Origin of the sequence: uncultured Prevotella sp., from assembly GCF_946407605.1 — a bacterium.
Lineage (GTDB): Bacteria > Bacteroidota > Bacteroidia > Bacteroidales > Bacteroidaceae > Prevotella.
Genome location: NZ_CAMJOS010000016.1, coordinates 1 through 57,671, shown reverse-complemented (window position 1 = coordinate 57,671; position 57,671 = coordinate 1). Strand labels below are relative to the sequence as shown.

At 51.5% G+C, this 57,671-nt stretch carries 47 protein-coding genes and 1 tRNA gene (1 of these 48 running past the window's edge); 25 read left to right on the top strand and 23 right to left on the bottom strand.

The features are described from left to right. A protein-coding gene (locus Q0R57_RS08430; RefSeq protein WP_294745966.1) for a hypothetical protein crosses the window boundary here: on the bottom strand, positions 1 to 950 show its 5' portion. Its footprint begins 4,243 nt before the window's first position; the window shows 950 of its 5,193 coding nt (coding positions 1-950); its start codon is at positions 948 to 950; its stop codon lies off the left edge, out of view. Between the two features lie 751 nt (positions 951 to 1,701). Here Q0R57_RS08430 and Q0R57_RS08425 point away from each other — a divergent pair. The 3 genes from Q0R57_RS08425 to Q0R57_RS08415 are packed head-to-tail and all read left to right on the top strand — an operon-like array spanning position 1,702 to position 3,547. Beyond that, entirely contained in the window at positions 1,702 to 2,391 is a 690-nt protein-coding gene (locus tag Q0R57_RS08425; protein ID WP_294745964.1) for a phosphatidylserine decarboxylase family protein, read from the top strand. A gap of 19 nt (positions 2,392 to 2,410) precedes the next feature. Continuing rightward, positions 2,411 to 3,106: a CDP-alcohol phosphatidyltransferase family protein gene (locus tag Q0R57_RS08420; protein WP_294745961.1), complete on the top strand. Its 696-nt coding sequence runs from the start codon at positions 2,411 to 2,413 to the stop codon at positions 3,104 to 3,106. Between the two features lie 48 nt (positions 3,107 to 3,154). Beyond that, a complete protein-coding gene (locus Q0R57_RS08415; RefSeq protein WP_294745959.1) occupies positions 3,155 to 3,547 on the top strand; it encodes a DUF4834 family protein in 393 nt (130 codons plus the stop codon). A gap of 38 nt (positions 3,548 to 3,585) precedes the next feature. Here the strand turns inward: Q0R57_RS08415 and pyrH are convergent, their stop codons facing one another. Both pyrH and Q0R57_RS08405 read right to left on the bottom strand, forming a co-directional pair. Next, complete coding sequence (gene pyrH / locus Q0R57_RS08410; RefSeq protein ID WP_294745955.1) at positions 3,586 to 4,296, bottom strand: UMP kinase; 711 nt, start codon at positions 4,294 to 4,296, stop codon at positions 3,586 to 3,588. Positions 4,297 to 4,343: 47 nt separating this feature from the next. Then, on the bottom strand, positions 4,344 to 5,045 hold the full coding sequence (locus tag Q0R57_RS08405) for a biotin--[acetyl-CoA-carboxylase] ligase (protein WP_294745952.1): 702 nt from the start codon (positions 5,043 to 5,045) through the stop codon (positions 4,344 to 4,346). Positions 5,046 to 5,166: 121 nt separating this feature from the next. On the opposite strand from Q0R57_RS08405, the gene Q0R57_RS08400 reads away from it, so the two are divergent. Next, positions 5,167 to 5,610: a nucleoside deaminase gene (locus Q0R57_RS08400; RefSeq protein WP_294745949.1), complete on the top strand. Its 444-nt coding sequence runs from the start codon at positions 5,167 to 5,169 to the stop codon at positions 5,608 to 5,610. A 53-nt stretch (positions 5,611 to 5,663) separates the two neighbouring features. Here Q0R57_RS08400 and Q0R57_RS08395 read toward each other — a convergent pair whose 3' ends face one another. Together Q0R57_RS08395 and rsmI are read right to left on the bottom strand one after the other, a co-directional pair. Beyond that, positions 5,664 to 6,515 (bottom strand): hypothetical protein, encoded by an 852-nt coding sequence (locus Q0R57_RS08395; protein ID WP_294745946.1) that lies wholly within the window; start codon positions 6,513 to 6,515, stop codon positions 5,664 to 5,666. An 18-nt stretch (positions 6,516 to 6,533) separates the two neighbouring features. Further along, the gene (gene rsmI, locus Q0R57_RS08390) at positions 6,534 to 7,205 is read right to left on the bottom strand and encodes a 16S rRNA (cytidine(1402)-2'-O)-methyltransferase (RefSeq protein ID WP_294745943.1); all 672 of its coding nucleotides are present in this window, start codon (positions 7,203 to 7,205) and stop codon (positions 6,534 to 6,536) included. Between the two features lie 136 nt (positions 7,206 to 7,341). Between rsmI and Q0R57_RS08385 the strand changes: the two genes are divergently transcribed. From Q0R57_RS08385 to Q0R57_RS08375, 3 genes are all read left to right on the top strand, one after another. Next, on the top strand, positions 7,342 to 7,935 hold the full coding sequence (locus Q0R57_RS08385; protein WP_294745940.1) for a thymidine kinase: 594 nt from the start codon (positions 7,342 to 7,344) through the stop codon (positions 7,933 to 7,935). Between the two features lie 13 nt (positions 7,936 to 7,948). Next, positions 7,949 to 9,061, top strand: coding sequence for an AI-2E family transporter (locus Q0R57_RS08380; protein ID WP_294745939.1), 1,113 nt, complete (start codon positions 7,949 to 7,951; stop codon positions 9,059 to 9,061). Positions 9,062 to 9,124: 63 nt separating this feature from the next. Then, positions 9,125 to 9,197, top strand: a tRNA-Lys gene (locus tag Q0R57_RS08375). 168 nt (positions 9,198 to 9,365) lie between these two features. Here Q0R57_RS08375 and Q0R57_RS08370 read toward each other — a convergent pair. Next, positions 9,366 to 11,321, bottom strand: a complete 1,956-nt coding sequence (locus tag Q0R57_RS08370; RefSeq protein WP_294745936.1) for a sialate O-acetylesterase — start codon at positions 11,319 to 11,321, stop codon at positions 9,366 to 9,368. A gap of 162 nt (positions 11,322 to 11,483) precedes the next feature. Here Q0R57_RS08370 and Q0R57_RS08365 point away from each other — a divergent pair, with 162 nt between their 5' ends. The 12 genes from Q0R57_RS08365 (at position 11,484) to Q0R57_RS08310 (ending at position 26,923) form a co-directional block, all read left to right on the top strand. Beyond that, the gene (locus tag Q0R57_RS08365) at positions 11,484 to 12,887 is read left to right on the top strand and encodes an MFS transporter (RefSeq protein WP_294745935.1); all 1,404 of its coding nucleotides are present in this window, start codon (positions 11,484 to 11,486) and stop codon (positions 12,885 to 12,887) included. Next, positions 12,884 to 13,993: an endo-1,4-beta-xylanase gene (locus Q0R57_RS08360; protein ID WP_294745934.1), complete on the top strand. Its 1,110-nt coding sequence runs from the start codon at positions 12,884 to 12,886 to the stop codon at positions 13,991 to 13,993. The genes Q0R57_RS08365 and Q0R57_RS08360 overlap by 4 nt, the downstream gene beginning before the upstream one ends. A 57-nt stretch (positions 13,994 to 14,050) precedes the next feature. Beyond that, the gene (locus Q0R57_RS08355; RefSeq protein WP_294745931.1) at positions 14,051 to 15,082 is read left to right on the top strand and encodes a family 43 glycosylhydrolase; all 1,032 of its coding nucleotides are present in this window, start codon (positions 14,051 to 14,053) and stop codon (positions 15,080 to 15,082) included. Further along, the gene (locus tag Q0R57_RS08350) at positions 15,051 to 16,865 is read left to right on the top strand and encodes an alpha-glucuronidase (RefSeq protein ID WP_294745930.1); all 1,815 of its coding nucleotides are present in this window, start codon (positions 15,051 to 15,053) and stop codon (positions 16,863 to 16,865) included. The genes Q0R57_RS08355 and Q0R57_RS08350 overlap by 32 nt, the downstream gene beginning before the upstream one ends. Before the next feature lie 39 nt (positions 16,866 to 16,904). Then, positions 16,905 to 19,016 carry a family 43 glycosylhydrolase gene (locus Q0R57_RS08345; RefSeq protein WP_294745927.1) on the top strand — a complete coding sequence of 704 codons (2,112 nt, stop codon included), beginning with the start codon at positions 16,905 to 16,907 and terminating at the stop codon, positions 19,014 to 19,016. 2 nt (positions 19,017 to 19,018) lie between these two features. Then, positions 19,019 to 20,479 carry a family 43 glycosylhydrolase gene (locus Q0R57_RS08340; RefSeq protein ID WP_294745924.1) on the top strand — a complete coding sequence of 487 codons (1,461 nt, stop codon included), beginning with the start codon at positions 19,019 to 19,021 and terminating at the stop codon, positions 20,477 to 20,479. A gap of 211 nt (positions 20,480 to 20,690) precedes the next feature. Beyond that, positions 20,691 to 21,662, top strand: a complete 972-nt coding sequence (locus Q0R57_RS08335) for an aldo/keto reductase (RefSeq protein ID WP_294745921.1) — start codon at positions 20,691 to 20,693, stop codon at positions 21,660 to 21,662. 32 nt (positions 21,663 to 21,694) lie between these two features. Next, positions 21,695 to 23,308 carry an alpha-L-fucosidase gene (locus Q0R57_RS08330; protein ID WP_294745919.1) on the top strand — a complete coding sequence of 538 codons (1,614 nt, stop codon included), beginning with the start codon at positions 21,695 to 21,697 and terminating at the stop codon, positions 23,306 to 23,308. Between the two features lie 2 nt (positions 23,309 to 23,310). Further along, on the top strand, positions 23,311 to 24,195 hold the full coding sequence (locus tag Q0R57_RS08325; RefSeq protein ID WP_294745917.1) for an amidohydrolase family protein: 885 nt from the start codon (positions 23,311 to 23,313) through the stop codon (positions 24,193 to 24,195). Positions 24,196 to 24,197: 2 nt separating this feature from the next. Further along, on the top strand, positions 24,198 to 25,511 hold the full coding sequence (fucP, locus tag Q0R57_RS08320) for an L-fucose:H+ symporter permease (RefSeq protein ID WP_294745913.1): 1,314 nt from the start codon (positions 24,198 to 24,200) through the stop codon (positions 25,509 to 25,511). After that, on the top strand, positions 25,508 to 26,533 hold the full coding sequence (locus tag Q0R57_RS08315) for a zinc-binding alcohol dehydrogenase family protein (protein WP_294745910.1): 1,026 nt from the start codon (positions 25,508 to 25,510) through the stop codon (positions 26,531 to 26,533). Before fucP ends, Q0R57_RS08315 begins: the two co-directional genes overlap by 4 nt. Positions 26,534 to 26,545: 12 nt before the next feature. Then, complete coding sequence (locus Q0R57_RS08310) at positions 26,546 to 26,923, top strand: L-rhamnose mutarotase (protein ID WP_294745908.1); 378 nt, start codon at positions 26,546 to 26,548, stop codon at positions 26,921 to 26,923. A gap of 4 nt (positions 26,924 to 26,927) precedes the next feature. Here the strand turns inward: Q0R57_RS08310 and lpxA are convergent, their stop codons facing one another. The 10 genes from lpxA to Q0R57_RS08260 all read right to left on the bottom strand — a co-directional run bounded on the left by lpxA (position 26,928) and on the right by Q0R57_RS08260 (position 41,306). After that, positions 26,928 to 27,707 carry an acyl-ACP--UDP-N-acetylglucosamine O-acyltransferase gene (gene lpxA / locus Q0R57_RS08305; protein ID WP_294745907.1) on the bottom strand — a complete coding sequence of 260 codons (780 nt, stop codon included), beginning with the start codon at positions 27,705 to 27,707 and terminating at the stop codon, positions 26,928 to 26,930. Between the two features lie 75 nt (positions 27,708 to 27,782). Then, on the bottom strand, positions 27,783 to 29,168 hold the full coding sequence (locus Q0R57_RS08300; RefSeq protein ID WP_294745904.1) for an efflux transporter outer membrane subunit: 1,386 nt from the start codon (positions 29,166 to 29,168) through the stop codon (positions 27,783 to 27,785). A 4-nt stretch (positions 29,169 to 29,172) separates the two neighbouring features. After that, complete coding sequence (locus tag Q0R57_RS08295) at positions 29,173 to 32,427, bottom strand: efflux RND transporter permease subunit (RefSeq protein ID WP_294745902.1); 3,255 nt, start codon at positions 32,425 to 32,427, stop codon at positions 29,173 to 29,175. Between the two features lie 29 nt (positions 32,428 to 32,456). Next, complete coding sequence (locus Q0R57_RS08290) at positions 32,457 to 33,632, bottom strand: efflux RND transporter periplasmic adaptor subunit (protein WP_294745899.1); 1,176 nt, start codon at positions 33,630 to 33,632, stop codon at positions 32,457 to 32,459. A gap of 138 nt (positions 33,633 to 33,770) precedes the next feature. Further along, positions 33,771 to 34,736, bottom strand: coding sequence for a leucine-rich repeat domain-containing protein (locus Q0R57_RS08285; RefSeq protein ID WP_294745896.1), 966 nt, complete (start codon positions 34,734 to 34,736; stop codon positions 33,771 to 33,773). Between the two features lie 6 nt (positions 34,737 to 34,742). Continuing rightward, positions 34,743 to 36,245, bottom strand: coding sequence for an HD domain-containing protein (locus Q0R57_RS08280; RefSeq protein ID WP_294745893.1), 1,503 nt, complete (start codon positions 36,243 to 36,245; stop codon positions 34,743 to 34,745). A 115-nt stretch (positions 36,246 to 36,360) separates the two neighbouring features. Continuing rightward, positions 36,361 to 36,993 carry an HAD family phosphatase gene (locus Q0R57_RS08275; protein ID WP_294745891.1) on the bottom strand — a complete coding sequence of 211 codons (633 nt, stop codon included), beginning with the start codon at positions 36,991 to 36,993 and terminating at the stop codon, positions 36,361 to 36,363. Between the two features lie 241 nt (positions 36,994 to 37,234). Then, a complete protein-coding gene (locus tag Q0R57_RS08270) occupies positions 37,235 to 40,261 on the bottom strand; it encodes a hypothetical protein (RefSeq protein ID WP_294745889.1) in 3,027 nt (1,008 codons plus the stop codon). After that, entirely contained in the window at positions 40,258 to 40,785 is a 528-nt protein-coding gene (locus Q0R57_RS08265; protein ID WP_294745888.1) for a hypothetical protein, read from the bottom strand. The genes Q0R57_RS08270 and Q0R57_RS08265 overlap by 4 nt, the downstream gene beginning before the upstream one ends. Beyond that, positions 40,782 to 41,306 carry a sigma-70 family RNA polymerase sigma factor gene (locus Q0R57_RS08260; protein WP_294745886.1) on the bottom strand — a complete coding sequence of 175 codons (525 nt, stop codon included), beginning with the start codon at positions 41,304 to 41,306 and terminating at the stop codon, positions 40,782 to 40,784. Before Q0R57_RS08260 ends, Q0R57_RS08265 begins: the two co-directional genes overlap by 4 nt. Positions 41,307 to 41,646: 340 nt before the next feature. Here Q0R57_RS08260 and Q0R57_RS08255 point away from each other — a divergent pair, with 340 nt between their 5' ends. Next, complete coding sequence (locus tag Q0R57_RS08255; protein WP_294745883.1) at positions 41,647 to 43,248, top strand: CTP synthase; 1,602 nt, start codon at positions 41,647 to 41,649, stop codon at positions 43,246 to 43,248. A 32-nt stretch (positions 43,249 to 43,280) separates the two neighbouring features. Here the strand turns inward: Q0R57_RS08255 and Q0R57_RS08250 are convergent, their stop codons facing one another. Beyond that, the gene (locus Q0R57_RS08250) at positions 43,281 to 44,276 is read right to left on the bottom strand and encodes a family 43 glycosylhydrolase (RefSeq protein ID WP_294745987.1); all 996 of its coding nucleotides are present in this window, start codon (positions 44,274 to 44,276) and stop codon (positions 43,281 to 43,283) included. Positions 44,277 to 44,521: 245 nt separating this feature from the next. Between Q0R57_RS08250 and Q0R57_RS08245 the strand changes: the two genes are divergently transcribed. Genes Q0R57_RS08245 through Q0R57_RS08235 form a run of 3 tightly spaced genes read left to right on the top strand, consistent with a single transcriptional unit; the run spans position 44,522 to position 49,343 of the window. Further along, positions 44,522 to 46,273 carry an amidophosphoribosyltransferase gene (locus Q0R57_RS08245; RefSeq protein ID WP_294745881.1) on the top strand — a complete coding sequence of 584 codons (1,752 nt, stop codon included), beginning with the start codon at positions 44,522 to 44,524 and terminating at the stop codon, positions 46,271 to 46,273. Positions 46,274 to 46,288: 15 nt separating this feature from the next. Continuing rightward, positions 46,289 to 47,953 (top strand): asparagine synthase B, encoded by a 1,665-nt coding sequence (gene asnB, locus Q0R57_RS08240; RefSeq protein WP_294745877.1) that lies wholly within the window; start codon positions 46,289 to 46,291, stop codon positions 47,951 to 47,953. Then, complete coding sequence (locus Q0R57_RS08235) at positions 47,937 to 49,343, top strand: ComEC/Rec2 family competence protein (protein ID WP_294745874.1); 1,407 nt, start codon at positions 47,937 to 47,939, stop codon at positions 49,341 to 49,343. Before asnB ends, Q0R57_RS08235 begins: the two co-directional genes overlap by 17 nt. Here Q0R57_RS08235 and rseP read toward each other — a convergent pair. Genes rseP through tsaB form a run of 6 tightly spaced genes read right to left on the bottom strand, consistent with a single transcriptional unit; the run spans position 49,333 to position 55,150 of the window. Further along, positions 49,333 to 50,808 (bottom strand): RIP metalloprotease RseP, encoded by a 1,476-nt coding sequence (rseP, locus tag Q0R57_RS08230; RefSeq protein WP_294745872.1) that lies wholly within the window; start codon positions 50,806 to 50,808, stop codon positions 49,333 to 49,335. The two genes, Q0R57_RS08235 and rseP, sit on opposite strands and share 11 nt — an antisense overlap. A gap of 31 nt (positions 50,809 to 50,839) precedes the next feature. Continuing rightward, complete coding sequence (locus Q0R57_RS08225; RefSeq protein WP_294745871.1) at positions 50,840 to 51,997, bottom strand: 1-deoxy-D-xylulose-5-phosphate reductoisomerase; 1,158 nt, start codon at positions 51,995 to 51,997, stop codon at positions 50,840 to 50,842. Further along, a complete protein-coding gene (gene rimM, locus Q0R57_RS08220; protein ID WP_294745869.1) occupies positions 51,994 to 52,503 on the bottom strand; it encodes a ribosome maturation factor RimM in 510 nt (169 codons plus the stop codon). The genes Q0R57_RS08225 and rimM overlap by 4 nt, the downstream gene beginning before the upstream one ends. A 22-nt stretch (positions 52,504 to 52,525) precedes the next feature. Further along, positions 52,526 to 53,830, bottom strand: a complete 1,305-nt coding sequence (murA, locus tag Q0R57_RS08215; protein WP_294745867.1) for a UDP-N-acetylglucosamine 1-carboxyvinyltransferase — start codon at positions 53,828 to 53,830, stop codon at positions 52,526 to 52,528. Positions 53,831 to 53,842: 12 nt separating this feature from the next. After that, positions 53,843 to 54,454: a DUF4290 domain-containing protein gene (locus tag Q0R57_RS08210; protein ID WP_294745865.1), complete on the bottom strand. Its 612-nt coding sequence runs from the start codon at positions 54,452 to 54,454 to the stop codon at positions 53,843 to 53,845. 3 nt (positions 54,455 to 54,457) lie between these two features. Next, complete coding sequence (tsaB, locus tag Q0R57_RS08205; RefSeq protein WP_294745862.1) at positions 54,458 to 55,150, bottom strand: tRNA (adenosine(37)-N6)-threonylcarbamoyltransferase complex dimerization subunit type 1 TsaB; 693 nt, start codon at positions 55,148 to 55,150, stop codon at positions 54,458 to 54,460. Between the two features lie 150 nt (positions 55,151 to 55,300). On the opposite strand from tsaB, the gene Q0R57_RS08200 reads away from it, so the two are divergent. Next, on the top strand, positions 55,301 to 56,176 hold the full coding sequence (locus tag Q0R57_RS08200) for a YicC/YloC family endoribonuclease (protein WP_294745860.1): 876 nt from the start codon (positions 55,301 to 55,303) through the stop codon (positions 56,174 to 56,176). A gap of 762 nt (positions 56,177 to 56,938) precedes the next feature. Continuing rightward, on the top strand, positions 56,939 to 57,671 hold a 733-nt coding region (locus Q0R57_RS08195; RefSeq protein ID WP_294745857.1), incomplete at its 3' end, for an ABC transporter permease.

Below are 57,671 nucleotides of genomic sequence, written 5' to 3'. Positions count from 1 at the left end.
TAAGTCAACTGGAAGTTATCCCAAATGACCCACTGACTTGTTGACGTTCCCTTTACGCCAATGGTCAACTGACCATCCTCGAATACGGTGAACTCGAAAGGCTCAATGGTGTATGCTCCTGCTGTGAATGAATTAGAAGCATCAGTCATGGAATTCTCAGAACCAGTCTTGACAGGAATAGCAACAGACTTGTCATTGGCAAAAAATACAGGTGCATCCTCGTTGAGATCATCATCCTGACGATAGAAGCCCTGAGCAGTCATCATATATCTACCAGCAGGAGCGTTGGCAAGAACCTGAGAAATGGTAAATGTTGAATGGTATGACTCAGCACAGAAGTTGCCAGTGCCACCACCGCCCAAGTTCCTGTTGGTGCAATCAGCACTTACAGTCCAAGCTGCGGTGCTGGTGTTGCGGTTGAAGTTCGGATTGCTAATCAAGAACGTTGCATTAGCAGGAGCCGTTTGCTTCATAGCAGCAACAGCCTCATCAATAGTTATGAACTGCCACTTGGCAGCAGCAGTCAGTTCTTCAGTCTGAACAACAATTGCATCGTTGGTGGGACCTGTTTCCGTACCCTCAGCTAGATACTTGCCATCGAGCTTGATAACGAAGGTATCATCCTCATTCTTCTCGATAGCAAAACCACCATCAGGTGTTTGTGAGTCAACATAGAGGTTAGAACCCAGGTGCGTGTTGTCTACAGTAGAGAGCAAATACTTCAAAGAATAACCACCCTCGGGCAACAATGTTACTTCGAAGGGAGCACCAGAAGGAGCTACTGAAGCCTGAGTACCCCAATTGTTTGCACCAGTAAAGAAGTTGCCAGATGCAACATTCTTAATGTAATAGGTACCATCAGCTAATAACGCCTCCGATTCTTGAGCATTTACAACGCTTGCGATGCCTAGCAACAGCAAGGTCAATAGGTACTTTGTAAATACTTTCATAACTAATCGCTTTAAGTTAATATTATTGTTAATAAATTGTATAAAAATTCGCTTTAGGCTTTGTGGCTAACCACATTTTAGGTTTTTGTGTCGGACACAAATTAGGCTTTAGGCTGCAAATATATTAAAAAATATTTAAACTCACAAGTTTTTAAGTAACTTTTTTAAATTTCTAAAGAAAAAAATTATTTTTTTCATCCATTAGTGTCCGGTTAACAATTTTACAACATTGACTAAATTCTTTATTATCAATAGGTTATGGCATTCTAAATAAATTCTGATTAATTTTTGTATCTTTGTACTTTCTCATATATAAGTTAGCCAAAAAATGAATGTCGGAAAAACCTGTATTTTCTCAACAAATTTTTAATTGGAAACTAGTGTTCTCAGACTAATAAAATTTGCGCCCTAACTAGAAAAAACTTTTTCCCTAACTAGGAAAAAAATTTTTCCTAACTAGCGAGATATTTTTCTCTAGTTAAGTGGCAAAAATGGAGTAGGACTGGAGACGTATGAAAAATATTAACATTTCGCATTTAACCAGACACTAGAGAAACGGTTTGTTTCCAATGTCGGAATGAAGCAGAAACATTATTTCTTTGGGGTGAAATTTTGAGTCGAATTATGAGTCTTTTCACTCGCTTTGATTAACCTTTAAGGAACAAAAAAAGAAGATTCATCGACAAAAACTTTGTTAATTGATAAAAAAGCATTACCTTTGCATCGAAAATCGAATGCTTAAAACAAACTCATGGGAGAAAGAATAAAGAAACTGAAGAAAATCAGAATACATCGCGAGGGCACGGAAGAGCTGCTTTACAGCCTCTTTATCATCATTGCCATAAGCGTGGCGCTCTGGAGATTCTTCGACACACCTATACCTTTTATTATCTTCATACTCATCTTCGGCACCGCCTGGATGCTGATGCTCAACTTCTATCGCTGTCCTATCCGCTACTTCAGCGGCGACACAGACAAGGTGGTGGTGGCGCCAGCCGACGGTAAGATCGTGGTGATAGAAGAGGTGGAAGAGAACGATTACTTTCACGATAAGCGCCTGATGATCAGCATCTTCATGAGTCCGCTGAACGTCCACGCCAACTGGTTCCCCGTTGACGGAAGGGTAAAGTTCGTGAAGCACTTCAACGGCAACTACCACAAGGCCTGGCTACCCAAGGCCAGCGAGGAGAACGAACATGCTGACATCATGATTGAGACGCCTCACAGCGAGGAGGTGCTGGTGCGCCAGATTGCAGGCGCTATGGCCCGACGCATCGTGACCTACGCCAAGGGCGACGAGGAATGCTATATCGACGAGCACCTGGGATTCATCAAGCTGGGCTCGCGAGTGGATGTCTATCTGCCCCTCGGCTCTAAGCCCTGCGTGAAGATGAAGCAGCCCACCACAGGTGACCAGACAGTCATCGCCAAGCTGGCTTGAGGTTTGAGATTTGAGGTTTATGAAGAAGCACATCCCTAATACGATTACGTGCTGCAACCTGATTTCAGGATGCATCGCTACTTATTGGGCCTTTCTAGGAGACTACAAGCTGGCGTTGCTGTTTATTATCATCGGAGCCGTGTTCGACTTCTTCGACGGCATGACGGCTCGTCTGCTGCACGTCAGCTCGCCCATAGGCAAGGAGCTAGACTCGCTGGCCGACGATATCACCTTCGGCTTCGCGCCCTCAGCCATCATCTTCAACTGGCTGTGTGGCTACAGCTTCCACGAACTGCCCTACCCCATTGCCTTCATCATGCCGTTCCTGGCATTTATCATGGCTGCCTTCTCGGCCCTCAGACTGGCGAAGTTCAACCTCGACGAGCGTCAGGCGATGGGCTTCATTGGCCTGCCTACCCCTGCCAACGCCCTGTTCTGGGGTTCACTCATCGTGGGAGCAGGCGACTGGCTGCAGTCGTCACCTATTTATATATATGGTGTCATCGTCATGATGCTGCTGTTCAGCTATCTGCTGATAGCCGAGATTCCCATGTTCGCCCTGAAGTTCAAGACCTGGGGCTGGAAGGGCAACGAGGTGAAGTTCATCTTCCTGCTGACCTGCATCCCCTTGCTGCTGATACTGGGTGTCAGCGGTCTGGCTGCCATCATCGCATGGTATGTGGTGCTGTCTGCTTGTACACAGAAGAAGGGGTGAAGGGTGAAAGGTGAAAGATGAAAGGTGAAAGTTGAAAGGTGAAAGCTCATGGAGATTCTGGGTGCTATAGCTATCGTCATTGTTGTCATCATCGCCTTGGGGCTGGTGGTAGGCTTTTACTATCTGCGCAAGGGCTATAAGTTTGTGAAGCGGATGACCAGGGGCGAGATGACGGAGGAGGACTTCGAGCGCCTGTCGAACCGTTTCTACAAGAAGAAAGACAAAGTAAACTTCGACAGCGACTACTTCAAGGGCTCTGGCACACAGCAGCAGGGCCGACAGCAACAGCAAGGGCCGTTCCGTCGTCAGCAGCAGCAATCCACTCGCACCACCATCCATACTGCCGATGGCGTCACCATCGTTGATGAGCGCCAGCCGCAGTCGAACAAAAAAATATTCGCCCAGGATGAGGGCGAATATGTAGAGTTTACTGAAGAGTAAACTTTAGTGGAAAGAGGAATGTGGAAGGAGGAAAGAGGTTAGTTGTGAACTAACGTGCCTATTTCCTCGCCAGCCATTACCTTCTTCAGATTTCCTACAACATCCATATTAAACACATAGATGGGCAGGTTGTTGTCCTGGCACATGCAGATAGCTGTGAGGTCCATCACCTTCAGGCCTCGCGCTAGTACCTCTTTATATGTAATACTGTCGAACTTGGTGGCTGTGGGGTCTTTCTCTGGGTCGGCCGTATAGATACCGTCCACACGAGTGCCCTTCAGCATCACGTCAGCCTCAATCTCGATACCACGCAGGCTTGAGCCTGTATCTGTGGTGAAATAGGGCGAGCCTGTACCTGCCGAGAAGATGCACACATAGCCTGCCTCCATCGCCTCAATGGCCTTCCACTTGGTGTAGAACTCACCAATAGGCTCCATGCGGATAGCCGTCAACACCTTGTTCTTCACGCCAATAGCGCCCAGAGCCGAACTCAACGCCAGCGAGTTGATGACTGTGGCGCACATGCCCATCTGGTCGCCCTTCACACGATCGAAGCCCTTCTGCGAGCCACTCAGGCCACGGAAGATGTTGCCGCCTCCAATGACGATGCCAATCTGCACGCCCATCTCGGCCACCTCCTTAATCTGCTTGGCATAGTCGCTCAAGCGCTCAGGGTCGATGCCGTAGCCCTGCTTTCCCATCAGGCTCTCGCCTGACAGCTTCAATAGAATCCTTTTAAATCTTGCCATAGTTTTTTGTTTTATTTCGTTATTACGTTATTTCGTTATTTCGAGGCCTAAATCACATACTGAACCTCCTTGAAGGCATAGCGTCGCTGCTGGCCGTTGTCATCGCAGAGCTGCAGGTGACCATCGTCCTCCACATCTACCAACTGGGCCATGAAGGCGCCATCTTTGTCGACATAGGGATGAAAGCCCTTACGACGATAGAGCATCTGCATATAGCGATCCTTGATCACTGACCCCATCATCTTTTCGAACGCCTCCAGGATATCCTGCAGCAGTTGGTTGCAATCAGACTCGTGTTCACATATCTGCCACAGCGACACAGGATTGGGGGCATCGCTGTGAAACTCACGCTGATTGACATTCAGTCCCACACCAATGATGCAGTCCTTGATGGTGCTGCCCTGAATACGGTTCTCTATCAAGATGCCGCCAATTTTGCCGTTGCGCCAGTAAATGTCGTTGGGCCATTTGATGGAGAGGTCGCCGATATGCTGTCCCAGCGCCTCACAGATGGCCAGCGAGATGGCCATCGAGATATGAAACTGCTTTGCGGCAGGCAGTTCTGTGGGATGAATAAGCAACGAGAACAGCAGGTTCTTGCCACGTTCACTCTCCCATTTGTTGGTGCCACAGCCGCGACCTGCCGTCTGATACTCAGCCACAACGGCGACTTTTTGCTCTTCCCCGTGGTCTTTTAGCCAGCGGTTGGTGGAGTCCGTTTCGTCAATATGTATGATTTTCCATTCCACGTTGCAAAAGTACGAAATATTTTTCGTAACTTTGCCATCTTAGATGGCGAACTTACTGCATCTCGGCATAAAAAAGATTAAAATCTTTTGTTCTGCACTCGATTTCTCGTAACTTTGCATCATGGAAGAGAAAAATAAAGACGAAAAGTATATGCAGATGGCACTATCCGAGGCCAAAAAGGCCTTTGCCAAGGACGAGATACCCATCGGCTGCGTCATTGTATGCCATGATACCATCGTGGCTCGTGCCCATAATCTGACGGAGACCCTCACCGACCCTACGGCTCATGCTGAGATGCAGGCCATCACAATGGCGGCTAACACTCTTGGAGGTAAGTACCTGACTGACTGCACGTTGTACGTCACTGTAGAGCCCTGTCCTATGTGTGCTGGCGCTATTGGTTGGGCTCAGGTGCCTCGCATCATCTTTGGTGCGGCCGACCCCAAGCGCGGCTTTCAGGAGTATGCCCCTCGTGTGCTTCACCCCAAGGCAGAATGCAAAGGCGGCATCCTTGAGGAAGAATGCCGCCAGTTAATGCAAGATTTCTTTAAGCAGAAGCGCTAAGGTATTTCACCTTTCACCCTTCAATTTTCAATTTTCACTTTTCACCTTTCACCTTACTTAACCTGAACAACCAGATACTTGCTGGTGCTCCAGAACTGCTGGGGGTTGGTGATACGCAGCACATACTGCTTATTGGCATCACGCTCCAGCGTGTAGCTGCCAGCAGGATGGTTGGTAAGGAGCTTGGCATCGCGCGACATCAGCTTAATCTCTTTGTCCACACGAATGTCAATCTTCGTAAAGTAGTTCTTGTTGAAGTTGCCCTGCAGCACCTCGCCACTCTTCAGGATGTTCTGCTCTTTCAGCTCACGTTTGGTGCCAAAGACATACCAAGCTGTGTTCAGCTCCTTGTCCTGCGTGCCGATGGTCTCGTCTTTCTGGGCATTCTCGTCCTTCAGCATCACCACATCATCGCTCAGCTGCGATACCTGCTGGTCCAACTCAGCAATATGGATATCCTTTGCCTCCAGCTCCTCACGCAGTACTGCAATCTCACTCTCCTTCTCCTCCATCTGAGCCGTCAGGTTCTCGATGGTCTTACGCAGTTGCTCACTAGCCGTATTGCTGTCACGCAGACGGATGCGCAGCTTGTTGATGAGCTCTTTGTTCTGGTTCATCGTTTCCTGGATGAACTGCATATTCTCACGAATGCGGGCACTGGCATTAGCACCCTCACCGCGACGCTCCACAGTCACGCGACCCTGAGCCTCGTTGATGGCACGGAAGCCATCCTCGATGCTGTTCAGCGTCTCGAGCATGTCGTTAATCTCATTGTCCTTCTGGACGTTCACACGCTGCAGCGAGTCTATTCTCTGATTCAAGTCAGCGCGTTCCTTGTTGTTACCATTGTCCTTGCACGATGCCAGCGCCAGCAGGCATACGGCAAAAAATAAAACTTTCTTCATATCATTTAAGTTCATAAACTATTCTTTTCCAGCTAGAATGATGACGATTTCCCCTCGAGGTTCCGTCTCTTTGAAATGGGCGATGACCTCCTGCAAGGAGCCACGCACACTTTCCTCGTGTACCTTTGATATTTCTCGGCAGACACTCACCTGACGGTCAGCACCATAGACCTCGGCAAACTGCTCCAGCGTCTTGACCAGACGATAGGGCGACTCATAGAATATCATGGTGCGCTCCTCGTTGATGAGCGACTCCAATCGCGTCTTCCTGCCTTTCTTCTGAGGCAGGAAGCCCTCGAACACAAAACGGTCGCAGGGCAGGCCGCTGCTCACCAAGGCAGGCACGAAGGCCGTAGGACCAGGGAGCGTCTGCACCTCGATACCAGCCCTCACCGCCTCGCGAACCAGGAAGAAGCCTGGGTCGCTGATGCCTGGGGTGCCTGCGTCGCTAATCAGGGCTACGTCCTGTCCTGCCTGCAGTCGCTGGACGATGCCAGCACTGGTACCATGTTCGTTGAACTTATGGTGCGACATCAGTTGGTTCTTGATGTCGAAATGCTTCAGCAGGATGCCCGAGGTACGGGTATCTTCTGCCAGCACCAAGTCCACCTCCTTCAGGATGCGAACAGCTCGCAGGGTCATGTCCTCCATATTCCCCACAGGGGTCGGTACAATATACAATATTCCCATTTCGGGTGCAAAGTTAGTGTTTTTAGTTCATAGTTCATAGTTCATAATTCATTATTGTCGCAAATTAACAACATTTTACTAAAAAAAACTATGAACTATGAACTACGAACTATAAACTTTTTATTATCTTTGCACCATGATTACGTATCCAGCAACGGGCGAGACACACCGCCCAGGAAGAATCGAAGTAGTGTGCGGCTCGATGTTCTCGGGCAAGACAGAGGAACTCATCAGACGCATGAGACGCGCCCAGTTTGCCAAGCAGCGGGTTGAGATATTCAAGCCCGCCATTGATGTGCGCTATTCTGAGGAAGACGTGGTGAGCCACGACCAGAAGCACATCCAGTCAACGCCCATCGACTCGTCGGCCAGCATCTTGCTGTTAGCCAACGATATAGACGTAGTAGGAATCGACGAGGCACAGTTCTTCGACGAGGGTATCGTCGATGTGTGCAACCAGTTAGCAAACCGTGGTGTGCGAGTCATCGTAGCTGGCCTCGACATGGACTTTAAGGGTGTGCCCTTCGGCCCTATGCCTGCCCTTTGTGCCATTGCCGACGAGGTGACCAAGGTTCATGCCATCTGCGTGAAATGCGGCTCGCTGGCTTATGTCAGTCACCGTAAGGTGCAAAACGACAAGCGTGTGCTGTTGGGCGAAACGCAGGAGTACGAGCCCCTATGTCGCGAATGCTATCAGAAGACCCTACAAGAAGACAACCGCAAACAGTAAACTGTAAACTATCATGTACGATAAACCTATCACCTTCGACAAGTTTGTGCGCTGGCTGGGCTACGGTCTGCTGGCTGTTGTCGTCCTCTACCTTGTCAACTATCTCGGCAGCGTGCTACTGCCCTTTGCCGTTGCATGGCTGCTGGCCTACCTGCTCTACCCTGTCGTCAAGTTCGTGCAGTACAAACTTCATGTGCCAGGCCGCGTGCTCAGTATCGTCGTCACGCTATTCATTGTCACCTTGGTGATGTGTGGCATCGGCTGGCTAATCATTCCATCCATGATTGAGCAGTTCCGTAAGTTGGGCGACCTGATCACCACTTATATATATAATGCGGCCAACATCGACAGTATCCCCGAGGCTGTAAGCGAATGGACAAAGACCCACCATGAGGAGCTGGAGGAATACCTGCTGAGTGCCAACTTCACCGATGGCGTCAGGGCGGCCCTGCCCCAGATGTTCTCGGTGGTAGGTCAGACAGCCAGCATTATCATCAGCATCATCGCCTCGCTCATCACCTTATTATATATGTTCTTCATCCTGATGGACTATGAATACCTGACGGAGAACTGGATTAAGATATTCCCCAAGAAGAGCAGACCTTTCTGGAGCGAGTTGGCCAAAGATGCAGAACGCGAGTTGAGCAATTATATCCGCGGACAAGGCATGGTAGCCTTTATCATGGGCGTCCTCTTCTGTATTGGCTTCACGATTATCGATTTCCCCATGGCCATCGGACTGGGCATCCTCATCGGCATACTCGACTTGGTACCTTATCTGCATACCTTCGCCCTGATACCCACAGCCCTGCTGGCACTACTCAAAGCTGCCGATACAGGCCAGAACTTCTGGGTAATCTTCGCCTTGGCAGTAGCGGTCTTCGCAGTAGTCCAGGTCATCATCGACTTGGTGGTAACACCTTATATTATGGGTAAAGCCATGCGCCTCAACCCTGCCATCCTGCTGCTGTCGCTGTCAATATGGGGAGCACTTCTGGGCTTCATCGGACTCATCATCGCGCTGCCTGCCACCACCCTCTTAATGGCTTATTATCAGCGTTATATCACCAAAGAGAACGAGGAAAACGGCGAAATTGAGGTCGAAAAGGAAAAATCATCCGAATAAATTTGGTCAATTCATAATTTATTAGTAATTTTGCACCCGCTTTTCAAATAAAGCACTAAGGTAGATCCGCTAGCTCAGTCGGTAGAGCACAACACTTTTAATGTTGGGGTCTTGGGTTCGAACCCCAAGCGGATCACAAATAAAGAGACTCGAAGTGAAAGTTTACTTTCAAACTTCGGGTCTTTTTTGTTTGTACGATGGCTCGCGCCAGCGTTATGGGGTATTCAACCCCAAGCGGATCACGACAAAAGAGGTCAAATGACCTCTTTTATTGTTTAGAAAATGCCGATTTCATCGATGTTTTTTATTTTATCTTCATCTCGAACGGACTCATTGGCAAGCCATTCTTACCATAGACATTGGCACGAATGGGATTGTTCTTCCAGGCATAACGAATAGAGGAAGGATTAGCCACAGACGACTTGATGACGATAGTACTACCAGCACCCTCAGCCACAGCATTCACATAACGTCCATCGTTACCAGCCACCTCGAACTCATAGAGCTGACCATTGGTCTGCAAGGGTTGCGAAAGTGTGCAGACCACCTGACCACCCTCGGCAACAGCCATTTCCACTTCAGGCGACAACTGGACCTTCGGATTCCACAGTAGACGCTCGAAGGCCAACGCCACACGCTCTGCCACATCTTTCTTGCGCAGTGGATGGATATCGACTGTCTCACCCCTATCTATCGTCACAGCCAGTTCGGCCCGTGTATCTTCCTTAGCCACCAGTCGCTGGGCCTCTCGCACCATCGACCAGCCCGTATTCTGCGGCTGTTCCGACGGCTCCATGAAGTTGGCCAGCTGGATGATGACAAACGGCATCTCTGGCCGTTCGAAGGTCTGACGCCAGTTGGCCATCATCAGACGCAGCAGCGAGGCATACTCTCGAGCCTGCGACGTATCAGCATTCGACTCGCCCTGATACCACACCACGCCAGCTACAGCGAAAGGCGCCATGGGATGAATCATACCGTTAAAGAGTGTCGATGGCTGATACTGTAGGTTTATGCCAACGCCTATGGGGTTTGGCATCTCCAGTCCTGTCTGTATCTTCCAACGTTGTCCCAGCGGCTGGATATCATCAGTAGCAAAGACCAAGCGATAGGGTTTCTCCTTGACGAAATAAGGCATGCCGCCCTTGTTGACAAAACGAATGGTGATGACATTATCGCCCTCACGCAGCAAGCCTTCCGGCACCTGATAGCGGCGTGGCGGATACTGATAGCCTGTGCTGCCCACCTGAACACCATTAATATAAGTAACATCGCTGTCGTAGAGCGTGCCCAGCAGCAGTTGAGCCGCCTTACCCGCATGTTCTTTACTAATATGGATATGCTGACGCAACCACAGACTGCCAATCCAGCTACGACGGCCTGCCATTGGTGAAGGCTGGGCCGTCAAGTCATACTGGTCTACCTCGGCCCACGAAGCATCGTCGAACGACAATTGCGTCCACAGTGCGCCCTTTGAACCTTCCACAGGCACCAAGCCCGGGTCGCCCTGGTTCAGAATAGCCTGCCAACGCTGGTCGGCCAGCGTGCCGGCCCTACGCTGAGCCTGGATGAAAGTATCTTCCTGATAGAGTTGTGTCTGACGGTGCATCACCGGATAGTATTTTGCCAAGGTGTCGGCAGAAATCCATGCCTCGATGGGTGTGCCACCCCAGGCACTCTCGATGATACCCTGTGCCACACCTTTCTCACGCTGCAGTTGTTTGCCCAGGAAATAGCCAATAGAAGAGAAGGTCCATGCGTTCTTACGATTCAGAGGCTGCCACGATGTAGGGCGCAGGTCGGCCGAGGGCTGACGGGTGTCGGTCTGATACTGCACATGAAACAGCCGCACCATATTATTACTATCGTTCAGTTCATCGGGATACTGCGGCGACACACGCTCTAACGTGGTCTCCATGTTCGACTGGCCCGAGCAGAGCCACACATCGCCAATCCAAACATCGGTGAGTGTCTTGGTCTCAGCCCCTTGACCCTTTATCTCTAACACATAAGGGCCGCCAGCCTTCATCGCAGGCAAGTCAACGCGCCACCGTCCGCTGGCATCAGCCACAGCGGTAGCACGCTTTTTATTCAGGGTAACGATAACCGTTTCCTGAGGACTGGCCTGTCCCCACACAGGAATCTCTGTACCTCTCTGAAGCACCATTCCCGACTGGAAAATCTGTGGCAAGCGCACCTCGGCATGACACAGAGTGACACTCAGCACGAGTGTCCATAGCATAGTGATAGTCTTTTTCATAACAGTGCAAAAATACACATTTCCCGCCTTATTATGCAGAAAGCAAAAGACTTTTTAAGACAAATGAAACAATTAGAATAGCATTATGAAACATAAGAAAAGACATTATCGAAAAAAAACGAGTACCTTTGCAAGCAAAATACACAACAACAATCAATAATTATGTCAACAGTTACTATTAATCAGGAATCAAAAGGATTCTACAAACTTTCGTGGCTCCAGCGCATCGGCTTCGGTTCGGGTGACCTGGCGCAAAACTTGATTTTTCAGACGGTAGCATGCTACCTGATGATTTACCTGACTACGGTATTGAAACTGAACCCAGCCTTTGTCAGCGGACTGATTCTCGCCGTTCGCCTCATAGACTGTTTCTGGAGTCCCGTAGTAGGACGTTATATTGACAACCGCAATCCTAAGTTAGGCAAGTATCGTGCTTACCTCCTCTATGGTGGTATCCCCCTTACCGTTGCCGCCTGTCTGCTGATGCTGCCTCAGGCTGCAGAATGGGGCACCACTGCAAAGATTATCTATGCCACGGTGAGCTACACCGTGCTGAGCATGATCTACTCAGTGGTAAACATCCCCTATGGCTCGATCATGGCCAGTATGACACGTGACAACGACGAGGTACTCATTCTCACCTCTACACGAATGGTATGTGCCAATATCGGTCAGATTGTCGTTCAGGCTGGTTTCCCCATCGGACTCGCCATGTGTGTCCATACCGCCATCGACTGGAATCAGGCTACCTTCATGGCCATCGGAACCATTCCCGCCTTCGTCATCCTGCCTATGCTGCCAGTACTGAAGAAATGGCTGGGTAAGAAAGGTCTTTACTATACCCTTCTCTCTATTGGTCTCATAGGATTTGCCATCCTGTTCACTATCGGTAAATTCTTTGATGTAGAGAGCCTCAATACGGTTGTCCAGATTGCAAAGGTTATGACAGGTGTAGGACTGCTGGTAGGTTCACTGATGTGGGCCTTGGTGCCTGAGGTCATCACCGAGGCAGAGTATCGTACTGGCAACAGACCTGCAGCCACCGTCAACGCCCTTGCCGGTGTGGCTTTCAAGGCAGGCTTCTCTATCGCCGGTTGGATTACACCGCTGGTGATGGGATGGATTGGCTTCAACTTTGCCAGCGAGGAGTCAGCTCTGCCCATCGAGCCCAGTGCGTGGTTTACAGTCACCTGTGTGTTTGCCCTCGTAGGCTTCATCCTCTTGATGCTTTGCTTCATGGGCAGCAAGGAGAATATCACGACAACACCCGAGAAACCCGTATCATTCGGTGAGATGTGGCAGGAATTCAAGGCCAACAAGTGTCTCCAGTTGGTGCTGAGCATCTTTGTGGTGGTGTTCCTGGCATCTTTCATCAGCGCACCAGTAAATGCTTACTATACAAAGTTGGCCAACTATTCTGAGATTGCACAGAATGCCATTCTGATATTCACCTGCATCATTCCCGCCGCCCTCCTTGTCGTTGTAGGATACCTCATCTACAAGTATCCGCTTACCGATGAGAGACTGGATGAGATTAACCAAGAAATTGAAGCACGCAACAAATGAATAAAAACATAAAGACACTTGCTCTCTGTCTGGCCATGATGCCGCTGGCATCAATGGCCCAGCAGGGACTGAAGGATGCCATAGGCAAGTACTGCCTCATTGGCGCTGCCATCAACCAGTGGCAGAGCGACGGACAGGTGCCTGAGGCTGACGCTATCACTGACAAGCACTTCAACTGCGCCGTGGCCGAGAACTGTATGAAACCCGAGTCGCTGGCTCCTGCAGAAGGCATCTTCGACTTCCGTGTGGCCGACAAGTTCGTGAGCTACTGCGAACAGCACAAGCTGAAGGTCATAGGCCACTGTCTGGTATGGCACTCTCAGGCTCCCGACTGGTGGTTCACCAATGGTTATGCAGCCTCACCTGCTTCGAAGGAAGTGGTGAAGGCCCGTCTCATCAAACATATCAAGACGGTGGTAGGCCATTATAAAGGTCAGGTACACGGTTGGGATGTGGTGAACGAAGCCATCGAGGACGACGGTTCCTTCCGTAAGTCACCCTATTACAACCTGTTGGGCGAGGAGTTTATCGAGATTGCCTTCCGCACGGCCCATGAAGCCGACCCTGATGCCGAGTTGTACTACAACGACTATTCGATGGCAGGCGAGAAGAAGCGCGAAGCTGTTTGTCGTCTGGTGAAGAACCTGAAAGCCAAAGGCTTGCGCATCGATGGTGTAGGTATGCAAAGCCATAACGGTCTGGACTACCCCAACCTTGCTGAGTACGAGAAGAGCATCGACGCCTTTGCCGCCTGTGGTGTGAAGGTGATGATTACCGAACTAGACTTGAACGTGCTACCCAACCCCGAGGGTTTCGGTGGTGCCGATATCGCCCAGAACTTCGAATTGCAGCAGAAGTACAACCCCTACACCGCTGGATTGCCTGCTGCCAAGCAGAAGGAAGTGGACAAGCGCTGGCTCGACCTCTTCAACATCTACTACAAGCACCGCTCTCAGATTGCCCGCATCAACCTGTGGGGTGTCAGCGACGGTGGTTCCTGGCTTAACGGCTGGCCTGTGAAGGGGCGCACCAACTATCCGCTGCTCTTCGACCGTCAGTATAAGGAGAAACCTGTCATCAACGAAATCATCAAGCTCTATCAGTGAGTCGTGATGACGTGATAACGAATTAACGTAACAATAATAACTAAAAAAACAAGCATTATGAAACCTAGGTATCTTTTCCCCAGTGATTATATGGCCGACCCTGCGGCCCATGTGTTTAACGGCAAGTTGTACATCTACCCTTCACATGACCGTGAGTGCGACAATGTGTTTGACGATGATGGCGGACACTTCCAGATGCGCGACTACCACGTGCTGTCGTTCGACGATATTGAGAACGGTCCTGTAACAGACCATGGCGTGATTCTCGATCAGGATCAGATTGCCTGGGTAGAGAAGCAGTTGTGGGACAGCGACGTCGTTGAGAAGAACGGCAAGTACTATCTGGTATATTCGGCCAAGGACTATAATGGTGAGTTCCACCTCGGCGTAGCTATCGCCGACAAGCCCGAGGGTCCGTTCATCCCTCAGGAGCACCCCATCCGCGGCGCTTACAGCATCGACCCCTGTGTGTTCAAGGACGATGACGGCACCATCTACTGCTACTATGGTGGACTGTGGGGCGGACAGCTTCAGTGGCATGTACCTCTGAGTGTAAAGCCCATCCAGCAGCCCGACACCCAGGCCGCTCCTGCCGGCTATGTCGACATTGGTCATGCTTCTGACAAGAAGACCGAACTGTGGGCACCTGCCGATGCTCCTGCCCTGTCGAGCTATGTGGTGAAGATGAGCGACGACGTGCTGCAGTTTACAGAGGCTCCACGTCCCGTGGTTATCCTCGACAAAAACGGACATCCCCTGAAGGCCAGTGACCCGCATCGTTTCTTCGAGGCAAGCTGGATGCATAAGTACAATGGCAAGTACTACTTCAGCTACTCTACTGGCGACAGCCATTTCCTGTGCTACGCCATTGGTGACAACCCTTACGGTCCCTTCACCTATCAGGGAGTCATCCTCGAGCCCGTCGTAGGCTGGACCACCCACCACTGTATTGTGGAGTTCAAAGGTCAGTGGTATTTGCTGTATCACGACTGCGTGCCTTCTAACGACATCACACATCTGCGTTCTCTGAAGGTACAGCGTCTGTTCTACAACGAAGATGGAACCATTCAGACCGTTATCAATGAGTAAATCAAGAACAATCATCACCCTGTTGGTCCTCTGCCTGACTACCGTAGTCTGGGCAGAGGACGGCAGTCGTCTGTGGCTGCGCGGCGAGATGCCGAAGGATATCACGCAGAAGATTGACCCTACGATGCCCGATGATGACGGCTACCGCATCAGCGGACGTACTGTTACAGCCCGCACCGAGATGGGACTGCTCTATGGCCGCTATGCCCTGTTGCGTGGCGAGCAGGGTGAGTCGCACCCCTACTACAAGTTGCGCATCCTGAACCATTGGGACAATATCGATGGTAGCATCGAGCGCGGCTACGCTGGCAAGAGCATATTCTGGAACAACCGCTTGGAGATAGACCACAGCCTGATAGAGAAATATGCCGAGGCCAACGCCTCGATAGGCATCAACGGCACGGTGCTCAATAATGTGAACGCCTCGCCGAAGATGCTCACCTCTATATATATTAATAAGGTGAAAGAGGTGGCCGACATCCTGCGTCCCTGGGGCATCAGGGTTTATATCTCCGTCAACTTCGGCTCGCCCAAGGCATTAGGCGACCTGACGACTGCCGACCCGCTTGACCCGAAGGTTCGACAGTGGTGGCAGAAGAAGGTGAAGGAGATCTACGCTGTCATCCCCGACTTTGGTGGTTTCCTGGTCAAGGCCAATAGCGAGGGACAGCCTGGTCCGTTCGACTATGGTCGCACCCATGCCGACGGCGCCAATATGCTGGCCGACGCGCTGAAACCCTATGGCGGCATCGTCATGTGGCGTTCGTTTGTCTATGGTGCCAAGCATAAGGGAGAAGATCGCGTGAAGCAGGCCGTTTCGGAGTTTGCCGAACTCGACGGACAGTTCCGCGACAATGTCATCCTGCAGTCAAAGAACGGTCCGCTGGACTTCCAACCCCGAGAGCCCTACGCTCCCATCTTCCATCAGATGAAGAAGACCCCGCAGATGGCTGAGCTGCAGATTACCCAGGAATATCTGGGCCAGAGCAAGCACCTGGTCTATCTGGCTCCCATGTGGAAGGAGTTCTTCTCCTATGTCAGTCCCCAGCAACTGGTGGGCATTGCAGGCGTGGCTAACATTGGCCTCGACACCAACTGGTGCGGACATCACTTCTCGCAGGCCAACTGGTATGCCTTCGGCCGACTGGCGTGGAACCCCATGCTGTCGTCGAAGAAGATTGCAGAAGAGTGGCTTGCTCAGACCTTTGATGATGAGAGTAGCAATAAATCTCAAAATCTCAAATCTCAACTTGTATCCGTGATGCTCCGCAGTCGCGAGGCCTGTGTGGACTATATGATGCCACTGGGTCTGCACCATATCTTCAAGTTCGACCACCACATGGGTCCCCAGCCTGGCGGCTTTATCCGCAGCTATCCTATTGAGTGGTGTCCTGTGTACTACCACCGTGCCAATGCCGATAGCATCGGTTTCGACAGAAGTCACACGGGTTCGAACGCCACTGCACAGTATCCCGAGCCCTACTGCTCGCTCTACGATGATGTGAATACCTGTCCAGAGCGTTTCCTGCTGTGGTTCCATCGAGTACCCTGGACACGCCGCATGAACAGCGGTCGCACCTTGTGGGAGGAGCTGCAATGGCATTATAACCGCGGAGTGGCTGAGGTTGACGACTTTGCCGCCGTATGGCAGCAGGTCAAGCCCTATATCGACGAGCAACGCTGGCAGGAGGTGGCCGACCTCATGGCTTTTCAGCAACAGGATGCCCGTCTGTGGCGCGATGTTTGTTTGGAGTATTTCGGACAATTCGCTAACAAGAAATAAAAGCATCATTAATAACTAACAAACCCCAATTAATTGTTTATGAAAAAAACCATAGCCTGTGTTCTGCTAGCTTTGCCCATGATGGCAACAGCCCAGAACCCCGTCATCCGAGACCTGTTCTCGGCTGACCCTACAGCTCGTGTGTTTAACAACAAGGTGTATCTGTACCCTTCACACGACATCATGCCCCCTCAGGGACAGCGTCAGGACTGGTTCTGCATGGAAGACTATCATGTCTTCTCGTCAGAAAACCTTACCGACTGGACTGACCATGGCGTGATTGTCACCCAGAACAAAGTACCCTGGGTGAGAAAAGACTCTTACTCTATGTGGGCTCCCGACTGCGTGGAGCGTAATGGAAAGTACTATTTCTATTTCCCCTCTGCACCTGCTGAGGGTCGTGGCGGCTTCGCAGTTGGCGTAGCTATTGCCGACAGTCCCGAGGGTCCGTTCATCCCCGAGCCAGAGCCCATCAAGGGTATCAACGGCATCGACCCCTGCGTGCTTCAGGCCTCTGACGGCAATGCCTATATCTTCTGGGGCAATGGCCGTTGCGCCAAACTGAAGCCCAACATGAAGGAGCTGGCCGAGGACAACCCCAAGTCGACAGTTAAGTTTGGTAACCGCGAGATAGAGATGACTGGCGTCAACTGTCTCGAGGGTCTGCCTAGCCGTCAGGCCGAGGGTCCGTTCGCTTTCGAGGCTAACGGCTGGTACTATCTAACCTATCCTTATGTCCGTGAGAACACCGAGGTACTGGGTTATGCCATGAGTAAGAATCCAATGGGTCCTTACGAGTATAAGGGTCTCATCATGGCCGAGCATCCCAATGGTTGCTGGACCAACCACCACAGCATTGTGAACTACAAGGGTCAGTGGTATATCTTCTACCACACCAATTTCTTCTCGCCAAATGATGACAAGCGCCGCTCGGTATGTATCGAGAAGCTGGCCTTCAATGCTGACGGCACCATCCAGGAGGTGAAGGAGACCATGCGTGGCGTAGGTATCAACAAGGCCACCGAGAAGATTCAGATTGACCGCTACAGCGAGGCTTCAAGCGATGTGACCACCGCTCATGTTGACACCACCCGTGCTTTCAGCGGCGACTATGCCGAACTGCCTAAGAAAGGCAGCTGGATGCGCTATGCCGATGTTGACTTCAGCAATATGACCGATGGCTATATGATTATCAATGTCAAGGCCAGCGACGACACTGAGTTCTGTGTCCGTGAGGGTAATGCCAAGGGTAAGGTCATCGCCCGCATCAAGCTGGCAGTACGTCCCCCAGAGCCTCCCGCAGGTGGTCAGGGTGGCGGCATGATGAGCCGTTTCCGTCGTGACAACCGCAACCAGTGGCTCACCCAGACTGTAGCCTTGGATTATAAGCCCAGCGGTGTTACCGACCTCGTCATCACCAACGAAGGTGATGGTGCCCTGGGTGTTGACTGGGTACAGTTCAAGAACCGTCCCAAGTACTTCACACCTGCTACAGCCACTCCTGCCAAGCCTGATGAGGAAGGCTTCATCCGTCGTTGGCTGCTCCTTGAGCCTATCGACAAGCCCAACAGCGGCAACACCGTGTTCACCGACTCTTATCTGCGCGAACACTTCAACCGCACATACTTCAAGGACCAGCAGACCATCGTGCCAAAGGACGGACAGAAGGTGAAGGCTGAGTTCCAGCAGGAACAGGCTCCTGCAGGCTTCGGCCGCGGCATGCAGCAGGCTCCTGCTCAGCCCGAAGTGAAGACCGTGAAGCAGACACTCACCTGGCATGCCCTCGATAGCGACCGCTTCAACGTGAAGCTGTTCCGTTTCGCTGAGAAATGGGGCGAGAAGGTCTATGGCGTGCTCTTCTGGGGCGTTACCATCATCGACTGTCCCGAGGATATCGAGAACATCCGCTTGGCTGTAGGTTCTAACTCAGCCTCTATGTGGTGGCTCAACGGTGAAGAGGTGCTGCTGATGAGCGGCGACCGCCGTATGGTGAAGGACGACTGCATGTCGCGCCGCATCACCCTGAAGAAGGGCCGCAACATCCTGCGTGGTGCCATTATCAACGGCCCTGGCATGAGCGACTTCTGCGTGCGCTTCCTCGACGAGAAAGGTAACCCTGTAACTAACTATACCATCATCAACAGTAAATAATTATGCAACGCCTACATACATTACTTGCGGCACTGGCCATTGCCACAGCCGCTAACGCCCAAATTGGACAACCATTTATCCACGACCCCTCGACCATCGCCGAGTGCGATGGCAAGTACTATACCTTCGGCACCGGTGGCGGCGGCCTCATCTCTGAAGACGGCTGGAGCTGGCACAGCGGCGCCGAGCGTCCTGGTGGCGGTGCTGCCCCCGATATGATTAAGGTCGGCGACCGTTACCTCTGCATCTATGGAGCCACTGGTGGTGGCCTCGGAGGCGGTCACAGTGGCCGTATCCTCACCATGTGGAACAAGACCCTCGACCCCAAGAGTCCTGACTTCAAGTGGTCTACCGCTGTCGAGGTCTGCTCTAGCGACGGTATGGAGGATCAGGATGCCATCGACCCAGGTGTACTGCTCGACCCCACCACAGGTCGTATGTGGGTCAGCTACGGTACCTACTTCGGCACCATCCGCCTCATCGAGATCGATCCAAACACTGGCTACCGTGTGAGCGGCAACAAGGAGAAGGATATCGCCATCGACTGTGAGGCCACCGACCTCATCTATCGCAACGGCTGGTACTACCTGCTGGGCACCCACGGCACCTGCTGCGACGGTGTGAACTCTACCTATAATATTGTAGTGGGCCGCTCTAAGAGCGTTGAAGGCCCGTATATCGACAATGTAGGTCGTGATATGTTCCACGGTGGTGGCCGCATGGTCATCGCTGCTGGCGACCGCAAGACTGGCGCAGGTCACTTCGGACGTACCATCCTCGACGAGGGTGTTGAGATTATGTCGTTCCACTGGGAGGCCGACTTCGACCAGGGTGGACGCTCCACACTGGCCATCCGTCCCCTGCTGTGGAAGAATGACTGGCCCTATGCTGGCGACCAGCTAAAGGCAGGAACCTACTGCATCCTGAGCGAGCGCCGCGGCTACTCTCTGGAGCTGGCTGTCGACTTCGTCCGCATGAATGTGGCTCGTGCTGGTGGCTTTGGTGGCTTCGGTGGTGGACAGCAGGCTAACGCCGCTCCTCCCCAGCCCGTGGCTGAGCAGACGCTGGAGCAGGTACAGAGCAAATGGCCTGCTGGCGACATCGACGTGCGTTGCAGCGACTATATGTTCCGCCCCTGGCAGAAATGGCAGCTGCAGCCCACAGACAAAGGCACCATCGCCGGACCGCTCTACACCATCAAGATTGAAGGTACCAACCGCGCTCTAACCGCTACGGCCGACCTGGAGCTCACCACCAAGGAGTTTACCAACCTCGACGAGCAGCTCTGGCGTATTGAGCAGCTCACAGACGGCACCTTCCGTGTGATGCCTTACGTCATCCCTGGACAGGAGGGCAAGAACAAGAAGTACTGCCTCTACTCCGCAGGTGACTCTACCCCCACTCTTGCCGAGTACGACTTCAACAGCGATAACTCGAAGTGGAACTTCCGTAAGGACTGGTAAGACTAGCAAACGAACCTAAATACCAAGCGGGCGAAAGTTGCTTCATTGCACTTTCGTCCGCTTCTTATATCCATACATGAAGGGAGTAACCATTTTGCTGATTTAGCAAGAATGTCAATTTAGTCCTATTATATGTCAATATGGTGACACGAGAGATAAAAGATTATTTGTACCTTTGCCCCCGAAATATTACACAACAAAAACAAAGGAAATGCAATACAGAGAATTAGGCCATACGGGCATGATGATTTCGCACCTGAGCTTTGGTGCATCGTCGCTGGGAAGCGTGTTTCATGAGACGAACGAAAAGGATAGCTTCGAGGCCGTGGAGGCCGCCATCGAGGGAGGCATCAACTTCATCGACGTGAGTCCCTACTACGGACACTATAAGGCAGAGACGGTGCTGGGCAAGGCGCTGAGAAATATCCCCCGCGATAAATATTATCTGAGTACGAAGGTGGGCCGCTATGGTAAGGACGGCGTAAACACCTGGGACTACTCAGCCAAGCGGGTGACGGACAGCGTTTATGAGAGCATGGAGCGTTTAGGCATCGACCATATTGACTTGATTAATGTACACGATATAGAATTCCAGGCCGCTCTGCCAGGTGGACTACAGAAGGTGGTGGACGAAACACTTCCTGCCCTGTTCGAGTTGAAGGACAAGGGACTGGTGAGCCATGTGGGCATCACCGACCTGCAGTTGCAGAACCTGAAATGGGTGGTGGAGAAGTTCGAGGAGAAGATGCAGAAGGAAAACGGGAAGTGGAAGCTGGAAAGCATCCTGAACTTCTGTCATTTCACCCTGAACGATGATGCGCTGGCTGACTATGTGGGCTTCTTCGAGCAGAAAGGTGTGGGTGTGATCAACGCCTCACCGCTGAGCATGGGCTTGCTGTCAGAGCGTGGCGTACCAGCCTGGCATCCAGCTCCTAAAGAGTTGGTGGCTGCCTGTCAGAAGGCTGCCGAGCACTGCAAGGCCAAAGGCTACCCCATTGAGAAGTTGGCTGTGCAGTATTCCGTAAGTTTCCCCCGTATTGCTTCAACCCTGTTCTCTTCAGCCAATCCTGCCAATGTGCGTCGTAACATTGAGTGGGCCAACGAAGAGCCCGACTGGAACCTGGTATGCGAGGTGAAGGAGATTATTGGCGACCAGGAGCGTGTGACATGGGCAAATTCGTAGGAGTTTGGAAGTTAAAGAAGTTAAGAGGACGCATGAAGAGACTATCGATGATGGCAGGTCTGCTGCTCTTCGTCATGACGGCAGGAGCACAGCAATACAGGATTCCCGTTCAGGAGATTCACGAGCAGATGCAGACGGGACAGTACGAACCCACATGGGAGTCACTGGAGACCCACGAGACGCCTGAATGGTTTCGTGATGCCAAGTTCGGCATCTGGGCCCACTGGGGTGCCCAGTGTGTAGAGGGCTCAGGCGACTGGATGGCTCGCGGACTGTATCTCGAGGGAGGTGGACAGTATAACTACCACCGTGAGCACTACGGCCACCCCTCGGAGTTTGGCTATAAAGACATCCTGCCACTTTTCAAGGCTGAGAAGTGGGACCCTGAGGCATTGGTTGAACGCTACAAGCGTTGTGGTGCACAATATTTCTTCGTGTTGGGCAACCATCATGACAACTACGACCTATGGGATTCAAAATACCAGCCTTGGAACTCGAAGAACATTGGCCCCAAGCGCGATATCCTGGACGAATGGTCCAAGGCCGCAAAGAAGGTGGGACTGCCACTGGGTATCTCGTTCCATGCCGATCATGCATGGACCTGGTTCGAGCCCTCGCAGCGCTACGACCTAAAGGGCGACAAGGCAGGCATCTACTATGACGGCAACCTGACCAAGGAAGACGGTAAGGGCAAATGGTGGGAAGGACTGGACCCACAGATGCTGTATCAGCAGAACCACCCCATGAGCAAGGGCTCGTGGGACAACGGTGCCATCCACAGCCAATGGGGATGGGACAACGGCGCCTGTCCGCCGTCTCAGGAGTTTGTCACCAACTTCTTTGATCGCACCATCGACGCCATCAATCGCTATAACCCCGATTTGATTTACTTCGACGTCACCGTGTTGCCGTTCTATCCCTTGAGCGACTGCGGACTGAAGATTGCCACACATCTTTATAATAAGAACCCACGTGGCGTGGTGTTTGGCAAGATTCTGAATGACGACCAGAAGAAGGCGCTGACATGGGACGTGGAGCGTGGAGCTCCTAACCAGATGGTGGAGGAGCCTTGGCAGACATGTAACTGCATTGGCGACTGGCACTATAACACTGGCACCTACCAGCGTGGCTATCGCACAGCCACCAATATCGTGAAGCAGCTGGTGGACATCGTTTCTAAGAACGGATGTCTGCTGCTGAACATCCCCTTGCGTGCTGACGGCACCTACGATGAGAAAGCCTCTGCCTTCCTCGACGAGTTGGAAGCCTGGATGACGCAGAATGGCGAGAGCATCTTCGGCACCCGTCCCTGGGTGAAGTTTGGCGAGGGTCCTGTGGCCGAGAAAGACATCAAGATCAATGCTCAGGGCTTCAACGAAGGACAATATAACGGCATGGACTATCGCGACATCCGTTTCAATCAGACAAAGAAATACTTATATGTAACAGCTATGGGCTGGCCTGAGGACGGACGACTCGTCATCAAGTCGCTGGCCAAAGGCAATAAAGATTTTCAGAAGGGCATCAGCAGCGTGCACCTCTTAGGTTATGGTAAGATTAAGACACGCCAGACCGCAGAGGGATTGGAGGTGCAGCTGCCGAAGCCTTGCAATCAGATTGCTCCCGTATTACGAATAGCCAAATAACGATGATTAGGATTGACGCACACAGCCACCTCTGGCTGAAACAGGACACCACCGTCGATGGTAAGCGCATCCTGTCGCTCAAGAACGGACGCAGCATCTTCATGGATGAGGAAGTGCAGATGGTGCCACCGTTTATGATTGACAGCGTGAACTCTGCCGAGGTGTTCCTTTCAAACATGAACTATGCCCAGGTGGGTGCTGCCGTTGTGGTGCAGGAAGTCATCGATGGCAACCAGAACGAATACCTCACCCAGGTACAGCAGCAATACCCAGACCGATTCTTCTGTATGGGCATGGCGTGGAACCTCGACGAGGCAAAAGCCGTATATGAGGCAGGACTGAAGGGCATCGCCTTTCCAGGCCACCGCATGCACGAACCGTTGCAGACGCTGATGCCAGTATTCAAATTCATGGAGGAGAAAGGTATGATACTGTCAATGTGCTTAGGCGACGACGAGGCTCAGATAGCCCAAATGGCCGAGGTGATACAGGAGTGTCCAAAGCTGAAGGTGGCCATCGGCCATTTCGGCATGCCTACCACGCCCTCGTTCAAGAGTCAGGTGATGCTGGCTCGTCAGGGTGACAACGTGATGATTGAGAGTGGTGGCATCACTTGGCTCTACAACCCTGAGTTCTATCCCTACCCCACTGCCGTTCGCCGCATCCTTGAGGCTGCCGACTGGGTAGGTATGGAGCGACTGATGTGGGGTTCGGACTATCCTCGTACCATCACCGCCATCACCTACCGTATGTCTTATGACTTCGTAGAGAAAAGCTCAGAGCTGAGCGATGCAGAGAAGGGCGCCTTCTTAGGTCAGAATGCTCAGCGCTTTTATGGTTTCAAGAACCTTCCTGAATTACCTTACATTAAAAATATGTCAGAATAGATATGAAAAAGCCATTAGTTCCAAGGAAATACTTGTTTACGTTTATCCTTATCACGTCGTTGTTTGCCCTCTGGGGCTTTGCCAACGACATCACGAACCCGATGGTGGCTGCATTCCAGACTGTCATGGAACTGTCTGCTGCCAAGGCCTCGCTGATTCAGTTTGCATTCTATGGCGGCTATGCCACAATGGCTATCCCTGCCGCCCTGTTCATACGCAGGTATTCCTATAAAAGCGGTATCCTCCTGGGATTAGCGCTCTATGCCATTGGCGCCTTCCTGTTTATACCAGCAGCCGAGTGGCAGGAGTTCTCGTTCTTCTGCCTGTCGCTTTATATCCTTACGTTTGGTCTCGCTTTTCTTGAGACGACGGCCAACCCCTTTATTCTCTCGCTGGGTAACAAGGAGACCTCTACACGCCGACTGAACCTTGCTCAGGCCTTCAACCCTGTTGGCTCACTGAGCGGCATGGCTGTGGCTTCATTCATCGTACTGCCTCATCTGTTGTCTGACGAGCGCGACGCAGCAGGAAAGATTATCTTCCCCATGCTGTCGGAGGCTGAGAAAGCAGGCATCCGTCTTCACGACCTCGCCGTCATCCGCAATCCTTACGTTGCCATAGGATTGGTGGTGGTGGCAGTACTGGTGATTATCGCCCTGACCAAGATGCCTAAGACCGAGAGCGAGGAACAGAAGGCTGCAGGAGAGACGCACACCGTTAAGGTAACGCTGTCGAACCTTTGGCATAACACTATCTACCGTGAGGGTGTCTTTGCACAGGTTTGCTATGTAGCTGCACAGATTATGGTATGGACCTTCATCATACAGTATGCCGACCATCTGGGCATCAATAAGGCTACGGCTCAGATATATAATATTGTGGCGATGTCACTCAACCTCAGCGGACGTTTCATTGGCACGTTTATCATGCGCTATGTCAACTCTCGACGCCTGCTCACCATCTTTGGTGTGGGAGCATCCATCTGTACGATGGGTGCCATCTGCATAGAAGGCATTTGGGGATTATACAGTCTTGTGGCCATCAGCCTCTTCATGTCAATCATGTTCCCCTCTATCTATGGCATCGCCCTGGAGAACGTTGACTCGAAAGACACCCATCTGGGAGCCGCTTTCCTGGTTATGGCCATCGTTGGTGGAGCACTCATGCCGCCGTTGCAGGGTCTGATGATTGACCAGGGCACCATCTTTGGAATGCCAGCAGTGAACATGTCGTTCATACTGCCGTTGGTGTGCTTCATCATCATCATCATCTATGGTTATCGTTCATACATGCAATTAAAATCAATAAAGAAATGAAAGCTATTCAGATTACACACACACAAGAACTGAACATTATTGATATAGAAAAGCCTCAGACCCCTGGTCAGGGCGAGGTACTCTTAAAACTGAGCTACGTTGGTTTCTGCGGCTCTGACATCAACACCTTCATGGGAAGAAACACGATGGCGCTGAACCCCGTGATTCCTGGTCATGAGGTAGGTGCCGTAATTGAAGCCGTAGGTGCAGGCGTGCCCGAGAATCTGAAGAAAGGTATGGTGGTGACCTGCAACCCCTACACTAACTGCGGCAACTGTCCTTCGTGCCGTAACCGTCGCGTAAACGCCTGTCAGCACAACGAGACGCTGGGCGTTCAGCGCAATGGTGCCATGATGGAGTATATCACCCTGCCTTGGGAGAAGGTGATTCCAGCGGGCAGTCTGGCGCCGAAGGTCTGCGCACTGGTAGAGCCAATGAGTGTGGGCTTCCACGCTGTGAGTCGTGCTGAGGTGACAGACATAGATGTGGTGATGGTGATTGGCTGCGGCATGGTGGGCATGGGTGCTATCGTACGCTCTGCCCTGCGTGGTGCCACCGTCATCGCTGCCGACATCGACGACGAGAAGCTGGCACTGGCCAAGAAGATGGGAGCCGCCTATGCCATTAACACCAAGACGGAGGATGCCCACCAGCGTCTGCAGGAGTTGACCAACGGCTGTGGGCCTGATGTGGTTATCGAGGCCGTGGGCAGCGTACCCACCTATCAGATGGCCATCAACGAGGTGGCCTTCACGGGTCGTGTGGCCTGCATTGGCTATGCCAAGAGCGAAGTATCGCTGCAGACGAAATACTTCGTACAGAAGGAGCTCGATATCCGCGGCTCACGCAATGCCCTGCCCTCTGATTTCCGTGCCGTGATTCACTATCTTGAGACCAACGACTGTCCCATCGATACGCTGATTACGAAAGTCATCAAGCCCGAAGAGGCTTTCAACACCATGCGCTGGTGGAGTGAGAACCCTGGTAAGGTATTCCGTATTCTTGTGAATTTCGAGGATTAAGGTTTGACGTTTATGGAGGGATATATTCAAACCATATCTGAAGGAAAGATCAAGAGATATGTGCAGTATCTGGCGATTAGCGACGACCCAGAACTTTTGACGCAATACAAAAAGTGGCACTCGGAAGAGTACCACTGGAAGGAGATTCGTGACGGTATCCGCGAGGTAGGTATCCTGGAAATGGAGATCTACCTCCTAGGTAATCACCTGACGATGATTGTCGATGCGCCTGCCGACCTTGACTGGCAAGCGGCTATGAACCGACTAGCTACCCTGCCACGACAGGCGGAATGGGAAGCTTTCGTGTCGAAGTTCCAGGGATGCAGCTCCGAGGCCCGCAGCGATGAGAAATGGCGGCCCATGGAGCGCATCTTCCACCTGTATAAATAATTCACTAAATCTTTGCGATGATGCCCAGTTGTGTGGCGCGGAGGAATTCAAGAATACTCCGTACCTCAGGACTATCAGGCACCTGCTCTTCAATCTGGATGATATCATCGAAGAGCGATGACTTTCCGTGGAACACCAGACGATAGGCGTTGGCGATATGCTTCAGCACTTTCTCGTCAATGCCATTGGCACGTGCCATGGTGAAGTTCACACCGCCATATTCTGCCTTTTTGGTGCATATGATAAAGGGAGGTACATCCTTTGAGAAGGTAGTACCTGCCTGAATCATGGCGCCACGGCCCACACGGGTCTTGGCATTCTCGATGACTGACGACGAGAAGATGACACCATCGTGAATCTCGCAGTCGCCAGCAATCTTGGTACCATAGCCAAACACGCAGCGGTTGCCCACCTTCGTGTCGTGAGAGATATGGGCGCCCTCCATCAGCACGTTCTCATCGCCAATCATGGTCTGTCCACCAGTATGGGTGGCACGGTTGATGACCACATTCTCGCGGATGATGTTATTGTTGCCAATGATGCACTCCGACTTCTCACCACGGAAGTCAAAGTCCTGTGGCAGCGCACCAAGGACAGCGCCTTGGTGCACCTTATTATTACTGCCCATACGCGTACCACTTAATATACTGACGAAGGGGAAGATGATGCAGTTGTCACCAATTACCACGTCGTCCTCGATATACACGAAGGGGAATATCTTACAGTTGTCGCCGATTTTCGCCTTGGGGCTGATTTCGGCCTTTGGACTAATTTCGCTTGCCATAATTCTTAACTCTTAATTCTTTTAGTCGGCGTTCCGCCTTTGTAAAAGCGGCATAGCCGAGCGCTTAACTCCTAATTATTTAGAGCCGCCACCCAAGGCTTGATAGAGGTTCACCACGGCCTGCATCTTATTGAAGTCATCGGTGACCTTTGAGATGCGTGCATTAAGTAAACCATTCTGAGCCTGGATCACCTCCAAATAGGTAGAGCCTTTCGAGGTGTAGAGCAGCTTGGTATCCTCGACGGTCTGCTTGTAGATATCCACCTGCTTCTCGTCGAGCTTGCTCTTCTCATCGCAAGTGTTGTAAGCCAGAAGGGCGTTGCTCACCTCATTGCCAGCCTTCAGAATGGTGTTCTGGAAGGTGTTGAGAGCCTGCTCCTGCTGAGCCTTAGCCACCTTCAGGCCAGCCACAATCTGACCATGCTGGAAGATGGGCTGTGTGAGCGAGCCTACTGCCGAGAGGATCCACTTGCCAGGGTTGACAATAGAACCGCCAAGCGAGTTGGTAAACGTAGCAGTACCAGTAATCTTAACATTCGGATAGAACTGCGAACGGGCGGTCTCTGTGTTATAGTAGCACTGAGCCAGCGCCATCTCAGCAGCATGTACATCAGCACGGTTCGAGAGCAGCTGGATGCCTACGCCAGTAGAGAACTCCGTGGGCAGGTTCTGGTTGTAGAACTGGCCACGAGCAATCTGATGACCAGGCTCGTTGAGCAGCAGCGACATAGAGTTCTCCATCTCGCGAATCTGACGCTTCAAATCAGCCTTCTTGGCTTGCACGCTGTAATAGTTAGCCTCAGCCGTCTGCACACTGGTAGAACGGGCACGACCCAGCTGCATCTGCAACTGCATCATCTCCCATGTCTCCTTGGTCAGCTGCTCCATATCGGTAACGATAGCCAGTTGCTCGTCGAGCATCATCAGCGTGTAATAGAGGTTTGCCACGCCACAGATGATATTGGTCTGCACCACCACCTGATAATCCTTGGTGGCCAGCAGCTTCATCTGTGCAGAGCGCTTCTGCGAGAGCAGGTTGCCAAAGAGGTCAACGTTCCATGTGGCAGCGATGGGCAACTGATAGGTACGTGATACAGAGGCTCCATCCATCTGCACCTGACTGATAGTACCCTGAGGGGCAAAAGCCACAGAGGGCAGGAAAGCCAGCTTAGCACAAGTCAGTGCCGTCTCCATCATCTTCACGTTGAGGGCAGCATTACGCAGGTCGACATTGTTTTCAAGAGCCTGCTCGATAAGTGCCTGCAGCTGGGGGTCTGTGAACACCTCGCGCCAAGGCAGGTTACCGAAGTTCTCGTCAGTGTTCACAGCCAGGGTGTCGCCATCGTTCTGGATGTCGCGCACCAGTCCCTGAGTGTTCACATCAGGACGCTCGTATTTGTTGTAGAGGCCGCAGCTCGCCAACATCAGCGAGCATACGGCTATAGTCATAATCTTCTTCATATCCTTATTTTTCCAATTCATATTCTACGGGACGCTTTGCATATTGCTGCAACTCTGTAGTCACATCAGGATTCTCCTCGTCGCCCTCGAACTTCATAGGACGGAACTTCTCCTGCAGACTCTGGAACATGACAAACAGAGCAGGCACTACGAAGATCTGGCACAGCGTACCAATCAACATACCACCAACGGCAGCGGCACCCAGCGTCTGGTTACCATTCTTACCAACACCAGAGGCAAACATCATTGGCAGCAGACCTACAACCATGGCCAGTGACGTCATGAGGATAGGACGCAGACGAGCTGCGGCACCCAACACAGCCGACCATGAGACTGCCATACCTGTCTGGCGGCGCTCCAGTGCGAACTGTACAATCAGGATGGCGTTCTTGGCCAACAGACCAATCAGCATGATGAGCGAGATCTGCATGTAGATATCGTTCGAGTGTCCGAACAATGCCGTGAATCCGAAGCAGCCTGCCAATCCGAAGGGTACTGAGAGTACCACACACAACGGCAGAATGTACGACTCATACTGTGCCGACAGAATCAGATAGATGAAGATGAAACACAACAGGAAGATAATCCATGTGGTGTTGCTGGCCTTGGCCTCCTCACGTGTCAGACCTTGATAGTCGTAGGTATAACCTGTGGGCAGTATGGCAGAAGCCACTTCCTGACAAGCTGCAATAGCCTCACCAGACGAGTAGCCATCGGCCACCGTAGCCGTCACATTAATAGATGTGAACAGGTTGAAGCGGTTGATGTTCGAAGGACCATAGACACGCTCCAAGTGGCAGAACTCCTTCACTGGCGACATGCCAGCCGGCGTACGTACGAAGATGCTGTTGAGCGACTCCTCAGTCATACGTGTATCAGGCGAACCCTGAATCATCACACGGAACAGTTTTCCGTAGGCATTGAAGTTAGAGGCATACAAGCCACCATAATAACCCTGCAGGGTGCTAAGTATCGTAGAAGGAGAAACACCTACCTGCTTACACTTAGGCACATCGACATGAATCATATACTGCGGATATGACGGGTTGTAGGAGGTCTGTGCCATCTGAATCTCAGGACGTTTGTTCAGTTCTGCGATATAGTCCGTCACAATACCGAAGAAACGGTTCAGGTCACCACCAGTACGGTCCTGCATCACCAGCGAGATACCGCTGCTGGCAGAGAAACCAGGAATCATTGGGGGCGAGAAGGCCAGGATAGAGGCATCCTTGATGTGAGCCGTCTTGATAAAGATCTGTGCAATCACCATGTTGGCATCCAGTGGGTTGATGAGGAAGCGATAGATACCATCGCCTTCCCACAGACCGGAGAGCTTCCACCAGAATCCTTTCTGACGCTCTGAGAAGGGCTTCAGCTTGATGATGAAGGTAGCCTGGTCAGAGCCCGAACCTGCAATGAAGTTATAACCCTGAATCTGCTCACGGCTCTGTATTGCGGGGTCGGCAGCCAGAATAGAGTCCACCTGATTGATAATCTGACGGGTGCGGGCCACAGAGGTGGCAGGCGGCATCGAGATGGTACAGAAGATGGTTCCGGTATCCTCGCTGGGCACCAGACCAGTCTTGGTGGTAAGCATCGTACCTACCAAAGCCGAGATACCAATAATCACTGCCAACAGGATTACCAGAGGCTTACGAACAGTCTTCTCAATACTGTTCTTGTACTTTCCCAGTATCTTATTATAAGAGGTGTTGAAAGCCAAGTGCATACGGTCTATACGACTCAGCGGCTTCTCACCGTCCTTATGATGCGGCTTCAGGAAGATGGCACAAAGGGCAGGAGACAGCGTCAAGGCGTTCAGTGCCGAGATAAAGATAGAGACAGCCATCGTCACACCGAACTCACGGTAGAACGTACCGCTGGTGCCACCGATGAACGACACGGGGATGAACACCGAAGCCATCACGAGTGTGATGGAGATGATAGCACCCGAGATCTCATTCATGGCATCGATAGAGGCTGTCAATGCGCTCTTATAGCCCTGGTCCAACTTCGCATGTACGGCCTCCACCACCACGATGGCATCGTCCACCACAATGGCGATGGCCAGCAGCAATGCCGATAGCGTCAGCAGGTTGATGGAGAAGCCCATCACGCTGAGGAAGAAGAACGTACCGATAAGTGACACCGGCACGGCAATCAACGGGATAAGCGTAGAACGCCAGTCCTGCAGGAATACGTAGATCACGATGAACACCAGAATCAAGGTGAAGAACAGCGTGAAGATAACCTCCTCGATAGAGGCATACAGGAACTCGGTAACGTCGTAGTTAATTTTATAGGTCATGCCCGGGGGGAACAACTTTGCCTGCTCTTTCAGTTCGGCTTTCACCTGCTTGGCAATCTCGTTGGCGTTAGAACCCGCAATCTGCTGCACCATACCCAGCACAGAGGGCAAGTTGTTGTTCTTCATCGACACGGTGTACTGCTGTCCGCCCAGTTCGATGTCTGCAACATCCTTCAGCTTGAGGGTCTGACCGTCAGCATTGCTGCTGATGATGATATTGCCAAACTCCTCAGCTGACTTCAGACGACCGGTATAGCGCATGGCATACTCATAAGCCACATCACTCTGCTCACCAAAGTTACCAGGAGCAGCCTCGATATTCTGCTCGGCCAGCACAGCGCTGATGTCTGAAGGCATCAGGTTGTACTGCTTCATCACATCAGGCTTGAGCCAGATACGCATGGCATAGGTTTTCAAACCAGGGCTCTGCACATCACCCACACCCTGAATACGCTTGATGGCAGGGATGATATTGATGTTGTTGTAGTTTGTCAGGAACTCATCATCGTAGCGGCCGTCAGAGGTCAGAGTGAACATCAGCACCTGTGAGGTCTGACGCTTCATCACCGTCACACCGATACGTGTTACCTCGGCAGGCAGCAAAGCCAGTGCCTGCTGCACACGGTTCTGAACGTTCACAGCACACATATCGGCATTCATGCCCTGACGGAACAGGATACTGATCTGAGCCGAGCCGGCACCTGCCGTTGACGAGATATAGTCCATGCCTTCCACACCGTTGATACTCTCTTCCAGCGGCGTGATGACCGAGTTCTTCACCGTCTCGGCATCGGCACCAGGATAGCTGGTCCACACCACAACAGTAGGCGGTGCTATATCGGGATACTGCTCAATAGGCAGGCTGAACAGTCCGATGACACCCAGGATGACGATGAGGATAGAGATCACCGTCGACAGCACTGGGCGCTTGATAAAATTCGTAAAAGTCATATTTTACCTTTTTACTGTTTCTTTTTCTGTTATTTCATCGCATTCACGATATCGCTGGCAGTCATTGACTTGGCCTGCTCATCAATCTTCTCCTGATAGCGCTGGGGTGTGATAGGCACAATCTCCATGTTGTCGCTCAACTTGGTGATGCCGTTAGTCACATACTTGTCGCCAACATTCAGGCCACTGGTCACGATGTAGTTCACGCCATCGTTCTGGGGATTAACAGTAATCTCTGTGTAGGCCACCCTGTTGCTGTCCTTCAGCACATAGACGAACTTCTTGTTCTGCACCTCCATCACCACACGCTGCGGGATAACGATAACGGCATCGGCAGAACGCGGAATGATAATAGTACCAGAGCCGCCGCTCTTCAGCAGCTTCTCGGGGTTGGGGAAGTGAGCCTTCAGCTGTACAGAGCCGGTAGAACGGTCTATCACACCACTCATGGCCACAACCTTACCTTCGTGGGCATAGATACTGCCGTCTGCCAGTTCCAGCTTCACAGCGGGGAAGGCGTCGATGGCACCACGCAGACCACCTTCGTTCTGCGACATGGTCAGCATGTCCTTCTCGGTCATCGAGAAGTACACCTCCATCTTGCTGATATCCGACACATGGGTCAGCACGTTAGAGGCGCTCACCAGCGCACCCTTCTTAAAAGGCAGCGTGCCCACAACACCAGCGGCAGGACTCTTCACATAGCAGAAGCTCAGCGCCTCCTTGGCAGAAGCCAGGGCAGCCTGTGCCTGAGCCAGCTGTGCCTGAGCGCTGAGGTAGCTGTTCTCTGCAGTCTGCAGCTCATAGTCACCCACCACGCGGTTCTCGTGCAACTGCTTGGTGTTCTCAAACGTCAGCTTGGCGGTGTTCACGGCGCTCTGTGCCGTATTCACGGCAGCCTGAGCCTGACGCACCTGAGCCTGATAGGTCTCGTTGTCAATCACGAAGAGCACCTGACCTGCGCTGACAGTCTGACCCTCAGTCACGTTAATCTGTGTCAGGAATCCCTGTACTTTCGGACGTATCTCCACATCCTGAATACCATTGATAGTGGCAGGATACGTGCTCTGCAGGGCTGCGCTCTGAGTGGCTACAGCCTCCACAGGATACTCATTGTCGCCAAAGGTAGGACGGCCACCGCCTCCACCGCACGACATCAGCACGGTTGCAACAAATGCAACCAAAAGCATTGATTTTTTCTTCATATTTCAAAACTTAAATTTATATATAAATTTCATTCTATGCTGAAAACCAAGTACGCTTGCCCGGTTTTCTGACTGCAAAGATACAAAAAAGAGGTGAAAGTCACCTTACTTCCACCTCTTTTTTACAGTTTATTAATATTATTCCATCTCTCTGACGTCCTTGAAATACTTCCAGTATTTGTCAGAGAAGTATTTATTCTCCAACCCTTTAGGCACTCTCACCGTGGCGTTATAGTTGTCAAAGGCATTCTCAATGACGGGCGTGTATTTCTTAGGACAAATGATCGTGACCAGCGAAGAGCAGCCCTTGAAAGCATCCTGATGCAGACGCTCTATGCTCTTGGGCAGCGTCACCTGGGTCAGCGACTTACAGCCCATAAAGGTGCCCTCTTCCACGAAGCGCACACCCTGCGGAATCTCCACCTCCTTCAGGGCCGTGCAGTCCATAAAGGCCTCAGCACCAATAGATTCCATACGCTCTGGGAACACTATTTTCGTCAGCGACGTACATCCCTTGAAGGCCTGCGGAGCAATGTAGCGCATGTTGTCGCTCATCTTGGTGTTCTTACAACCAGCCACCAGCATCAGCTTGCCTTTCCAGGTGCATACAATGCCATTGCAGTCGCCACGTGAGTCATAGTGTGCGTTGGCGGTATCCACAGCTATCGACTCCAAGGCAGGACAATAGGCCAGGGCGCCATCCTCGATGGTCACCACCTGCGATGGAATCACTATTTCCATTAACTGATCAGCATGGGCAAAGGCGCCACTCTTGATTTCCTTTAGCCCCACGAAATAGCGAAACTCCTTGAAGCTCTTGATGTTACTCTTCACGAAAGCCTCGCCCAAGCTGTCCACGGCAGCAGCGTCGATGCTGGTCATCTCCGTAGCGTCGGGCTCTATCCAGCCCTGCGCACGGGCAATCATAATCAGGGGTTCGTTGCTCTCGAGGGTAGCAATCTGCTCCTCCTCCACATCGGGCCCTTCATCACTGTCAGGCTGACTCACATAGTTGATGCCCAGAAAGCACAACACGAAAATGACGAGGGCAGCCACGCCACCCAGAAACCAAATCTGCTTGTAAAACGGTGTTTGATTCTCCATATATTCTCAATTTTCAATTCTCAATTCCCAATTCTCAATTTTGACAAGCCCCATCTGCTTTGCTTTTTCCATCAGCAGTTGCATCAGGGGTTCGCGTTCGTTCTCCACCTTATTGTCCAGTACCGCATCCTTCAGGTACTGCTTCAGGGCACCCACCTCGCGCGAGGGCTTCAGGTGGAACATCTCCATTATCTCATTACCATCGATTACGGGCTGCAGCAGTCGCTTATAGTCCTTCTCCTGCAGGTCGGCCAGCTTTTCGCGCACCATGCGAAAGTTCTCCAGGAACATTTTTTTGCGTCCTTCGTTCTTCGAGGTGATATCAGCCTCGCAGAGCGTCATCAGGTCGTTGATATCATCGCCAGCATCGTTCAGCAGACGGCGCACGGCCGAGTCGGTCACCTCGCTGTCGGCAATCACCTGCGGCCTCATGTGCAGGTCCACCAGCTTCTGCACGTATTTCATCTCGCTGCCCAGCGGCAGTTTCAGTCGCCTGAAAATCTCGGGCACCATCTTCGCCCCAATATAATTATGGTTATGGAAAGTCCAGCCTATGGCAGGGTCCCAGCGCTTGGTCTTCGTCTTTCCTATGTCGTGGAGCAGCGATGCCCAACGCAGCCAGAGATTTCCATTGTCCTTCGCACAGACGTTTTCCAGCACTTCGAGCGTATGGTAGAAATTGTTCTTGTGTGCCCTGCCGTTCTTCTGTTCCACAATGTCGAGGGCAGCCAGTTCTGGCAGGATGATATTCAGCAGACCGCAGCGCTGCAGGTCTACAAAACCCTTGCTGGGGTGCGGTGCCATCATGATTTTATTCAGTTCCACCTCAATACGCTCACCACTCACTATCTTGATGCGGTCGGCCATGCGTTCCAGCGCCTCGAAGGTCTCAGATTCTATCTCGAAGTTCAGCTGGGTGGCAAAGCGTATGCAGCGCATCATGCGCAGCGGGTCGTCGCTGAAGGTGATGCCTGGCTCCAAGGGTGTGGCTATGATGCCGTCATCCAGATCGGCCAGTCCGTTGAAGGGGTCCACCAACTCACCGAACCTGTTCTTATTCAGACAGATAGCCATCGCGTTGATAGTAAAGTCGCGACGGTTCTGGTCGTCTTCTAGCGTACCATTTTCAACAATAGGCTTGCGCGAGTCATGACTATAGCTCTCCTTCCTGGCACCCACGAACTCTACTTCCATCCACTTTTCACTATCCTCTTTCCTCTTTCCACTTTCCTCTTTCCTCAATAATTTAACTTGTGCCGTACCGAAGTTCTTGAACACAGCCAGATGGGCTTTGTGTCCCAGCATCCGCTTCAACTCTTTGGCCACTGCGATGCCGCTACCCACCACCACCACGTCGATGTCGTCAGAGGGACGTTCCAAGAAGATGTCGCGCACATAACCGCCCACGACATAGCATTCCAGCCCCAGCCTGTCGGCTGCCTCGCTGATTTGATGGAAAATCTCCTGGTCCAGTATCTCTGCCAGCTCTTCGTCAGAATATAACTTCATGCCTCATTCTTTCTTTGGACTGCAAAGGTACTAACAAAATTCCATGTCACCAAATAATCATTCGAAAAATCATCTCCTCGTCCCTCTTCCGTCGTCAGTTCCGCCGTTAGAGACATCATCTTTTCAGCTCTTGAATCTCGGGAAACAGCGTCCAGTCCTCGTTGTTCTGGGGGCAGAGTGTATGTATGCCAATGGTCTGGGCCGTCTGGACGTTCGTGGGACTGTCGTCGATGAAGAGCGTCTCTTCGGGCAGGGCATCCTGACCTTCGAGCATCATGTGGAAGATGGCGGGCGAGGGTTTCATCACACCACATTCGTAGCTCAGGTACAGGTGGTCGAAGTAATGACTCATGGGATGGCCGTGGCCGTCGAAGGCAGGACTTTCCGTCCACATGGTCATAAAGGGATTGGTATTTGACAGCAGGCACACCTTATAACCCTTCTGTCGCAGGCGCAGCAGCATATCGAGGTTCCGCTGCGGTACGTGGTCCACATAGCCGTGCCAGGCATCGTAGCACTCCTGCATGGTGACCTCATGGCCTATCAGTCGGCACATCTCCTGTCGGAACTCCTCTTTGCCGATGCGTCCTGACTCCAGGTCGGCAAACACGCCCCTCTGCTGAAAGGCATCCAATCGCTCGCGGGCATCCACAAGTCCCATCTTCTCGAATGTCCTGATGGCCCCCTCAAGACTCAGCGCCAGCACCACGCCTCCCAGGTCAAAGGCTATATTCTTTATATTCTTCATATCTCCTTGTTTTGCTTGCAAAGGTAACTATTCTTATCGAAACGACCAAATCTTTGAGCTAAGACTGTGGGCAGTGGCATCTTCAGCTGGACGAAGACACCCGCCTTCACGAGTTTTTCTTAGGATTATCACGATGAATTATTAAAATCACGACGTGAAAATATAAAATCACGTCGTGAAAATAAAAAATCACGCCATGATTTTGTTTAATCACGGCGTGATTTTTGTTTTGGATAACGAGTTATCTCTTTTTGGGCAGCCTGTTGAATCTGTATGTTACGTGGAGTAAGGCGTAGCGAGGCATGACATTGGTATAGGTTTCTGTACGGCCTTGCGCATTGACGTTGCGGGTTACGTTGTCCAGTTGACCAAGGATGTCGAAGCCGTCGAGCATCACCACCAGCCTTCCCTTGAGGAATGGGCGCGCAAAGCGAGCATTCCACACCAGGTCGTTGGTGTTGAGTTGTGAGTCGGCATAGCCCGTACGGCTGTAGAGCGTCATGTCGCTACTCAGTTCCAAGTTCCAAGGCAGTTTTACGATTGCTGTCATCCCATTGGTAAGCGTCAAGGGCTGCTGCGTCTCAAAGTCCGTGCGCTGACTGCTGAAACGCTGCCAAAGCGTGGTACTCTTGAAGGTGAGTGCGTGCTGTCCAATCTTATAGGAGAGATTCAGCGTGTTGTTGAAAGAAAGCGTGTTGACGGTGCTACGCGCTTGGTCTATCAGGTCCACGCTGTGCAGGTAACTGACACTCGGACTGACATTGAGGCGGAGAGGGTGCTTCTTGCCAATGACTGTGTTGAAACGGTAGTCCGCGCTGGCATTCCAGTTGCCATTCACGTTGTCGGCCTGCCAGGTGCGGACGCCTGTGGTGCGGTCGTAACGATAACCCATCGCAAGGGCATTTTGGATGATCGTGTAACTGAGACGGTACTGATGGCTTGTCTCTTTACTTTTCGCTTTTCCCCATTGGTGACTGAACGAGAACTCGTGGTTAACGGCATTGCGCAGACTGTTATTACCCAGACGGATGTTCAGTGGGTCAGTATCATCGCGCATGTCCACGAGGTTCAGCAAATCAGGTGTTGAGGTCTGGGCCATATACTGTAGGTGCAGCTTCTGGGCATTTCCCGTCTCTGCATTGATGGTTGTGTACTGGATAAAGCAGTCCCAGATGTTGATGGGCATAGTGTTGCGCGTCACGAGTGTGTCAATGCTGCCGCGCTGGTAGCTTAGCTGTTGACGAACGAGTGTGACAGGGAAGCCGAGTTGCGCCCATACTTTCTTCTCCTTTCCTTTGTTCCAGTTGTAGAAGAAGCGTGGACTGAAGTCGTAGATGTCCTCTGTGAAGTGGCTTGTATAACTGTTGCGACGATCAATGTACTGCTCATATTCGTGAGTTGATGGTAATTGGCCGATGGCGTAGGTTGTGTCGATGTCGAAGAGCGACGACTCACGCAGGCGGTCGTTGTGGGTGTATTCCGCATTCAATTGCAGACGAATCTGAGGGGTGAAATTGATCTGATAGGTGCCACGTGCCTTGGCTTTCCATGAGCGGTTGGGGTGGTTGCGGTAGTAGCGGTTGAGGCATTCTGAAGGGTTCTGTGACACAGCACCATATTCAATAGACTGCCGATGATAGCGGTCCTCCTGCTGGTCGGTGAAACTGGCCTCGGCGTCAAGTGAAGCCCAGTCGGGACTGTGGTGAAACTTCAACGTACTGCTGAGACGTAGTTCTCCATCGAGAGCGTGCCCCTCGGCAATACCCCGTTGCAGATTGCGGTGGATGAGACTGTCGTTCTGATAGAAAGCCGAGGCGATACTACGGTCAGTATTGTCGAACTTCTGATAGTTGAGTGAAGGGCTAATATCGATGTTCCACATCTTGAAATCCCGATAATAATGGTGACTGGTATTCAACCTCAGGTTCTTGTTCCTGTTGACATTAGTCATGCGTTCGTAAGTATCGCCCGTGGCCAGGTAGTTCTGGCGATTGGTGTTGGCCTCGCGATTCAGGTCGGTATGAGTCACCTGCAGGTTGCCATCGGCTTTCCACTTGCTGTTGCGGTCCTCTACGTTATAGTCGATGCCGGCTTGTTTCTGTCTCATTTGTCCTCCGTCCTTGATGCGCTGAGGGTTCCAACTGCCCGTTTCGCCAGGTTTGGTGTCTCCATTCAGGTTGTTGGCGGTGGCATAGACTGCCAGGCGCGAGTGGTCCGAGAAGCGCAGGGCAAAGAGTCTGGCCAGCCAGCGCTCCTCCGTTCCGCCACCTGCTTCTGCGTTGGCCAGTGTGCCGATGCTGTATTCCTTCTTGAGTTTTACATCCATCACATAGCGGTTGTCTCCAGCCACTTGCTGCCCCAGAAACTCACTCTTGTCTCCCCATTTATCATATATCTGGATGTTCTTCACCGTATAGGCCGGCAGGTTGTCGAGCATGATGGTGTGGTCGCCACGGAAAAAGTCCTTGCCGTTAAGGAGCAGCGCATCCACATACTTGCCGTTGTGATAGATGCGTCCACCCTCTTTCAGTTCGATGCCAGGCAACTGCTTTACCAATGCATCGAGCATAGAACCCTCGGCCAGTTCAAATGCATCGGCATTGAACACCAGCGTGTCGCCCTTATAGTAGAACTGCACTTTGGTAGAAGTGACAACCACCTCCTTCAGCATCTTTGATTCGCGCTTCATATAGACGGGAGGCAGATCGCGACGTTGTTCACGACGGTAGATATTACTCAGCTCATAGGGCATTTCGGTAGGCTTAAAACCCACATAGCTGGCTTGAATCGTATATTTCGTGGGTCGTGCAGGCACTCTGAAAGCAAAGTTTGCCAGTTCTATGGGCGTATTGTTGCCATATTGCAAATAAGAGATGGCCTCGCAGGAATCAATGCAGACCCCATCGGCATTGAGCAGTCTGACGGCAGCGTGGGGCAGGTCAAGGTGTGTCACGTAGTCCTTCACCTTGCCTTCAAGTACCATATAGCGCTTGTCGGACTTCGGCTTGTATTGCACATATATCTGCTTTCCTTTGGTGACGACACGCACGGGTTGGTCTTTCGTCATTTGCTTGACGGCCTTAGGCACACTCAGTCCCTGTGTGTTGGCTACCACCTGCAGGTGCTCCAAGTCGTTGTGGATGAAGGAAATCTCGTAGTCATCCTGCTGTTGGTTCAGTCGGGCCAATGCGTCAGCCAAAGAAAGTGTTTGTGCCGAAGCACTCATGACGATGCCCACCATTATTAATAATAAGGTGATGCGCTTCATGGCTCTACCTCCTTCTCTGCATGAACAAAGATGGTATCGCGCTCGTCAGAAAGGCGCAGTCCCTCAAACTCATTCACGTTGTCGAGGAAGATGCCTAACGGCTGTACGCTATCCCAGGCGATGGTGAAACGGAGATCACGCAGCGCCTCTTCCTGGAAGCACACCTGATGGCGGTAATGGCTGCCCACCACCGTGAGGATGCTGTCCAAACGGATATCCGCAAAACGCACGAGGGCATCATCGGCAGAACTGGCATCGTCTGTCTTTGACTCGGCTATTGATGTTCCCGTTGACGGTTCTGTTGACTGCGGAGAAAGGAAATGATAGGCAGCGTAGGCCAGTCCGCTGAGCAGGGCGACGGCAATAAATGAGGCCGCTATGCGCATCCAACGGCGTGATGGCTTGGGTTCGTTCGTGAGCTTTTCGATTTCCTCGTCAGTCAGTTCACGACGGTTATCATGCAGGACGTCCAGCACCTCGTTCCATAGCTGTTCGTCGGTGGGTATGTTGTGATTCGTATTCATGATGCTTCTTGTTTTGGTTGTTTTAAACTAGTCATAAGGTTTGCCTTGGCGCGACTGGCAGTCATGCGGACAGCACTCTCTGTGCTTCCCTGTATAGCCGCAATCTGCTGATAGGACAGACCGTCCATGTGATGCAGCAGAATGACTGCCTGCTGATTCTTAGGCAGGGCAGCAATGGCATCGTTGACCTGGCGTTCAGTTTCCTGTCGCTCCATGCTTTCATGCGGATTGTCCTGTCGGGCTGTCAGCGGACGAACCGTGTCGCTGGGCATGTTGTCCAGGGCGGCAATGACAAAAGACCGGCGTTTCTGCTTGTTCAGGCTGACGTTACGTGTGATACGCATCGCCAGTCGTTCGGCCTCTGTGGCCTGCTGTGCCCTGTCGCCCATGCGCCATAGCGAGACAAGTGCATCCTGTACGGCATCTGCCGCCTCCTCGTCGTCGTGGAGGATGCCGCGTGCAAGACTCATGAGTTGTGGGCGCAGGCGGGTAACTACATCTGTGAATAGTGCTTCTTGCATAAACGTTTTACGTATGGTTTTTGCCTATATAACAATCAACGCCGCAAAACATAACGCATCATCATTGATGTTTAAGGTTCTTTAACGTAATCGCCTCTTCTTTTTTTTGCCTGCAAAGATACAAAGATTCTTTTGATTATCCAACGCTTTTGCTTGTCTTTGACAGTTTGTAATAAATGGACGCGTATTTTTGAAAAACCGATAGTAATCTGCTAGAAAATACATTCCTTTTCTTGCAGATTGTTATTTCTGGCGAAAATGTAGATTGAAAAATGGGGCGTTTTTCGGCTCGAAAGCGGAATAATGCGTAAATTTGCAGTCCATAAAATACATTCGTTTTATGGACACAAAATATATCTTTGTTACAGGCGGTGTCGTTTCCTCGTTGGGAAAAGGCATCATCTCCGCCTCCATTGGAAAATTGCTGCAGTCACGCGGCTATAAGGTAACCATCCAGAAGTTTGACCCGTACATCAACATCGACCCAGGTACGCTGAACCCCTATGAGCATGGCGAGTGCTATGTGACGGCCGACGGTATGGAGACCGACCTGGATCTGGGCCACTATGAGCGCTTCACGGGTATTCACACCACACGTCACAACTCTATTACCACCGGACGTATCTATAAGACGGTGATAGACCGCGAGCGCCGTGGTGATTATCTGGGCAAGACCATTCAGGTGGTGCCTCATATCACGGATGAGATTAAGCGCAGAATGTTGCGAGAGGACGAAGAGGGCGAACAACTTGACTTCGTGATTACCGAGGTGGGCGGCACCATTGGTGATATTGAGAGTGCACCTTTTATGGAGGCCATCCGACAGTTGCGTTGGCAGTTGGGCAGGAACGCCGTTTGTGTGCACCTGACCTACGTGCCCTATCTGAAGGCTGCCGATGAGTTGAAGACCAAGCCCACACAGCACTCTGTCAAGGAACTGCAGGGCATGGGTATCCAGCCCGATATTCTGGTGCTGCGCACAGAGCGTCATCTGGACGATGGCATGAGAATGAAGGTGGCATCGTTCTGTAACGTGGATCTGGAGTGCGTGGTGCAGAGCGAGGATATGCCCTCTATCTATGAGGTGCCCGTCAGCATGCAGCATCAAGGACTGGATGCCGCCATCCTGCGTAAGATTGGCATCCCCGTGGGTGAGACACCTGCGATGAAACCCTGGCACGACTTCCTCGACAAGCAGCGCAACGCCGCGAAGGAGGTACACATCGGTCTCGTTGGCAAGTACGACCTGCAGGATGCCTATAAGAGCATTCGCGAGAGTCTGAATCTGGCTGGTATATATAATAATGTGAAGGCGAAGATCCACTTCATCAGCAGTGAGGAAGTGACAAAGGAGAATATCGCAGAGAAACTGAAGGGCATGCAGGGCGTGCTGATTTGTCCGGGCTTCGGTCAGCGTGGCATCGAAGGCAAGATCATTGCTGCAGAATACACCCGGACGCACGATATCCCAACGTTCGGCATCTGTCTGGGCATGCAGATGATGGTCATCGAGTTTGCCCGTAACGTGCTGGGCTACAAGGATGCCAACAGCGCAGAGATGGACGACAAGACACCCCACAACGTCATCGACATCATGGAGGAGCAGAAGAACATCACCGAGATGGGCGGTACCATGCGACTGGGCGCCTACGAGTGTGAGCTGGTGAAGGGCAGCAAGACCTACGAAGCCTATGGTGAGGAGGCACTTATCAGCGAGCGTCACCGCCACCGCTACGAGTTCAACAATAAATATCAGGAGGAGTACGAGGCCAAGGGTATGAAGTGCGTGGGTATCAACCCTGCCGCCAACCTGGTGGAGATTGTGGAGATTCCAGAGAAGCGCTGGTACATCGGCACGCAGTTCCATCCTGAATACTCATCGACAGTACTGCATCCGCACCCTCTGTTCATGAGCTTTATAAAAGCAGCAATGGAGTCCTAACGGGCTCCATTACTTTTCTGTCTGTATCTCTACTATTTCAATTCCGGCCATCCATCGGCAGTCCACGAGATAGGACGCTGGATGAGCATGGCGGCACCGTTCTGCGTGACGCTGTAGCCGTGACAGACGAAGATATCCTCGTCATCAAAGGTATAGGCAGAACAGTGGCCAGCAGCCTCCCATTCCTTTTTGTCGCCCTCAATGACGAGCGTGCCACCGCCATTAGCCATATCCTTGCCTGTACGGTCCAAATAAGGTCCGTCGACAGTCTTGCTGCGACCAACGGCTACGCGGTAGTTGCTTTTGGCGCCGCGACAGCAGTAGTCCCATGACACAAAGAGATAGTAATAGCCGCCGTGCTTAAAGATAAACGGCGCTTCGATGGCGTTGGTGCCAGCATATTTCGACGTGGGGTTCGGCTCTGATGGCTTGTAGCTGGGGTCGTAGCGACGGGCGACGGTCTTGATTTGAGGCTTGAGATTTGAGGTTTGAGGTTTTGCTATGTGCATCGTTGAGTCGAGGCGAGCTATCTGGATGCCGTCCCAGAACGAGCCCCACACGAGCCAGGGCGTGTCGTTATCGTCGATGACGAAGTTTGGGTCGATGGCGTTCCAGTTGTCGCGTTTCTCGCGCGAGGTCACAATGCAGCCCTCGTCCTTCCACATATTAGAGCGCAGAGAGCGACTGCTGAGCAGACCAATGGCTGAGCCGTTCTTGCCAAATGTAGAGCAGCTGTAGGCAAGCCACCACTGCCCGTGCCACTGAATGACATCGGGTGCCCACACATGGTTGCTGAAGCCTGGCACAGAATCTGTAGTCCAGCCAGGAATCACGGTCATAACAGGCTGTGGCAGTACGGTCCAGGTCTTACGGTCGCGCGAGGTCATCTGCTGGATGCCCATGCCTGTGGCGTAGATATAATACGTGTCACCCTCCTTGGCCATCACGGGGTCGTGTACCATCGGTGTTTCAGTAGTAAAGGCTTCGCGCTGAAAGCCTCGGCGAGGCCCTTGGGCCGCAACTGTCATGCAAACAGCTGCAAGTGTCATTGTAATAAGTAATTTGTTCATAAAGTAGTTTTTGGGTTTATCGGCTGCAAAGGTAACGATTATTACCGAATTATCCACATCATACCACTAATAATTTGCAAGTAGAATATGGTTTTTGATTGCAAATTGTTATTTTGTGCCGAAACGTAGATTGAAAGAAGGGTGATGATGCAGGAGATTGGCAGAGTTTTTTTAATTTTGTAGCCCAAAAGAGAAAGCAAGAGATGGAACAGTTAAAACATGAATGCGGCGTGGCGATGATTCGTCTGCTGAAACCACTGGATTACTACGAGAAGAAATACGGCACCTGGGCCTACGGCTTCAACAAACTGTACCTGATGATGGAGAAGCAGCACAACCGTGGACAGGAGGGCGCTGGCATTGCCTCGGTGAACCTGAACAACAAACCTGGTACGGAGTATATGTTCCGCGAGAAGGCCGAGGGCAAGAACGCCATCACCGAGATTTTCTCGAGAGTGACTGAGGAGATGAAGGGCGAGCTGCTGATGGGTCATCTGCGCTATTCTACTACTGGCAAGAGCGGCCTGACATTCGTTCATCCCTTTCTGCGTCGCAACAACTGGCGCGCCAAGAACCTGTGTCTGTGTGGCAACTTCAACATGACCAATATCGACGAGGTCTTTGAGTTTCTGACAACACAGGGACAGAGCCCACGTATCTATGGCGACTCGTATATCACGCTGGAGCTGATGGGCCACAGACTGGACCGCGAGGTGGAGCGACTGTATGATGAAGCCAAGAAAAAGGGACTGGAAGGTCTTGACATCACACAACATATTGATGACCATATAGAGATGGCCAACGTGTTGAAGACCACGATGAAACATTACGATGGTGGTTACGTGATGTGCGGACTGACAGGCAGCGGCGAGATGTTCAGCGTGCGCGACCCCTGGGGCATTCGTCCCGCCTTCTATTATCGTGACGACGAGATCGTTGCCGTGGCGAGCGAACGTCCTGTCTTACAGACCACCTTCGACTTGAAAGCTGAGGACATCTGTGAACTGAAACCTGGTCAGGCACTCATTGTACGCAAGAGCGGCGATAGTCGTCTGGAGCAGATCATGCCCGCCCAACAGCTCAGCGCCTGTTCCTTCGAAAGAATCTACTTCAGTCGTGGGTCGGACTGCGACATCTACCAGGAGCGCAAACGTCTGGGTGAGCAACTCACGCCTGCCATCCTGAAAGCTATTGATGGCGATGTAGAGAATACGGTATTCTCGTATATCCCCAACACTGCCGAGGTAGCTTACTACGGCATGACTGACGGCTTCCGTCAAGGGGGCTATAACGTACGTACAGAAAAGGTGGTGTGGAAGGATATCAAGATGCGCACCTTTATCGCCGACAATAGCGAGCGCAACGACCTGGCAGCTCACGTCTATGACATCAGCTACGGCAGTCTGAAGCCCTACATGGACAACCTCGTGATTATCGACGACAGCATCGTGCGCGGCACCACCCTGAAGGAGAGCATCTTTAAGATTCTGGACCGTTTGCATCCCAAGAAGATTGTGATGGTGAGCAGCTCACCGCAGATTCGTTACCCAGACTACTACGGCATCGATATGGCCCGTCTGGAGGAGTTCTGCGCCTTCCGTGCCACGATGGCCCTGATAGAGGAGCGCGGCATGTGGCAGTTGGTGAACGACACCTACCTGGCCTGCAAGCGGGAGTTGGAGAAGCCTAAGGAGGAGATGCAAAATTGCGTGCGCACCCTGTATGCACCATTTACTGTCGATGAGATTAACAATAAGATAGTGGAGATGCTGCGTCCTGCTGACATGCAGGCGCCCATAGAGCTGGTGTTCCAGAGCATCGAAGGACTGCACGAGGCCTGTCCCAACCACCCTGGCGACTGGTACTTTACAGGCCACTACCCCACCCCTGGCGGCATCCGTCTCTGCAACCAGGCTTTCGTGAACTATATTGACAACAAACAAAAGAAACAATAATAAAATCAAAAGATTATGTGTGGAATCATAGCCATATTAGACGTTAAGGAGCAGACACAGGCTCTTCGTGACAAAGCATTGAAGATGAGTCAGAAGATTCGCCATCGCGGACCTGACTGGAGTGGTATCTACTGTGGCGGCTCTGCCATCCTCGCCCACGAACGACTGAGCATCGTGGACCCAGAATCAGGCGGACAGCCTCTCTTCTCGCCAGACCACAAACAGGTGCTGGCTGTCAATGGAGAGATATATAACCACCAAGAGATTCGTCGTCGCTATGCTGGTCAGTACGAGTTCCAGACAGGCTCGGACTGCGAGGTCATCCTGGCCCTCTATCGTGAGAAGGGCATCAACTTCCTGGAAGACCTCAGCGGCATCTTTGCCTTTGTGCTCTACGACGAAGAGAAGAACGAGTTTCTCATTGCCCGCGACCCTATTGGCGTGATTCCTCTTTATATTGGTTACGACAGCGACGGCACGGTTTATGTAGCCAGCGAGCTGAAAGCCCTCGAAGGCCAATGTGAGCGCTACGAGCCATTCCTGCCAGGTCATTACTATTGGAGTGTTGACCCAGGCATGAAGTGGTACTATCGTCGCGACTGGATGCAGTATGATGCTGTGAAGGACAACCCTGCCAGCGTTCAGGATATCCACGATTCGCTGACAGATGCCGTGAAGCGTCAGTTAATGAGTGATGTGCCCTATGGCGTACTGCTCTCTGGCGGTCTCGACTCGAGCGTCATCTCTGCCATTGCAGAGAAGTTCAGCGAGCATCGTATTGAGGACGACTCGAAGACCAAGGCCTACTGGCCACGTCTGCACTCGTTTGCCGTTGGACTGAAGGGCGCCCCCGACCTGGCTAAGGCTAAGCTGGTGGCTGATCATATCGGCACCGTACACCACGAGATTAACTATACCATTCAGGAGGGCTTGGATGCCATCCGCGACGTGATCTACTTCATCGAGACCTACGACGTGACCACCGTACGTGCCTCTACACCTATGTACCTGCTGGCGCGTGTCATCAAGTCGATGGGTATTAAGATGGTACTCAGCGGTGAAGGTGCCGACGAAATTTTCGGTGGCTACCTCTACTTCCACAAAGCTCCTACGGCCAAGGACTTCCACGAGGAGACCGTACGCAAACTCGGAAAGCTCTATATGTACGACTGTCTGCGTGCCAACAAGAGTCTCTCGGCCTGGGGTGTAGAGGGTCGTGTGCCCTTCCTCGACAAAGAGTTCCTGGATGTGGCTATGCGCACCAACCCAGAGGCCAAGATGTGTCCTGGCAATACCATTGAAAAGAAGATTGTGCGCGAGGCCTTTGCCGACCTGCTGCCAGAAGAGGTGGCTTGGCGACAGAAAGAGCAGTTCAGCGATGGTGTGGGCTATAGCTGGATTGACACCTTAAAGGCCATAACGACGGCAGCGGTGTCCGACGAACAGATGGCTCACGCCGCAGAGCGTTTCCCCATCAACACGCCTAGAAACAAGGAAGAATACTACTATCGCAGCATCTTTGCTGAGCACTTCCCCAGCGACAGCGCAGCCAAGAGCGTGCCCTCTGAAGCCAGCGTGGCATGTAGCACTGCCATCGCCCTGGAATGGGATGCTGCGTTCAAGGGATTAAACGAACCCAGTGGTCGCGCCGTCAAAGGTGTACATGAACAGGCCTACTAATGATAATATAAAAACACCGTATTTCTCTACGGTACCATTATTGTTGCCTGCCATCAGTCTCATCATGGGACTGGTGGCGGCATCGCTCTATACTAACCTGATAGTACTTTTCGTGGTTTTCTCCATCAGCGTCCTCGTCAGTTGGATGCTCAGGCGAAAACCCGTTTGGCAGAGCCTCGGCATCCTTTCATGCTTCTTTTGGCTGGGCATGATTGTTGGGCAGCGCGTCACCCAAGTACCTATAGGAGACGGATTCGCAGAAGCTGTGGTGATGTCAGAGCCTGCAGAGAAGCCTAAGACCATCGCCGTTGACCTCCTGTTGCCTGACCACCACCAGCAGGTGCGTTGCTACCTGTGGAAAGACGAGCGGAGCCAGCAGCTGGCATTGGGACAGAACGTGGTGGTGAGACACGCAGACCAGGGTTTTGTACGCAGTAATGACTGGCAGGTGGGCGGCAACGGCTTATCGAAGCTCTCACGCGTGGACCGTTGCCGACTATGGTTCTTGCATCTGCGTCATGGCCTGCTTCAGCGCTATAAGACTCTACAGGCTGATGACGAGCAGTATGCCATCCTCGCTGCTATGACGCTGGGCGACAAGTCGGCATTGACACAGGAGCTTCGTGAGACCTATTCCATCACTGGTGCATCACATATCTTGGCACTCAGCGGACTGCATCTGGGCATCATCTACCTGCTGCTTTACCGTCTGACATTAGGCAGGCGGCGTTTCTGGCTGTCGCAGACGCTCATTGTACTGTGTATCTGGGCCTTTGCGTTCCTAACAGGTCTGTCCACCAGCGTAGTACGCTCTGCCACGATGATTAGCATCTATGCGCTGTTTGCCGTAGCAGGCCGTCATCGCTCGCCTGTCAACCTGCTGTGTTTCACGGCTATCATCATGTTATTGGTTAATCCTGCATCCATTGATGATATTGGTTTCCAACTATCGTTTGCTGCCGTGCTGTCTATCCTGCTCTGGATGCCACTGATAGAGCATTTTCTGCCAGAGCACTATCTCGATAGTCATCCTTTCAAGGGCTTTATTATTAATATGGTGGGCATGTCGGTGGCAGCACAGATAGGTGTAGCACCTATCATTGCCTATCACTTCGGACGTTTCTCCACCTATTTTCTCTTCACCAACTTCCTTGTCGTCCCACTGGCCACCATCATCCTCTATGGCACGCTGCTGGTGCTTATCCTGCCCATGCTTGCCCCTGCATTACTTTGGGTGGTGGCATTATTAAATAAAGCACTTGAGTGGTTATCTCAAGTGCCTTATGCCAGTATCGACGGACTGCATCCGTCAACAGTCCAGATTGGACTTTTCTATATCGCTATGCTGTGTATCTACGCTATTGTGCGACGCCTTGCGCCTAATACATGATGTGCAGATAGCGCAGGATATCGTTCAGATTAGCAACCACCATCAACAGGATGAGGAGGCCGAATCCTATGTATTCTGCCTTAATCATGAAGTTCTCTGACGGCTTGCGACGCGTAATCATCTCGTAAAGCAGGAACAGCACATGTCCTCCATCCAAGGCAGGGATGGGCAAGATGTTCATGAAGGCGAGGACGATGCTCAAGAAGGCCGTCATCAGCCAGAACTGATGCCAATCCCATGCTGAGGGGAACAGACTGCCGATGGCACCAAAGCCACCCATCTGCTTCACACCGTCAGACGAGAAGAGATACTTCATGTCGTTGACATAGCTGCACAGCGTGTTCCAGCCGTAACTAATACCTGCAGGGAAGCTTTCCAGGAAGCCATATTCAAACGTGGTGGGTTCGTAGGCCTGAACAGGAGCGAAGCCCAGCTTGAGGTCCTTGGTCAGTGTGGTATTAACGGTATCGATGGCCTCGCCACGCTGATAAACCAGTGTTATCTGCAGAGCCTTCAAACTGTCAGCCTCTGTCTTGGCCGATGCCAGCACGTCGTTGATGCGCGACAGCTCATCAGTAAAGCCATAGAACGAATTAACCTGCTTATTGTTGGCTGCCAGGATCTTATCACCCTTCTGCAGGCCAAGGGCTGCTGCAGGTGAGTCAGGAATAACGCTATCAATCACAGCAGGAACCATGGGGCGTACGAAGATAGGCACACTCTGAGCCATATCCACGAGGCTAAGCGTTGAGGTTTCATAGGTAAAGAACAAGAATTTCTTTTCTTCCTGAGGGATGTTGATGGTCTTGGGCTGACCATTACGAAGCACATTAACCTGCTTGGCGTTGCAAATCATGCGATACATGTCAACGCCCACATTCTTGAACTCCTTTTGGTCAGTAGATATCAAGATATCACCATCCTGGAAGCCAATGGCTTTTGCTTCCTCGTTAAACTCCATACCCTGCGTCATGCTCTGCAACGGGGTATAGGTCTCACCCCAAGTGAAGAGCACCATCGAATAGATGAACAATGCCAGAAGGAAGTTAACCAACACGCCACCAATCATGATGAGCAGTCGCTGCCATGTGGGTTTGGTGCGGAATTCCCAAGGCTGCGCCACCTCACTGAGTTTCTGGTTGGTCTCGTCTATCATACCATCGATGGCGCAATAGCCTCCAAGAGGCAGCCAGCCTAGTCCGTACTCTGTACCTACATACTCCTTCTTCTCATTGCCGTCCTCGTCCTTCGTCGTGGGTACCACCTCTGGCTTCAGTCTTAACAGACGGCGCACCCAGGTGTCGTAAGTACTCATAATATGGAACTTAGGATTAAAGAAGAGATAGAAGCGTGAGACACGCACCTTAAACAGTTTGGCGAAGGTGAAGTGTCCCAGCTCATGAAGCAGCACCAGCAGGCTGATAGCCAGCAGGAACTGCAATGTCTTTATCAAAAATACTTCCATTATCCTTTTACTTTTTTACCTTATTTCTATTTTACCCTTTCAACAGTGCACTGGCTATGCGACGAGCCTCAGCATCACTCTGAAGATAGTCCTCGTAGGAGGGCTTCTGAATGAAGGTAGCACGCTGCATGGTAGCCTCGATGATATCGCCCATCTGCAAGAAGCCACAACGGTCCTCAAGGAAGGCACGGTTCACAATCTCGTTGGCTGCATTGACGATACAAGGCATATTGCCACCTTGATGCAGGGCCTCATAGGCCATAGCCAGACAACGGAACTTCTTCAAATCAGGCTCGAAGAACTCCAAGTCATGGGCCTTGAAAAGGTCCAGTCTATTGCCACTGAGTGGCAACCTCTTGGGGAACGAGAACGCATACTGGATAGGCAGACGCATATCGGGCACACCCAACTGGGCCTTCACTGAGCCGTCCACAAACTGCACAGCGCTATGCACGATGCTCTGCGGATGTACCAGCACCTGAATCTGCTCGGCATCGACACCAAAGAGCCACTTGGCCTCTATGACCTCGAAACCTTTGTTCATCATCGAAGCCGAGTCGATGGTAATCTTGGCTCCCATGTCCCATGTGGGATGACGCAGGGCGTCGGCCTTGGTCACATGGGCTATCTCTTCCATGCTCTTGGTACGGAAGGGACCGCCACTGGCGGTAAGCAGTATCTTGTCGATGGGGTTCTCGTCCTCACCTACCAGACTCTGGAAGATAGCCGAATGCTCACTGTCCACAGGCAGGATGGATGCTCTGTTCTCCAATGCCAGCTGACAGATCAGTTCACCAGCAACGACCAGTGTCTCCTTGTTGGCCAGACAGATGGTCTTGTGGGCCTTGATGGCATGGATGGTTGGAGAGAGGCCTGCGAAGCCCACCATTGCAGTAAGCACCATATCAATAGGCCCTGCCTCAACAATCTCGTCGAGGGCACGTGCTCCTGCATACACCTTCACGTCAGGCATATCGCTCATCAGCGCCTTCAACTCGTCGTAACGTGCCTCGTTGGCAATGACGATGGCAGCAGGCTTGAACTTGTGGGCCTGCTCTGCCAGCAGCTCCACCTTGTTGTTGGCTGTCAGGCAATACACCTCGTAGAGGTCGCTATGCTCCTCTATCACTTCGAGGGCCTGTGTACCTATGCTTCCCGTTGAGCCGAGAATGGCTATTTGTCTTTTCATAAATCTAAGATGCCCTCAGGCAAATTGATAGTTATCGTTTTCTTATCCTTGTCAATATCAGTTATCAGCTCCTCGCTGGCAGGTATCAGCCTGCCGTCCTCCAATTCAAAGAGGATGTTAGCGGTGCTGTCGTCAATGCTGGCAATAACACCAACCTTTTTGTCAGTCTTTGCTTCGACGATGTCGAAGCCTACGAGGAAGGTCCACGACAGTTCCTCGTCATCATCATCAGCCAGCTGACGAGGGAAGTACACGTCGCAGTTGGTAAGCTCGCGGGCACGGTCCTGGGTGTCTATATCCTCGAACTTCACCAGTGCGGTACTGTCGCTACGGAATCGGTATTCCTCCATGAAGAAAGGCACCAGGATGCCATCGAGCTCCAGCACGAGATAGTCGGCATCAACACGGTCGAATACATCATCGTCGAACATGAACGACACCTCGCCTTTCACGCCATGCGCCTTGCCTATGCATCCTATCTTATATACCGTCTCTTTCTTTATCATGAGAAAATGAGTCTTATAAAGCTTATGCGAGTCTTGTTATCTGAGCGCCCAGAGCGTTCAGTCGTGTCTCGATATGTTCGTAGCCACGATCTATCTGTTCTATGTTGTCAATACGACTGGGACCTTTGGCACTCATGGCGGCAATAAGCAAAGCAATACCTGCACGAATATCAGGACTGGACATGCGTCCACCCCTCAGTTGCAGCTTGCGGTCATGGCCCACCACCACAGCACGGTGTGGGTCGCAGAGTATAATCTGTGCACCCATGTCAATCAGCTTGTCCACAAAAAACAAACGACTCTCAAACATTTTCTGGTGAAACAGCACCGAGCCACGAGCCTGGGTGGCTACTGTTATCAGCACACTCAGCAAGTCGGGGGTCAGTCCTGGCCATGGGGCATCAGCCAGCGTCATGATGGTACCGTCGATAAACGACTGTATCTCGTAATGGCGCATCTGAGGTATGTAGAGATCATCGCCATCTTCTTTGATGGTGATACCCATACGACGGAACGTATTGGGAATAAGTCCCAGATTCTTTATGGAAACATTTTTGATACGTATGCCATTGCCCACCATAGCGGCCATGCCGATAAACGAGCCCACCTCAATCATATCAGGCAGGATGGTATGTTCTGTACCACATAAATGATCCACGCCTTCTATGGTAAGCAGGTTCGAGGCAATGCCGCTGATGCGTGCGCCCATCTGGTTCAGCATCTTACACAGCTGCTGCAAATAAGGCTCGCAGGCAGCATTATAGATAGTGGTAGTGCCCTTGGCCATCACGGCAGCCATCACAATATTGGCAGTACCTGTCACTGATGCCTCGTCAAGCAGCATATAACAGCCCTTCAGATGATGGGCCGATATCTCATAGACATCACGCTCTGCCACATGGTGGAAATGGGCACCCAGACGCTCAAAGCCCAGGAAATGTGTGTCCAGACGGCGACGTCCTATCTTGTCGCCACCAGGCTTGGCTATGACGGCCTTGCCCATACGTGCCAGCAATGGACCAATCATCATGACAGATCCACGCAACTCAGCACACTTCTGCACAAACTCATAGCTCTGCAGGTAGTCCAGATTCAAATCATCAGCCTGGAAGGTATAGGAAGTCCCCTCAGCCTCTACTTTGACGCCCACATCCTTCAACAACTGGATGAGGTTCATCACGTCCCTGATTTGCGGAATGTTATGGATGGTCACCGCCTCATTAGTCAGCAGGGTAGCACAGATGACCTGCAAAGCCTCGTTCTTGGCGCCCTGCGGTTCTATAGTGCCACTCAAAGAATGACCTCCCTCAATGATGAATGATGCCATATTAGGTTAGCTTTATTTCTTTTTCTTACGCTTGGAAGACTGCTGTGATGCAGATGCTGTCTGAGGATTGAAAAGCTCAAAGGTAAAGTGGTGCAGGTCCAGTTGTACAGCACCATCAGTCAGACGAGCCATATCGTCAGCCACCTTCTCATCGTCCATAGAGCCATGTCCCCATTGTATCAGGTCACGCTTCATCTGGTTGGCAGTCAGACGTATCAGCTCATCACGCTCGGCACCATCAGGCATGGTCTTCAATCGTTCCAACAACTCACACACCAGCTTGCCATAGTGACGCAGTCTGATATCACCCTGCGGCAACGGCATTGGTGCAGGTTTATTATGGAACTTCTCAGCACCACTCACGTCAAAGGGCCAGTCAATATCCAGCTGTTTATCGCTCATCAGAAACAGATGATCCCAAAGGGTCTGCTCGTAGTCGGAATTCTCACGTATCTGGGGCACCTTCGTCTCCATCAGTCTCACGATGCTCTTAGCACAACGCAAGCGTTCTTCCTTGGTGGGCAGAGCTACGGCCACATCGACCATCTTCTGAATCTCACGACCATATTCAGGCATCAGCAGCTTTTCGCGCTTTGTGTTATAGTCCAATCCTTTGATCTCCATATTTCAAATCATTTTCTTTGGCATTTTCGCCACATAATCCTTCAGGTAGAACGGCTCAAAATAGGCCACATCCTCCGTTTGTCCGTTCAGCAGACGACGCTCAGCCAGGGGCTGCATCCACTTAGCCAACGGCTCGATGCCCTCTATCAGATGAGCATTGGGATGATTGATTGCCTCCATACATTTGGCTGCACCATTACCCAGGAAATAGACAGGATGCTCATCCAGCCACTGCTTGTACGTCTCACCATCCACCACATCGGCACCCACAGGGCGCACAGGTTTCAGCGCACGATCATAGATACCTGCATAAACCTCCATGCGACGGGCATCAATCATCGGACATAACAAGGCATCATCCTCTACCACCGCTTCTCGCAGCAACACGGGAACACACATCAGTTCCAGCGTAGGCACGGCAATGAGTTGCAGGTTGCGACCATAACAGATGCCCTTAGCCATCGAAACGCCTATGCGCAGACCCGTATACGAGCCTGGGCCACAACTAACAGCCACAGCATCGAACGGTATGGCATGGTTGTCGGTAAACGAGAGAGCCTCGTCTACCATTGACCCCAGACGCTCGGCATGGTTCGGACCGCTATGATCTTCCTGCTGAAAGATGACCTGAGAGTCCTCCGAGACGGCCACCGAGCACACCTGAGTGCTGGTCTCAATATGTAGGATACATGACATGTTCTTATTATAATATCATAAATATGAGATGCAAAGGTACGCATTTTTCCGCAAACATCAACTGCATTTTAGAAAAATTATCATTTTGTCTGTGTTATCTCCACTTTTTTGTGTAACTTTGCACCCCATAAGAAAAAACATAGAAAGCAAATGATACAATCAATGACAGGCTACGGCAAGGTGGTCGTAGTGTTTAAAGACAAGAAAATCAGCGCAGAAATCAAGTCACTTAACTCCAAGCAGCTTGACCTGCAGACACGCATCGCGCCCCTTTATCGTGAAAAAGAGATGGAAATCCGACAAATGGTGGCAGCAGCGCTCGAACGCGGCAAGGTTGACTTCAGCCTCTGGATTGAGAAAGACACTGGCGTAGATGCCACTCCCGTCAATGTCGCCTTGGTAGAGAACTACTACCATCAGCTTAAGGATATTGCCCACAAAGTGGGCATCGCAGAGCCACAAGACTGGCTTTACACCCTCACCCGTATGCCTGATGTGCTGACTAAGACCGATCAGGAGGTGCTCTCCGACGAGGAGTGGGCAGCAGCCCGTCAGGCTGTTGAGGGTGCCATCAAGGCCCTGGTTGACTTCCGCATTCAGGAAGGTGCAGCTCTTGAGAAGAAATTTGCAGAGAAGATTGACAATATCGAACGCCTCATGGCCGAGATTGAGCCCTACGAGAAGAGCCGCGTGGAAAAGATTCGCCAGCGTATCGTCGATGGTCTTCAGCAGATTCCTGATGTGGAGTACGACAAGAACCGTCTGGAACAGGAGCTCATCTACTATATCGAGAAACTCGACATCAGTGAGGAGAAGCAGCGACTGGCTAACCACCTCAAATACTTCCGTGAGACCATGCGCGATGGCCACGGACAGGGTAAGAAACTGGGCTTCATCGCTCAGGAGATGGGACGCGAAATCAACACCACTGGTTCCAAGTCCAATCAGGCCGAGATGCAGAACATCGTCGTGCAGATGAAAGACGAACTGGAGCAAATCAAAGAACAAGTGCTCAACGCACTATAAAGGAAACAAAAAAGGAAACGGACGCCACTGAGCGTCCGTTTTTTTTCAATACTCATCCTCGTTGAAGTATAAAGCACATACTGAGTACTAACGAGTTACGGTGCTCTGTGCCATTATTGTGCCACTAATTTGACAGTGATTTGCGACAAAAAGCCGCTCTATAGCGAGTCCTGGAAGCTTCATACGCTTTGCCATTTTTGATTATTACGGCTACAAAAAGTTCGTTTATCCGCTCATTAGCTTATTGATTTAGACGATTTGACATGTATGGACACAGTTATCCCTGTATGTTGGCCAAAGCCTTCTTCACGAGAGCAGGCTGGCATCAACAGAGCCGTTCGTATCTGAAGATGTTATAGACAAGATAGGTCAGAGCTGTGGAAGCCTTGACGTGGTCCTTGTAGCCATAGTCATGCTTCTTCGTCAATACATCAAACTCCATTTCGAGGCATGGAGCGAAGAGGTGCTTTTGGGTGTACCTTTTTGCTTGTTTCTCAGACGGAGCTGGGCGTTTTGTGATTTTTTTAGCTAATAACGGGCAGAAAATTAGCCGGAAGCTGCCATTTGAAGTCAATTCTATAACATAGTTTAACTTTGTTTTTTTTGCAACTGCAATGCGGGTTAATGGATTTTCGTGGACGATAGTGATTTTCTATATAGAAAATTCACTTTTATGTGAAGCTTTAGATTTTTTTAGCGCATAAAAGTGTTTTCAATTCATTTCTTTTTTGTAATTTTGCGCCATCCATTTCAAAAACTGTAATGACAGAAGAAATCTCAAACCAATATTGGACCATGCGGATCCGCCCACACGAAAAGCTGTGGCATATCGATCTGGGCGAGATCTGGCGTTATCGCGACCTGATAGAACTGTTCGTCAGGCGCAATATCGTGGTGCAGTATAAGCAGACCATCCTGGGTCCGCTCTGGTATCTGATACAACCCATTTTGACCGTCATCATGAATATGGTGGTGTTTGGAAATATTGCCAAAATGAGTACTGACGGTATGCCCCAGGCTCTGTTTTACATGGCTGGCAACATCTGCTGGTTCTATTTCTCCAACTGTCTGAACCAGTCGTCAAACACTTTCATAGCCAATCAGAATATGTTTGGCAAGGTCTATTTCCCCCGTCTAGTGGTGCCCATCGCTGTGGTGATATCCAATTTGTTGCGATTTGTCATTCAGGTAGGGCTCTTTGTCATACTCTATCTCTATTTCTTTGTGAATGGTGCTCCGATATCCCCCAATTGGGCTATTCTGCTTACGCCCCTTTTGGTCGTGATGTTGGCAGGACTGGGTCTTGGCTTTGGCATTCTGATCTCCTCGCTTACCACGAAGTATCGTGACTTTACGATACTATTCACTTTTGTTGTCCAGCTCTGGATGTATGCTACGCCTATTGTCTATCCACTCAGTATGGTGGAAGAAGGTCCCTTGCGCACACTGATTATGGCCAACCCGATGACCTCCATCATCGAGGCATTCAAGTATG

What these genes read in the sequence shown, in the direction of transcription:
- Q0R57_RS08425 (WP_294745964.1), top strand. Translation starts at nt 1,702, where the DNA reads ATGGGAGAAAGAATAAAGAAACTGAAGAAAATCAGAATACATCGCGAG.
- Q0R57_RS08420 (WP_294745961.1), top strand. Translation starts at nt 2,411, where the DNA reads ATGAAGAAGCACATCCCTAATACGATTACGTGCTGCAACCTGATTTCA.
- Q0R57_RS08415 (WP_294745959.1), top strand. Translation starts at nt 3,155, where the DNA reads ATGGAGATTCTGGGTGCTATAGCTATCGTCATTGTTGTCATCATCGCC.
- pyrH (WP_294745955.1), bottom strand. Translation starts at nt 4,296, where the DNA reads ATGGCAAGATTTAAAAGGATTCTATTGAAGCTGTCAGGCGAGAGCCTG.
- Q0R57_RS08400 (WP_294745949.1), top strand. Translation starts at nt 5,167, where the DNA reads ATGGAAGAGAAAAATAAAGACGAAAAGTATATGCAGATGGCACTATCC.
- Q0R57_RS08395 (WP_294745946.1), bottom strand. Translation starts at nt 6,515, where the DNA reads ATGAAGAAAGTTTTATTTTTTGCCGTATGCCTGCTGGCGCTGGCATCG.
- rsmI (WP_294745943.1), bottom strand. Translation starts at nt 7,205, where the DNA reads ATGGGAATATTGTATATTGTACCGACCCCTGTGGGGAATATGGAGGAC.
- Q0R57_RS08385 (WP_294745940.1), top strand. Translation starts at nt 7,342, where the DNA reads ATGATTACGTATCCAGCAACGGGCGAGACACACCGCCCAGGAAGAATC.
- Q0R57_RS08380 (WP_294745939.1), top strand. Translation starts at nt 7,949, where the DNA reads ATGTACGATAAACCTATCACCTTCGACAAGTTTGTGCGCTGGCTGGGC.
- Q0R57_RS08370 (WP_294745936.1), bottom strand. Translation starts at nt 11,321, where the DNA reads ATGAAAAAGACTATCACTATGCTATGGACACTCGTGCTGAGTGTCACT.
- Q0R57_RS08365 (WP_294745935.1), top strand. Translation starts at nt 11,484, where the DNA reads ATGTCAACAGTTACTATTAATCAGGAATCAAAAGGATTCTACAAACTT.
- Q0R57_RS08360 (WP_294745934.1), top strand. Translation starts at nt 12,884, where the DNA reads ATGAATAAAAACATAAAGACACTTGCTCTCTGTCTGGCCATGATGCCG.
- Q0R57_RS08355 (WP_294745931.1), top strand. Translation starts at nt 14,051, where the DNA reads ATGAAACCTAGGTATCTTTTCCCCAGTGATTATATGGCCGACCCTGCG.
- Q0R57_RS08350 (WP_294745930.1), top strand. Translation starts at nt 15,051, where the DNA reads ATGGAACCATTCAGACCGTTATCAATGAGTAAATCAAGAACAATCATC.
- Q0R57_RS08345 (WP_294745927.1), top strand. Translation starts at nt 16,905, where the DNA reads ATGAAAAAAACCATAGCCTGTGTTCTGCTAGCTTTGCCCATGATGGCA.
- Q0R57_RS08340 (WP_294745924.1), top strand. Translation starts at nt 19,019, where the DNA reads ATGCAACGCCTACATACATTACTTGCGGCACTGGCCATTGCCACAGCC.
- Q0R57_RS08335 (WP_294745921.1), top strand. Translation starts at nt 20,691, where the DNA reads ATGCAATACAGAGAATTAGGCCATACGGGCATGATGATTTCGCACCTG.
- Q0R57_RS08330 (WP_294745919.1), top strand. Translation starts at nt 21,695, where the DNA reads ATGAAGAGACTATCGATGATGGCAGGTCTGCTGCTCTTCGTCATGACG.
- Q0R57_RS08325 (WP_294745917.1), top strand. Translation starts at nt 23,311, where the DNA reads ATGATTAGGATTGACGCACACAGCCACCTCTGGCTGAAACAGGACACC.
- fucP (WP_294745913.1), top strand. Translation starts at nt 24,198, where the DNA reads ATGAAAAAGCCATTAGTTCCAAGGAAATACTTGTTTACGTTTATCCTT.
- Q0R57_RS08315 (WP_294745910.1), top strand. Translation starts at nt 25,508, where the DNA reads ATGAAAGCTATTCAGATTACACACACACAAGAACTGAACATTATTGAT.
- Q0R57_RS08310 (WP_294745908.1), top strand. Translation starts at nt 26,546, where the DNA reads ATGGAGGGATATATTCAAACCATATCTGAAGGAAAGATCAAGAGATAT.
- lpxA (WP_294745907.1), bottom strand. Translation starts at nt 27,707, where the DNA reads ATGGCAAGCGAAATTAGTCCAAAGGCCGAAATCAGCCCCAAGGCGAAA.
- Q0R57_RS08300 (WP_294745904.1), bottom strand. Translation starts at nt 29,168, where the DNA reads ATGAAGAAGATTATGACTATAGCCGTATGCTCGCTGATGTTGGCGAGC.
- Q0R57_RS08295 (WP_294745902.1), bottom strand. Translation starts at nt 32,427, where the DNA reads ATGACTTTTACGAATTTTATCAAGCGCCCAGTGCTGTCGACGGTGATC.
- Q0R57_RS08290 (WP_294745899.1), bottom strand. Translation starts at nt 33,632, where the DNA reads ATGAAGAAAAAATCAATGCTTTTGGTTGCATTTGTTGCAACCGTGCTG.
- Q0R57_RS08285 (WP_294745896.1), bottom strand. Translation starts at nt 34,736, where the DNA reads ATGGAGAATCAAACACCGTTTTACAAGCAGATTTGGTTTCTGGGTGGC.
- Q0R57_RS08280 (WP_294745893.1), bottom strand. Translation starts at nt 36,245, where the DNA reads ATGAAGTTATATTCTGACGAAGAGCTGGCAGAGATACTGGACCAGGAG.
- Q0R57_RS08275 (WP_294745891.1), bottom strand. Translation starts at nt 36,993, where the DNA reads ATGAAGAATATAAAGAATATAGCCTTTGACCTGGGAGGCGTGGTGCTG.
- Q0R57_RS08270 (WP_294745889.1), bottom strand. Translation starts at nt 40,261, where the DNA reads ATGAAGCGCATCACCTTATTATTAATAATGGTGGGCATCGTCATGAGT.
- Q0R57_RS08265 (WP_294745888.1), bottom strand. Translation starts at nt 40,785, where the DNA reads ATGAATACGAATCACAACATACCCACCGACGAACAGCTATGGAACGAG.
- Q0R57_RS08260 (WP_294745886.1), bottom strand. Translation starts at nt 41,306, where the DNA reads ATGCAAGAAGCACTATTCACAGATGTAGTTACCCGCCTGCGCCCACAA.
- Q0R57_RS08255 (WP_294745883.1), top strand. Translation starts at nt 41,647, where the DNA reads ATGGACACAAAATATATCTTTGTTACAGGCGGTGTCGTTTCCTCGTTG.
- Q0R57_RS08250 (WP_294745987.1), bottom strand. Translation starts at nt 44,276, where the DNA reads ATGACAGTTGCGGCCCAAGGGCCTCGCCGAGGCTTTCAGCGCGAAGCC.
- Q0R57_RS08245 (WP_294745881.1), top strand. Translation starts at nt 44,522, where the DNA reads ATGGAACAGTTAAAACATGAATGCGGCGTGGCGATGATTCGTCTGCTG.
- asnB (WP_294745877.1), top strand. Translation starts at nt 46,289, where the DNA reads ATGTGTGGAATCATAGCCATATTAGACGTTAAGGAGCAGACACAGGCT.
- Q0R57_RS08235 (WP_294745874.1), top strand. Translation starts at nt 47,937, where the DNA reads ATGAACAGGCCTACTAATGATAATATAAAAACACCGTATTTCTCTACG.
- rseP (WP_294745872.1), bottom strand. Translation starts at nt 50,808, where the DNA reads ATGGAAGTATTTTTGATAAAGACATTGCAGTTCCTGCTGGCTATCAGC.
- Q0R57_RS08225 (WP_294745871.1), bottom strand. Translation starts at nt 51,997, where the DNA reads ATGAAAAGACAAATAGCCATTCTCGGCTCAACGGGAAGCATAGGTACA.
- rimM (WP_294745869.1), bottom strand. Translation starts at nt 52,503, where the DNA reads ATGATAAAGAAAGAGACGGTATATAAGATAGGATGCATAGGCAAGGCG.
- murA (WP_294745867.1), bottom strand. Translation starts at nt 53,830, where the DNA reads ATGGCATCATTCATCATTGAGGGAGGTCATTCTTTGAGTGGCACTATA.
- Q0R57_RS08210 (WP_294745865.1), bottom strand. Translation starts at nt 54,454, where the DNA reads ATGGAGATCAAAGGATTGGACTATAACACAAAGCGCGAAAAGCTGCTG.
- tsaB (WP_294745862.1), bottom strand. Translation starts at nt 55,150, where the DNA reads ATGTCATGTATCCTACATATTGAGACCAGCACTCAGGTGTGCTCGGTG.
- Q0R57_RS08200 (WP_294745860.1), top strand. Translation starts at nt 55,301, where the DNA reads ATGATACAATCAATGACAGGCTACGGCAAGGTGGTCGTAGTGTTTAAA.